Annotated in this window: 37 protein-coding genes and 1 pseudogene; 14 read left to right on the forward strand and 24 right to left on the reverse strand. The window is 62.3% G+C overall.

Translation table 11 applies throughout. From position 1 onward, the window contains the following. From nifJ to QZY01_RS14850, 6 genes are all read right to left on the reverse strand, one after another. Positions 1-1,954, reverse strand: a 1,954-nt coding sequence (gene nifJ, locus QZY01_RS14825; protein ID WP_294538310.1) for a pyruvate:ferredoxin (flavodoxin) oxidoreductase, incomplete at its 3' end; no start/stop codon positions are given. After that, positions 1,951-3,609 carry an NAD(P)-binding protein gene (locus QZY01_RS14830; protein WP_294538313.1) on the reverse strand — a complete coding sequence of 553 codons (1,659 nt, stop codon included), beginning with the start codon at positions 3,607-3,609 and terminating at the stop codon, positions 1,951-1,953. The genes QZY01_RS14830 and nifJ, both read right to left, overlap by 4 nt. Positions 3,610-3,631: 22 nt before the next feature. After that, the gene (locus tag QZY01_RS14835; RefSeq protein ID WP_294538316.1) at positions 3,632-4,951 is read right to left on the reverse strand and encodes an MFS transporter; all 1,320 of its coding nucleotides are present in this window, start codon (positions 4,949-4,951) and stop codon (positions 3,632-3,634) included. 242 nt (positions 4,952-5,193) lie between these two features. Next, positions 5,194-6,432, reverse strand: a complete 1,239-nt coding sequence (locus QZY01_RS14840) for an alpha/beta hydrolase (protein WP_294538319.1) — start codon at positions 6,430-6,432, stop codon at positions 5,194-5,196. Positions 6,433-6,524: 92 nt separating this feature from the next. Beyond that, positions 6,525-8,879, reverse strand: coding sequence for a tetratricopeptide repeat protein (locus QZY01_RS14845; protein WP_294538322.1), 2,355 nt, complete (start codon positions 8,877-8,879; stop codon positions 6,525-6,527). A gap of 174 nt (positions 8,880-9,053) precedes the next feature. Beyond that, positions 9,054-9,257, reverse strand: coding sequence for a hypothetical protein (locus QZY01_RS14850; protein WP_294538325.1), 204 nt, complete (start codon positions 9,255-9,257; stop codon positions 9,054-9,056). 266 nt (positions 9,258-9,523) lie between these two features. Here QZY01_RS14850 and QZY01_RS14855 point away from each other — a divergent pair. Next, positions 9,524-9,775 (forward strand): annotated as a pseudogene (locus QZY01_RS14855) (chromate transporter); the annotation flags it as partial. 298 nt (positions 9,776-10,073) lie between these two features. Then, positions 10,074-10,886, forward strand: coding sequence for a pentapeptide repeat-containing protein (locus tag QZY01_RS14860; protein ID WP_294538327.1), 813 nt, complete (start codon positions 10,074-10,076; stop codon positions 10,884-10,886). Positions 10,887-10,992: 106 nt separating this feature from the next. Here QZY01_RS14860 and QZY01_RS14865 read toward each other — a convergent pair whose 3' ends face one another. The 6 genes from QZY01_RS14865 to QZY01_RS14890 form a co-directional block, all read right to left on the reverse strand. Next, positions 10,993-13,662, reverse strand: a complete 2,670-nt coding sequence (locus QZY01_RS14865; protein ID WP_294538330.1) for a nitrate reductase — start codon at positions 13,660-13,662, stop codon at positions 10,993-10,995. Positions 13,663-13,936: 274 nt separating this feature from the next. Beyond that, positions 13,937-15,037: a CmpA/NrtA family ABC transporter substrate-binding protein gene (locus QZY01_RS14870; protein ID WP_294538333.1), complete on the reverse strand. Its 1,101-nt coding sequence runs from the start codon at positions 15,035-15,037 to the stop codon at positions 13,937-13,939. Further along, on the reverse strand, positions 15,034-15,624 hold the full coding sequence (locus QZY01_RS14875; protein WP_294538336.1) for an ANTAR domain-containing protein: 591 nt from the start codon (positions 15,622-15,624) through the stop codon (positions 15,034-15,036). The genes QZY01_RS14870 and QZY01_RS14875 overlap by 4 nt, the downstream gene beginning before the upstream one ends. Before the next feature lie 77 nt (positions 15,625-15,701). Further along, positions 15,702-17,834, reverse strand: a complete 2,133-nt coding sequence (locus QZY01_RS14880) for an FUSC family membrane protein (protein ID WP_294538339.1) — start codon at positions 17,832-17,834, stop codon at positions 15,702-15,704. Next, positions 17,831-18,277 carry a type II 3-dehydroquinate dehydratase gene (aroQ, locus tag QZY01_RS14885; RefSeq protein ID WP_294538342.1) on the reverse strand — a complete coding sequence of 149 codons (447 nt, stop codon included), beginning with the start codon at positions 18,275-18,277 and terminating at the stop codon, positions 17,831-17,833. Before aroQ ends, QZY01_RS14880 begins: the two co-directional genes overlap by 4 nt. A gap of 476 nt (positions 18,278-18,753) precedes the next feature. Continuing rightward, positions 18,754-19,431, reverse strand: a complete 678-nt coding sequence (locus QZY01_RS14890; RefSeq protein ID WP_294538410.1) for a PhoH family protein — start codon at positions 19,429-19,431, stop codon at positions 18,754-18,756. A gap of 1,376 nt (positions 19,432-20,807) precedes the next feature. On the opposite strand from QZY01_RS14890, the gene QZY01_RS14895 reads away from it, so the two are divergent. Next, positions 20,808-22,301, forward strand: a complete 1,494-nt coding sequence (locus QZY01_RS14895) for a toll/interleukin-1 receptor domain-containing protein (protein ID WP_294538345.1) — start codon at positions 20,808-20,810, stop codon at positions 22,299-22,301. Between the two features lie 10 nt (positions 22,302-22,311). Then, positions 22,312-25,482, forward strand: coding sequence for a hypothetical protein (locus tag QZY01_RS14900; protein ID WP_294538348.1), 3,171 nt, complete (start codon positions 22,312-22,314; stop codon positions 25,480-25,482). Between the two features lie 737 nt (positions 25,483-26,219). Here the strand turns inward: QZY01_RS14900 and frdD are convergent. The 5 genes from frdD to QZY01_RS14925 all read right to left on the reverse strand — a co-directional run bounded on the left by frdD (position 26,220) and on the right by QZY01_RS14925 (position 31,352). Further along, entirely contained in the window at positions 26,220-26,594 is a 375-nt protein-coding gene (frdD, locus tag QZY01_RS14905) for a fumarate reductase subunit FrdD (protein ID WP_294538351.1), read from the reverse strand. Next, positions 26,591-26,989 (reverse strand): fumarate reductase subunit C, encoded by a 399-nt coding sequence (locus QZY01_RS14910; RefSeq protein ID WP_294538354.1) that lies wholly within the window; start codon positions 26,987-26,989, stop codon positions 26,591-26,593. Before QZY01_RS14910 ends, frdD begins: the two co-directional genes overlap by 4 nt. Continuing rightward, entirely contained in the window at positions 26,986-27,747 is a 762-nt protein-coding gene (locus QZY01_RS14915) for a succinate dehydrogenase/fumarate reductase iron-sulfur subunit (protein ID WP_294538357.1), read from the reverse strand. Before QZY01_RS14915 ends, QZY01_RS14910 begins: the two co-directional genes overlap by 4 nt. Next, positions 27,740-29,527, reverse strand: coding sequence for a fumarate reductase (quinol) flavoprotein subunit (gene frdA, locus QZY01_RS14920; RefSeq protein WP_294538360.1), 1,788 nt, complete (start codon positions 29,525-29,527; stop codon positions 27,740-27,742). The genes QZY01_RS14915 and frdA overlap by 8 nt, the downstream gene beginning before the upstream one ends. A gap of 880 nt (positions 29,528-30,407) precedes the next feature. Beyond that, positions 30,408-31,352: an aspartate carbamoyltransferase catalytic subunit gene (locus QZY01_RS14925; RefSeq protein WP_294538362.1), complete on the reverse strand. Its 945-nt coding sequence runs from the start codon at positions 31,350-31,352 to the stop codon at positions 30,408-30,410. 190 nt (positions 31,353-31,542) lie between these two features. Here QZY01_RS14925 and topA point away from each other — a divergent pair, with 190 nt between their 5' ends. The 4 genes from topA (at position 31,543) to QZY01_RS14945 (ending at position 36,780) form a co-directional block, all read left to right on the forward strand. Further along, a complete protein-coding gene (topA, locus tag QZY01_RS14930) occupies positions 31,543-34,431 on the forward strand; it encodes a type I DNA topoisomerase (protein ID WP_294538365.1) in 2,889 nt (962 codons plus the stop codon). A gap of 370 nt (positions 34,432-34,801) precedes the next feature. Further along, a complete protein-coding gene (locus QZY01_RS14935) occupies positions 34,802-35,404 on the forward strand; it encodes a L,D-transpeptidase (protein WP_294538367.1) in 603 nt (200 codons plus the stop codon). Next, positions 35,310-36,089: a hypothetical protein gene (locus QZY01_RS14940; protein WP_294538369.1), complete on the forward strand. Its 780-nt coding sequence runs from the start codon at positions 35,310-35,312 to the stop codon at positions 36,087-36,089. The genes QZY01_RS14935 and QZY01_RS14940 overlap by 95 nt, the downstream gene beginning before the upstream one ends. After that, entirely contained in the window at positions 36,076-36,780 is a 705-nt protein-coding gene (locus QZY01_RS14945; RefSeq protein WP_294538372.1) for a PEP-CTERM sorting domain-containing protein, read from the forward strand. The genes QZY01_RS14940 and QZY01_RS14945 overlap by 14 nt, the downstream gene beginning before the upstream one ends. 140 nt (positions 36,781-36,920) lie before the next feature. Here the strand turns inward: QZY01_RS14945 and glyA are convergent, their stop codons facing one another. The 4 genes from glyA to QZY01_RS14965 form a co-directional block, all read right to left on the reverse strand. Next, on the reverse strand, positions 36,921-38,225 hold the full coding sequence (gene glyA, locus QZY01_RS14950) for a serine hydroxymethyltransferase (protein ID WP_294538375.1): 1,305 nt from the start codon (positions 38,223-38,225) through the stop codon (positions 36,921-36,923). 142 nt (positions 38,226-38,367) lie between these two features. Beyond that, on the reverse strand, positions 38,368-39,612 hold the full coding sequence (locus QZY01_RS14955) for a L,D-transpeptidase family protein (protein ID WP_294538413.1): 1,245 nt from the start codon (positions 39,610-39,612) through the stop codon (positions 38,368-38,370). A gap of 499 nt (positions 39,613-40,111) precedes the next feature. After that, positions 40,112-40,624 carry a winged helix DNA-binding protein gene (locus QZY01_RS14960; protein ID WP_294538378.1) on the reverse strand — a complete coding sequence of 171 codons (513 nt, stop codon included), beginning with the start codon at positions 40,622-40,624 and terminating at the stop codon, positions 40,112-40,114. A 161-nt stretch (positions 40,625-40,785) separates the two neighbouring features. Next, on the reverse strand, positions 40,786-41,319 hold the full coding sequence (locus tag QZY01_RS14965) for a hypothetical protein (RefSeq protein WP_294538381.1): 534 nt from the start codon (positions 41,317-41,319) through the stop codon (positions 40,786-40,788). Between the two features lie 271 nt (positions 41,320-41,590). Between QZY01_RS14965 and hemB the strand changes: the two genes are divergently transcribed. From hemB to QZY01_RS14985, 4 genes are all read left to right on the forward strand, one after another. Then, entirely contained in the window at positions 41,591-42,613 is a 1,023-nt protein-coding gene (gene hemB, locus QZY01_RS14970) for a porphobilinogen synthase (protein WP_294538384.1), read from the forward strand. Positions 42,614-42,713: 100 nt separating this feature from the next. Beyond that, positions 42,714-43,274, forward strand: a complete 561-nt coding sequence (locus tag QZY01_RS14975) for a GNAT family N-acetyltransferase (RefSeq protein WP_294538387.1) — start codon at positions 42,714-42,716, stop codon at positions 43,272-43,274. 85 nt (positions 43,275-43,359) lie between these two features. After that, entirely contained in the window at positions 43,360-43,827 is a 468-nt protein-coding gene (locus QZY01_RS14980; protein ID WP_294538390.1) for an RDD family protein, read from the forward strand. Positions 43,828-43,867: 40 nt separating this feature from the next. Further along, a complete protein-coding gene (locus QZY01_RS14985; protein ID WP_294538392.1) occupies positions 43,868-44,599 on the forward strand; it encodes an arginyltransferase in 732 nt (243 codons plus the stop codon). 121 nt (positions 44,600-44,720) lie between these two features. Here the strand turns inward: QZY01_RS14985 and QZY01_RS14990 are convergent, their stop codons facing one another. Both QZY01_RS14990 and QZY01_RS14995 read right to left on the reverse strand, forming a co-directional pair. Beyond that, a complete protein-coding gene (locus tag QZY01_RS14990) occupies positions 44,721-44,963 on the reverse strand; it encodes a hypothetical protein (protein ID WP_294538395.1) in 243 nt (80 codons plus the stop codon). Positions 44,964-45,483: 520 nt separating this feature from the next. Beyond that, positions 45,484-46,371 carry an RNA methyltransferase gene (locus QZY01_RS14995; RefSeq protein WP_294538398.1) on the reverse strand — a complete coding sequence of 296 codons (888 nt, stop codon included), beginning with the start codon at positions 46,369-46,371 and terminating at the stop codon, positions 45,484-45,486. 183 nt (positions 46,372-46,554) lie between these two features. Between QZY01_RS14995 and QZY01_RS15000 the strand changes: the two genes are divergently transcribed. Both QZY01_RS15000 and QZY01_RS15005 read left to right on the forward strand, forming a co-directional pair. Continuing rightward, positions 46,555-47,766 (forward strand): NADP-dependent isocitrate dehydrogenase, encoded by a 1,212-nt coding sequence (locus tag QZY01_RS15000; protein WP_294538401.1) that lies wholly within the window; start codon positions 46,555-46,557, stop codon positions 47,764-47,766. 58 nt (positions 47,767-47,824) lie between these two features. Further along, entirely contained in the window at positions 47,825-48,592 is a 768-nt protein-coding gene (locus tag QZY01_RS15005) for an SPFH domain-containing protein (RefSeq protein ID WP_294538404.1), read from the forward strand. A 7-nt stretch (positions 48,593-48,599) separates the two neighbouring features. Here QZY01_RS15005 and QZY01_RS15010 read toward each other — a convergent pair whose 3' ends face one another. Next, positions 48,600-49,067 carry a hypothetical protein gene (locus QZY01_RS15010; protein ID WP_294538407.1) on the reverse strand — a complete coding sequence of 156 codons (468 nt, stop codon included), beginning with the start codon at positions 49,065-49,067 and terminating at the stop codon, positions 48,600-48,602. Between the last annotated feature and the right edge of the window lie 255 nt (positions 49,068-49,322).

A 49,322-nucleotide genomic window follows, 5' to 3' on the forward strand; every position in this document is an offset into this window, starting at 1 on the left:
GCACGAAGTCCGGCGCCAGCCGCGAAACGATCGGTGGACGTTCGAGCAGGCTGGTGGCGGTTTTCGGGATAGGAACTTCGTGAAGCTGAGCCAGCGTCTGATCGACGGCGATGAAATTTTGTTCAACCACTCTGGCGCCCTTGGCGCCATAGGACTTCTCGATCATGTGCTTGATACGCTGGATCGCTTCGTCTCGCGGCAGGACTCCGGAAATCGCGAAAAAGCAGGTTTGCAGAACCGTATTGATGCGTGCGCCGAGGCCGGTGTCGCGCGCGACTTTCGACGCGTCGATGACGAAAAACCGCAAGCCCTTGTCGATGATCTGCTGCTGCACGAGGCGTGGCAGGCGGTCCCACGCCACGTCGGCGTCGTGGGGGCAGTTGAGCAGGAAAACCGCGCCGGGCGCCGCCACTTTCAGAACGTCGGTCTTGTCGAGAAAGTCGAACTGGTGACAGGCGACAAAACGCGCCGCCGCGATCAGATAGGGCGAGCGGATCGGGCGCGGTCCAAATCGCAGATGCGACACGGTCTGGGCGCCGGACTTATGCGAATCGTAAACGAAATAGCCCTGCGCGTAGCGATCCGGGTCTTCCGCCAGAATCTTGACGGTGCTCTTGTTGGCGCCGACCGTTCCATCCGCTCCCAGACCGTAGAACACCGCACTGAAGACGTCCCCGTCCTCGATCATGAAATCCGGATCGAAGCTCAGGCTCGTGCCCGACACATCGTCGTTGACGCCGATGGTGAAGCCGTTGCGCGGCGCCGGCCTGGTCAGTTCGTCAAACACCGCCTTGACCATGGCGGGCGTGAAATCCTTCGACGACAGGCCGTAGCGTCCGCCGATGACGCGGGGCATTTTTTTGATCTCGCCGCCGGCGTAAGCCTGGGCCAGCGTCGACAGGATGTCGAGATAGAGCGGTTCGCCGGTCGCGCCCGATTCCTTGCAGCGGTCGAGCACGGCGATCGAGGTGACGCTCGCAGGCAAAGCCGCCAGAAAATGCACAACCGAAAACGGCCGGTACAACCGCACCTGCAGCACGCCGAGCTTGGCGCCCTGCGGATCGGCGCTATTGAGGAAGGCGGCGGTGTCGCGCGCCGTCTCGGCCGCCGAGCCGATCAGCACGATGACGCGGTCGGCGTCGGCCGCGCCGTCATATTCGAACAGCCGATAGGCCCGCCCGGTGAGCTTGGCGAAATCGTCCATCGCCTTTTCGACGATCCCCGGCGTGTGGGCGTAAAACGGATTGGAGGCCTCGCGCGCCTGGAAGAACGTATCCGGATTATGCGCGGTGCCTCGGATGAACGGCCGCTCGGGCGTCAGCGCGCGGTCGCGATGGGCGCGCACGAGATCGTCGCGGATCATCGACCTGATCTCGTCGTCGGACAAAAGCGTGAGCTTGTTCACCTCATGCGAGGTGCGGAATCCGTCGAAGAAATGCACGAACGGAATGCGGCTCTCGAGCGTCGCCATCTGCGCGATCAGGGCGAGATCGTGCGCCTCCTGCACCGAAGCCGAAGAGAGCATGGCGACGCCGCAGGCGCGGATCGCCATGACGTCGGAATGGTCGCCGAAGATCGACAGCGCCTGGGTGGCGATCGAACGCGCGGCGACATGGAACACCGCCGACGTCAACTCTCCGGCGATCTTGAACAGGTTGGGCAGCATGAGCAAAAGGCCCTGCGACGAACTGAACGTCGTCGTCAGCGCGCCCGATTGCAGCGCGCCATGCACTGCGCCGGCGGCGCCGCCCTCGCTCTGCATTTCCTGCACCACCGTCACGCCGCCGAAAATGTTGCGGATGTTTTTCGAAGCCCATTCGTCGGCGAGTTCGGCCATCGTCGAAGAGGGCGTGATCGGATAGATCGCGCAGACTTCGTTGACGCGATAGGCGACATGGGCGGCGGCGGTGTTGCCATCGATCGTGGTGGTCTTGCTGTGAACGGCGCCGGTCATGCGGAAGTCTCCGTTGCGGCTCTCGCGGGTTCCGGAGCCAACTCGATTGCGTGACAGGGGCATTGCTCGAAACAGACGGCGCAGCCGGTGCAAAGCGCGTAGTCGAAAAGATAGCGGCGGCCCGGCCCGAGCTTTACGATCGCCTGTTCCGGGCAGGAGGCGTAGCATTGGTCGCATTCGAAGCAATTGCCGCAGGAAAGGCAGCGCTGCGCATCATAGCGCGCCTCCGCCTCGCTCAGCCCCGCCATGGTTTCGGCAAAACCGTCGGCCAGCCGCTCCTCCAGCGGCAATTCGCTTTGCACCGAGACCGGCGCGTCGAGAAAGATCGGCAGATTGAGCTGGTCGAAGGTCACGACCGGATGTTTGGCCGGACTTTTCACCGGCGCGCCGCGCAAATAGGAGTCGATGGCGCGGGCGGCCTTCTTGCCGTGGCCGACGGCGGTGGTGACGCTGTGCTGGCCCGGCGCAAGGTCGCCGCCGGCGAAAACGCCGGGACGGCCGGTCATCATGTTGGCGTCGACGACGATCAGGTCGTCGGCGTTGAAGGTGATGCCGGCGGCGTTGCGCAGGAACCCGCAATCGCTGTTCTGGCCAAGCGCCAGCACCACCGAGTCCGCCGAAAGCGTTTCGAATTCGCCGGTCGGCTGCGCGCGGCCTTTGTCGTCGAGCCGCATGGTTTCGACCGTGAGCGAGCCTTCGCCAATATCCTTGATGGTCGAGAGCCATTTGATCTTGACGCCCTCCGACAAGGCTTCGTCGGCCTCGAACTCCTGGGCAGGCATGTGCGCGCGGTCGCGGCGGTAGACGATCAGCGTCTCCTCGGCGCCGAGCCGGCGCGCCATGCGGGCGGCGTCCATCGCGGTATTGCCGCCGCCGTAGACGATGACCCGGCGGCCGAGGCGCGGCGCCTCGCCGGTTTCGATATCGCGCAGCAGGCTGATCGCGTCGATGACCTTGGTCGCGTCGCGCGCCGGAATGTCGATTTTTTTGCCGATCTGCGTGCCGATGGCGACGAATACGGCGTCGAAGCCGCCCGCGACCTGCTCGGCGACGATGTCCTCGACCTTGTGGTTGAGCACAATCTTGACGCCCATGGCTTCGATGCGGGCGATTTCCTTCATCAGTTCGGCGCGCGGCAGGCGATAGGCCGGAATGCCGAAATGAAGCATGCCGCCCGGCAGCGGGCCGGCCTCGCGCACTTCCACCGCATGGCCCAGACGGGTCAGGTGATAGGCCGCCGACAGGCCGCTCGGTCCGCCGCCGACGATGAGCACGCGCTTGCCGGTGGAGGCTGCGGGCGGGTCCGGCGTCCATCCCTGTTCGGTCGCCATGTCGCCGAGAAAGCGCTCGACGGCGTGAATGCTGACCGCGCTGTCGAGCATGGAGCGGTTGCAGCCGGTTTCGCAGGGGTGATAGCAGACACGCCCATGAACGGCGGGGAAAGGATTGTCCCGGACGATGGTCCGCCAGGCTTCACGATAATTTCCGGCCTGGGCCAGATCGAGCCAGGCCTGGATGTTTTCTCCCGCCGGGCAGGCGTTGTTGCAGGGCGGCAAATGATCGGCATAAACGGGCCGCTTGTCGCGGACCGGACCGGCGCCCTTTTGCTGCAACAGGTCGACAACGGGCGTGAAATCCGATTGCCTGGCGGTCATAGGCGCACTTGCTCCCCAGCTTTTATTCCCCGGGTAGCGATGCTGCAACCGGTGGATGGCGCCTGGTTCCCGTCTCGCGCAGAAAAAACGTCAGCACGAGGGAGATCGCAACCGCCACTGCCCAGATCATGTCGGCTTTACGGAAATTGGTCAAGCTTATTGGGGCGCCATCAGATAGTCGCATCAGGGTCAGACCGAACAAAGGAGCGAACAGGGCGCTGAAACTGAACACCAGAAAGTTCATGGCCCCGGTGGCGCTGCCCTTGACCTTGTCGGGATTGGCTTCCTTTATCATCGCATAGGGAATCATCGCGGCGCCCGAGCCAATGCCGAACAAGAGGCCGCCTATATACGGAGGTATATACTCATCGAGATAGGCGATGGCGCCGCCGGAAACGAGCATGATGAGCATGCCGGCGATAAGCACGGGCTTGCGCAAGCCGATTCGGTCGGCGAGGTAGCCGAGCAACGGCGCGCCGATCACCCAGCCAAGCGGCGTCATCGAGGATCGCATGATGGCCTCCGCCGCTGTGACGCCAGCTTCAAGTTTGAGATGCGGCACGCCCCAGATCATGTCGCCAATGGTTGTGGGCATGAACAACAGGCCGCCGATAATGCCGCAAAGATAGGACTGGGGATTGGTCAGGACGATTTTGTAAGGGGCGAACATCGATCGCAGCGGGCCCTTGGCCGGCTCATGCTGCCTGGGCGTCATCACCAATAGCAACAGCGCCAGCACCGCGAGCGCGGCGCCGGAATAGATCCAGAATTCCTGCCAGCCGATCACGCCCTGCACCAGTGGGCCGACCGCGAATTGTCCGGCGAAGCCGCCGAGCATTCCGGCCAGTTGGGTGAAGCCGACGGCGGTGGCGAGCCATTTCGCCGGAAATCCATGCACGGCGAGATAGACCGCGCCGGTAAAGGCGAAAGCCGAGCCGGCGCCCTGCAACAGTCGACCGCTTTCCGCCGCGCCGATCGAGCCGAGGCCAAACAGCGCGCTGCCGGCGGCCGTGGCGAGAACGCCGATGACAATCGGATAATTGGCGCCGAATCGGTCGAGCGAAGCGCCTGCGACGATGGCGAACCCGGCATAGGTATAGTAGTAAAGCCCTAACAGGGCACTGATTCCAAGCGTCGTCAGGTTGAAGGCGCCGGTGAGTTCGGGAATCATCACGCCGGGCGCCGAGCGCAGCGCATATTGCAGGAAATAGAACGCCAGACAGAGGCCCCAGGCGGCGAGATAGGCGGCGCGCGGCGGCTCGGAAGCGATCGTTGGGCCGGCGACGGCCGGCTTCGCCGCCAAGCCTGAGGGAAATCGCAAATCTGTCCGCGCCTGTGGCATGAAATCGCTCCTCGACAAGGGTCCGCAGGCGAAACCCTTGCCGCCGTTTCCACCATAACGGGAGCATCGGAAACTACGCACGACGAGGGCGGAGACGCCGGATCATGCGGGACCGGCGCGGGGATGCCGGCTTGACCCGAAGCCTGCCGCGGCAAATCCGTCCCGGTTAAAACGCGAGCCTGTCGAAACCGGAAATGCGCAGGCGACGGTCAACCCGGACAATTGCCCCACCGCCAGAAATTTCAGTAATGCGTCACGTTGCGAACCGTTTCGCCGAGGTTGTCGCCGAGATGTTCGAACTGCGACCCGAGATTCTGACGGGTGTCGCCGTCGATGACCGCGAGCGGCGCCGAAACGGCGAGTCCCGCCGCAGAACCGACGGTCGAGGCTGCGCCCGTCGTCACCTGGAGAACCTTTTCGCCGATGCCGGTCTTGCCGGCGAAAGCCTGGCCGTTCGCCAACCGGCTGCCGATCAGTTTGACGACTTCCGGGCTTTCGGCGAATTTCGAATGGTTGAGACGGTCGTCGGTGGTCACGTCGGTCAGGTCGATGACGGTGATCTGTTGCTCGCGGAACTGCGAACGAAACGGCTCGGCGTTCGGATCGACGGCGCCGATGCGCGGCACATTGCCCCAGACCTTGCGCGAGATCCGCAGCGCCTCGTCGTCGCGCGACACAAACAGGGTGAAGGGCGGGCGCGGTGAGCCCATTTCGGCGATCTGCTTGCGAAACACATAGATGTCCACGTCGGGCGCCGCCAGCATGACGTTCTTGATCTTGGGCGCCAGCCGCTTGTCGCGGATCGCCATCTGCCGCAGCGCTTCGAGCGCCACCCAATTGCCCATCGAATGGGCGAGAATGTCGATTTCCGCCACATCGGGGTCGCGTTGCAGGGTCTGCAACAGCCGCTCCAGCGCGTCGCGCGAGAAATTGGCGCTTTCGCGGTCATAGGTATAGGAGAACAAATCGCCGCGCGACGGCCAGGTGAACAGCAGCGGCGCCGCGATCAGATTGGAATCGTGCGCGATCTGCGCCATGCGGAACACCGCCTCGCCGAACCGCGTATTGAAGCCATGGACGAAAACCAGCACCTCTTTCTTGGGAGCGCGGCGCAGGTTCTGGCGCAACACTTTCAGCGCATCGGCTTCATCGACGCGTTGGGTCCGCAGCGCCACGAAATCCTTCGAGGGATCGCCGACCTCCGAGGACGAGGTCTGGACATCGCCGATCCGGCGATTGGCGTCGGGCGGGATCGAGACCGTGATCTCGGCGAAATTCAGCCTGTCGTCGCGTTCGCCGGTAAAAACCTGTCCCGGCAGTTCCGAAGGGGCGCGCGTCGTCGCCACCAGCACATCGACCGTGCTGGCGCCCGGGACCGTTTCCTTGACCGGGATCAAGCCGCCCGGAGACCGTCCGCTGCAGGCGGCCAGCATCAGGGTCAACGCCATGCCGGCGACCGTCAGGCCCGTTTTCGCGCGCAACAAATGGCCGCCCCTTTCAAAAAATCACGGGTTTTCCTATCATGGCGCGCGTTGCAAGAACAGAGGCCGCATCAAGCGAGCGCCTCCGGCGCTCATTGTCCCGATAATTTGGCGGCGAGCCGCTTGATTTCGGGATCGTCCGGCCGCAGCGCCGACAGCCGCCGCGCCAGCGGCGCCGCCGAGTCGACGTCCCCCGCGCCGAGCGCCTCGCCCAGCATCGCATTGACGAGCGACGCGTCATAGGAATGGCGCGCCAGCGCCTCGCCCAGCACTTTGCGGCTCTCCTCGCGCTTTCCCAGCGATTTCAGGGCGACGCCATAGACATAGGCGAAACGCGCGTCGTCCGGGGCAAGTCGGGCGGCTTCGGCGAATTGCCCGAGCGCTTCGGGATAATTTTTCTGACGGACCAGCGCGAGACCCAGCGCGTGATGCGCCGCGCCATTCTCGGGCGCGAGCGCGATGGATTGCCGCAAGACCTCCGCCGCCAGCGCGTCGCGGCCGGTTCCGCGATAAAGATCGGCGAGATTTACCGCCAGTTCCGAGGCTTTCGGGTCAAGCTTCAATCCCGCCTGAAGCTCGGCCTCGGCCTCGTCGAGGCGCTGCCGGCCCATGTAGAATGTGGCGAGATTGGCGCGGCCTTCGGGGCGGTCCTCTTCGAGCCGCATGGTCTTTTCGCTTTCATCGAAGAGTTTCGCCAAAGCCGCGCCTTGCGCGGGGGGAAGCTGGTCGATCCGCAAGCCCGACAAAGCCCGGCCAACCTCCAGACGCACCGCCAGAACCGGATCGGCGATCAGCCCTTCGAGCCAGTTCAGCCGCAGTTCGGGCGGTTGCGCAGCGAGATGGCGCACGGCGGCGACCCGAACGGCCGGATCGGGGTCCTTGAGGCTTTCGCGCGCCGCCTCGGTCGCCGTCGCCGAGGGAAAGGCGGAGAGTTCGAGCACCGCCGTGGCGCGGGCGACGCCGGGCGCCTCCAGATCCCTGGCGAAGGCGATCAACCGGTCGCGCGCCTCGGGGTCGCCGTCGCGCGCCAGTTTGAACGCCTCGCCATAGGTTTGCAGGCCTTTGCGCTGCGGCCCATGCCATTTTTCGATGGCCCCGGCCGCCCATTGCGCGGTTTTGTCGGCGTGGCAATCGTTGCAGGCGTTGGGGGCGCCGGTTTTTTCCGACAGATCCGGCCGGGGGATGCGGAAGGAATGATCGTGGCGGCGGTCGACGACCATATAGGTGCGCGCCGGCATGTGGCAGGACACGCAATCCGGCCCGCCGGGCCCCGCCTTGTGCCCGGTATGTTTCAAATCGGCGAATTTCTGCGGCAAATGGCATTGCGAGCAGACTTCACTGCCGGCGCTTTTGAGTTTGCCCGAATGCGGATCGTGGCAATCGACGCAGGTCACGCCTTTCGCATACATGCGGCTCTGCTTGAAGGCCTGATCGTTGAACACTTCGTCGCGCATCTGGCCGTCGGCCTCGAACAGGCCGCGCAGCAGAAGCGCCGACATATGGGTCTGAGCGAGGTCGCGGCCCGGCTTCCAGTCTTCCGAGAGCGTCCCGCGCCGCGCATGGCAGCGGGCGCAGGTTTCGACCACGTCGCCCGCCGGACGCGATGCGCCTTTGGCCGGGCTGCCGGTTTTCGGGTCCGGCGTCCAGTCGGCGGGCGAAGGTGAAGGAATGGCGTCGGCGAAGCCCTTGAGTCCTTCCGCCTTTCGCGCCGGGTCTTTCGCCTGTTCCTGCGCCCAGGCGAGATGGCCGGCGCCGGCGCCGTGGCAGCTCTCGCAGCCGACGCTGATTTCGGAAAAGGCCGTGTGATAGCTGTTGGAGCGCGCGTCGTAATTCTTGTGCAGCGCCGTCGAATGGCATTCGGCGCACATATAGTTCCAGTTCTGCTGACGTCCGGTCCAGTGCAGGAGGTCGCCGGGCGGAATCTTCTGGTCGCCATAGACATGGAACCAGCGTTGGCCGCCATCCTGCCTGGCGCGCGTATCCCAGGCCCAGGGCAGGACCTGCAGGCGCCCGTCGGGGAAGGTCACGAGATATTGCTGGAGCGGCTCCAGCCCGAACGTGTGGCTGACCCTGAAAGGCGCGATTCTGCCGTCGGCGCCTTCGGTCTCGACGAAAAACCCGCCGTCACGCCTGAAAAAACGCCCGTGCGAACCGGCGCTCTCGATGCTCAGCCCGGAAAAATCCCCCCGCACCGTGGCGGGCGTCGCGACCGACATGGCTTTCGAATGTTGCGACGCCGACCAGGCCTTGCTCTGGGCGGGATGGCAGGAGACGCAGGCCGCCGATCCGGCATAGCCCGCCGGGGCGCCGGCGGAAAGCGCGCCGATTTCGCTGTTCAGGCCCGGAGGCGCGGCGGTCTGGGCCAGGGCGCCGCAGGCCGCAGATACGGCAAGGATCATCGCCCCGGCGCAAAAAAGCTTTCGCAGATGCTGTTTCAAGCTGCGCAAGGTGGGGCGCCTTTTCCTGCTCTGTCAAATGGGGCAAGCGTCGGGGTCGCGCGGTTGCGATCACCCGCTCCCCCGATGGGCGACCTAATACCGCGCCGAGGCAAAAATTTCGGCTTCCGGCGCGGGTTGCGCCGGAAGCCGGGCAGAGCGGATCGCAAGCGCGCCGTTGACCGCTCACCAGACCCGGCGGCGCACCGCCACCGGACGGCGAACGACGGCAATCGGGGCGCGACGAACGCCAACGGCGCCATGCGGTCCCACGCAGCCGGCGCGATAGACGCCGCGCGCGCAGACCACGGCATTGGCCTCTTCCACCGTCACAGCCAAAGACCCTGTGATCAGGCCCAGCGCCAGGCTCCATTGCAGCAAAGATTTCATCGCGACCTTCCCAATTTAAGGCGAATCCGCCGGTTGACCGGGCGCAGACTAGCCGTCGCGCCTGCTTGCCGCAAGACGAGCGTAGTCCGATCCCCGTTTCGAAAAATTCCAAAAAATCCAGCGAAGGCCCCTTGCGCCCAAAGCGCGCCGACTTCACATCCGCGCTCTTGCGCCTATCCTGCCCGGGCAAGGGGTCGTTAAAATGAGCGACGAACGCAGCGCCGCCGCGGTGGAGGGGACAGCCCTGGGCGAAGTTTTCCGGGCCTTTGCTGAAACTCGGACTGACCAGTTTCGGCAGGCAGGTCGCGAATCTCGCCTATTTCCGCGAAGAATTCGTCGGGCGCCGGCAATGGCTCAAGGAGCAGGCCTATGCCGATATCGTCGCCCTGCGCCAGTTCCTGCCGGGACCGTCGAGCAGACAGACCGGCATCGCGCTCGGTTTCCTGCGCGGCGGCTTTTTGGGCGGTCTGGCGGCCTGGGCGGGCTTCACCCTGCCCTCGGCGCTCGCCCTGGTCGCGCTGCTGCTGCTGATTTTTGGCAAGCGCCGCCCTGGCCGGAGGTGGTGCTGGGCGCTCGCCGCCTCCGCCCTGGCGTCACGCCGAAGGACGCAGGCCGGATGGCGGAACTGAAAGTCCGGCTTTTTGGCTCGCGCCCGCGCGCCTTGACCCTGTCGCCGGCGGCGCCCTGCCGGGACTTGTCCGCCTTGCCGCTTTAAGTCTCGGAGCGCCCTTATAATGTTCTCAGGATGATCGGCTCCGGCCGGCGCGACTGGCGCCGTCCGATCGAGTGGAATAATCTTTCCCGCCGGAGATGCAAATGACGGGCGCATATTTGCTTTTGCTTGCGAAAAAAATGATTTCGCCGGTCGTCCTCGCGCTGGCGATCGCTTTCGCGCCTACCCTGCGCGCACAATCTCTCTTGAACGGCGTCAACCTGGCCTCGCCGGCCTTCACTTCCGCCGAAATGACGCGGGCCGAGGTCGAGGCCATGATCACCCGGCGCCCGCCCGGACAGGCGCTCGACCTGTCCGACAAAAGTTTGAACGGGCTCGACCTGTCGAGGCTCGATCTCTCCGGCGCCAATCTGCGCGGCGCCCGTCTCAATCGCGCCAATCTGGCGGAGACCAACCTGCGCGGCGCGCGGCTCGATCAGGCCTGGGCGCTGGAGGCCGATTTCACCGAGGCGAATCTTTCGGGCGCGCAGTTGTTCGGCGCCCAGATGCTGCGCGCGAAAATGGATCGCAGCAATCTTTCCGGCGCGCGCATCGCCGGCGACCTGACCGGCGCGAGCCTCGTCGGCGCCAACCTCTCCGGGGCGGATGGTTCGGCGGATATGAAGAACCAGTCCATGGGCCTCATGCATGCAATCATGCGCTCGACCGACCTGCGCGGCGCCAATTTCTCCGATTCCGATTTTTCGCGCGTCGATATCGAATTCGCGCGACTGAACGACGCCAATTTTTCCGGCGCCGATTTTTCGCACGCCGACGCTTCGGGGGCCGATTTCAGCGGCGCCCATCTGGCCGGCGCGCGGCTGGAAGGCGTCGATCTGGCGTCCGCGCGGATCGATGCCGCTGCGGCAAAACTCTTCGTCAAGCCGCTCAATCTGGATCGCGCCATTTTGCGGTGATCGACGGGGCCTCTGAGCTTGCGCCGGCGGCAGAAAACCCCTGCCGGACCCTCAGCCAGCCGGATTGTCTGTGATCGCGAAGTTCGATGCGCCCTTCTCTTGAAGGTCAGCACTGGTTTGAGACGGGTGCGGGGTTTTTCAGCAGGCTTTCGATCTCCGGCTTGCAGGAGCCGCAGCCGGTTCCCGCGCCGGTGGCGGCGCCCACGGAATCGACGCTCGTCAGCTTTTTCAAGGCGATGGCGTCGAGAATCGTATAGGCGCCAACATTGAGGCAAACGCAGATTTTGCGGCCTGGATCGCGGGTGGCGAGCGGCGGGCGCCCGGCCAGCAAAGCCTTCGGGTCGGCTTCGCTTCGCGCGAATTGCTCGCACAGCCAGGCGCGGGCGGCGTCCACCGGCCCGGGCGCGATAAAGATCGCTCCCAGCATTTCGTCCTTCCGGGTAACCACGCAGCGGAAGGTCCCGGCCTTGTCGTCGCGCATCGCAACCAGATCGCACTCCGGCGCCGCGTCGAGCCCGAAAATTTTGCGCGCGAAAACATCCGCGTCGGGGAGCGCTTTCAGCCCGGCAAGATCAATCCGCCAGCCGCCCTCGATACGCGCCAGCGCCCAATAATCGCAATCGAGATTTTCCGGTTTTTTTCGCGCCAGAACGAAAGCGTAAAAGGCAGGATGGACCGCCTCGACGCAAACCGGCGTCGCCTTGCTTTCCGGCTGGCCGGAAACCGGATCGACATGGGGCGCGATCAGCGCGCCGACCCGCGCCTTCGAGGCGAATTGCTCGCTCCAGTGGATCGGCGCGAACACCCCGCCGCGCCGCTGCCTTTCCGTGATTTGCGCGCGCAAAATCACCGCGCCGCGTTCGTTCCACACCCGCGCCAGTCCGGCCGGCTCGATCCCTAACCGCGCCGCGTCGAGCGGATTGAGTTCGGCATAGGGTTCGGCGATATGCTGCGACAGGTTTTGCGCCCCGCCGGCGCCCATCGTCGTGCGCCATTGGTCGCGCACGCGACCCGTATTGAGCAGGAAAGGATTTTGGGCGTCGGTCCGCCCGGCGGTTCCGCGAAAATCCGTCGCAACGAATTGGCCGCGGCCGCTGTCGGTGAAAAATTTGCCGTCCGCGAAAAAGCGTTTCGGCTTTTCGTCGATTGCGACGCCGGCGGGACACGGCCATTGGAACGACGCCAGCGCCAGATATTCCGCGTCGCTGATTTTGGCGAAAGCGGAAATGTCGAAATCGCGCGCGCCATAATTTTCGAGGCCCGACAGCGCGGCGTGTTCGCGAAAAATCGCCGCCGGTCCGTCGAAGGCAAAGCCTTCCGAAAAGCCCAGACGTTTCGCCACGTCGCAGATCGCCCGCCAGTCGGCGCGCGCCTCGCCGGGACTTTCGCGAAAGCCGCGCTGGCGCGAAATGCGGCGCTCCGAATTGGTTACCGTTCCGTCCTTTTCGCCCCAGGCCTGCGCCGGCAACAACACCTGGGCCAGCGCCCCGGTGTCGCTATGCGCCGCCACGTCGGAGACGACGACAAAGGGACATTTTTTCAAGGCGCCGCGGACGAAATCGGCGTCCGGCATGCTATCGACGGGATTGGTGGCGACGATCCAAACCGCCTTGACGCGCCCGTCATCGATCGCCTGAAAAAGTTCGACGGCTTTGAACCCCGGTTTTTCCGCCATGTGCGGCGCGTTCCAGAATTTCCGCACCAAAGCGCGATGCGCCGGGTTCCCAAGCTCCAAATGGGCGGCGAGCATGTTGGCGAGGCCGCCGACTTCGCGTCCGCCCATGGCGTTGTTCTGTCCGGTGACGGAAAACGGACCGCATCCGGGCTTGCCGATCCGCGCGGTCAGCAGATGGCAATTGACGATGGCGTTGACCTTGTCGGTCCCCGCACTGGATTGGTTGACGCCCTGAGAATAGACGGTGACGGTCTTGTCATATTGAATGAACAGATCGTAAAACTGGTGCAATTCGGCCAGCGGCAGTCCGGTCTGGGCGGCGACTTTTTCTGGCGTCCATTTCCTGGCGACGCCGAGCGCCTCAGTCGCGCCTTGCGTATGCGCGGCGACAAATTTCTTGTCGCGCTTTCCGGCCTTCTGCAATTCGCGCAACAGGCCATTGAACAAAGCGACATCCGAGCCAGGCGCCAGCGACAGCTGCAAGTCGGCGATCTCGCTTGTCGCCGTGCGGCGCGGATCGATATTGACAATTCTCGGCCAGCCGCCGCGCTTTTCGCGCGCCGCCACGAGACGCTGATAGAGGATCGGATGGCACCAGGCGAGATTGGAGCCGACCAGCACGACGAGTTGGGCCTCTTCCAAATCCTCATAGACGCCGGGCACGGTGTCGGCGCCGAAGGCGCGCTTGTGGCCGGCCACCGACGAGGACATGCAAAGCCTTGAATTGGTGTCGATATTGGCGGATCCGACAAAGCCTTTCATCAGCTTGTTGGCGACGTAATAATCCTCGGTCAGCAATTGGCCGGAGACATAGAGGGCGACCGACCCGGGGCCATGATCGACGATGGTTTTCCTGAAATTTTCGGCGACGCGATCGAGCGCCTCGTCCCAGCCGGCGCGCGCGCCATCGACCTGCGGATGGAGCAGGCGCTCCTCGTGCGTCAACACCTGCGCCAGCGCCGCGCCCTTGACGCAGAGGCGGCCGAAATTGGCAGGGTGGTTCGCATCGCCGGAAACGCGAGCCGCGCCGCCCGGATCCTCGACGCTGACGCCGCAGCCGACGCCGCAATAGGGACAGGTGGTGCGGATTGTTTCACGCATCTGGTCTGCCTGCACGATCTTTTACCCTCTAAAGTCGATTGCGATTCGGTCGAATCGCAATCGACTCCAGATTCCTTTGTTTTCGCAATGTTTTTGCGAAAAACCGGCGTCCACTTTTTCGCACATTGCTCTAATGCTCAGCGCAAGCCGGTCCGGCTGAGCGGAAACCTTGGCTTTCGCGGACGGTTCGGCAACCGACGGATTTCCTGCCCGGCAACGACGGATTTTGGCTGAAATGTTCAGGACGGGTTCCCGAATTTGTCGCCGCCGCGATTCAATCGGAAGGCCTTGCGTTCAGGGCGGCCAGCGTCTCGCGCCAATGCCCCGGATCGAAAGGCGCGGCGGCAAGAATCGGCAGCGAGGGCGTCGGAGCCATGCCGCCGGGCGACCAGAAAGCCTCCCGCGCCAGCGCCGCCTGCTCGCGCGAGGCCCCGGTCTGGCCGGCCGCCGCCATCAGTGCGTAAACAAACAGCGCCTGCGACCCGTCGAGCGCCGTGGCTTCGGCGTCGAGCCGAAGCCACGAGGCGCCCTGCCCGCTCCAGCCGAGCGCGCGCGAGACCATGGCCGCGCCGACGCCGAACTTCAGGTTCTCGGCGACGATCGCGCAGAATTCGCCGCGATTTTCGGCGCTTTCGCCCCAGAGCGCGGCGCGGCGCACGGCGCGTGCTGCGGCGCGCGGCAGTTCCGGCTCGGCCAGCGCGGCGTCGCGCGGAAAGGCCAGCACCTTTTCCGGACAATTTTGCGCCAGAACGCGGCAGGGATGGAGGATTTCCGCAACGCCAGCCTGTTGCGCGAGAATGCTCCATGGTTCGCCGACGCAGAACCCGTCGATATAGTTTCCGGCCATACTCGCCTCCATCAAGGGCGGCGGCGTGACCATCAGCCTCACGGCTCCGGGATCGATCTTTCCCGCCTTCAGCCAGAGCCGCAGCTGATAATGATGGGAGGAGAAGGGAAACACATGGGCGAGACGCAGCGGCGGCAGGTTCAGCGCCGCCCGCTCGGCGACGATTTCGCCGAACGCCCGCGCCGTCGCCGCCGGGTCGGCGGCGTCGCCGTCAATTCTGGCGTGCAAATCGGCGGAGAGCCCCGGCGATAGCGAAAGCGCGTTGCCGTCGAGGCCCAGCGCCACGGCTCCGATCATCGGCGCGTGAAACCCCTCCAGTCCCAACGCGGAAGCGACCACGGCGGGCGCCAGCATATGGGCGGCGTCGCAAATGCCGAGCGCCAGCTTGTCGCGCAGATTGGCCCAGGACGCCTCTGGCCGCAGCTCGAAAATCAGCCCCTCCTCGCGGTCGAATCCCTTTGCACTCGCGACGAACAGCAGGCCCGCGTCGGCGAGCGGCAAGTAGGAAATGCGCATCAGCCGGTTCATCGCAGAAACTCCGCCGCCGTGAGGATGGAGCGGGCGATTTCGGCGATTCTCTTGCCCTCGTTGATCGCGACCTTGCGCATCATCGCATAGGCCTGTTCCTCGGAAATCGTTTTTGATTTCATCACCAGACCCTTGGCCTGATCGATGGCTTTCCGGTCGGCGAGCTGGCACTGCGCGGCGGCCAGTTCCTCGCGCAGCCTCGCGAAAGCGTTGAAACGCGACACCGTCAGATCGACGATGTTCTTCACCCGCTCCTTCTTCAAACCGTCCACCACATAGGCCGAGACGCCGGCGTCGATGGCCGCGTTGATCATGGCGGCGTCGGAAGCATCGGCGAACATGGCGACCGGACGCGTCTCGGCGCCGCTGGCGCTGATCATCTGCTCCAGCACGTCGCGGTTGGGGTTTTCAAGATCGATCAACACGATATCGGCGTCGAGCGCGCGCAGACGCTGTTCGAGATCTAGAAAAGTATCGACGACGATCACCTGCACGGGCCCGCCCTCGCGCAACCCGTCGCGCAAAATCGCGGTGCGCAGCGGATTCTGGTCGACGATGACGATGCGGAGCGTTTTATCGTCGGGCAAGGCGATCCTTTTTTGGTTGGCGGATGGATTATAGCGGGCGCTTGCGCCCGCGCCAGAGCGGAGCACAAAAGTCCCGGTCACGCCAGCGCCAGATTCTCCAATGCGATCCGCCGCAACTGCCCGGTCTCGCGCAAAACCTCGGCGCAGCGCTGGCGCAGCGCGGCGAAAGCGTTGGAGCCGCCTATCGACTTGGCCGGCGTTTCCCCGGCGCGCGCAAAATCCTGGATCGGCGGCGCGGCGAGATCGAGTTCGGCGAGAACCGCGCGCCGCGTTTCGTCGAGCAGCTTTTCGCAGGCCGGGGCGTCGAGTTCGTCGCGCCGGCTGCGGATCAGCAGGCGCACGTTGACGATCTGCGCCGCCGTCGCATAGGCGCTGGCGATCAGTTTGCCGTAATCGGGCAGGAGCGCGCGCGCGGCGGTCGGTTCGCCGCGCATCCGCGCCGCCGATTCGCTGAGCGCCGCCATGGCCTCGATCAGGTCTTTCCGCGCCAGCCGGTAATCCTGTTCGGGAACCTCGAAACGCAGGGCGTGGTCGGCGTAAAGCGCGAGATTGGCGACGAATCCGCGCGCGAAGGCCGGGGCGGCGTGCCGCTCCCATTGCGGCAAGATCAGGTTGAACACAAAGGCGATGGCGACACCGATCGCGGTGTCGATCAACCGTGCGAAAACCGGCGCGGCGGTGACCGGATCGATGAGATGCAGCCCGAGCAGCGCCATCACCGTCGCCGCCGTCGAGGCGACGCGATAATCGACGCGCACGAAGGCGTGGGCGATGCCGATTGCGGCGAGCTGGACCGCGAAGAGCAGGACGTTCGAGCCGCTCCACAGCAGGGCTCCGGCGATCGCGCAGCCGAGAATCGAGCCCAGCAGTCTTTCGTTGCGGCGCTGGCGGGTGACGCTGTAGCTGGCGCGCATGATCACCGCCGTGGTCAGCAGGATCCAGTTGCCATGGCGCAGGCCGGGAACGAACAGAATCAGCAGATAGCCGCAGCCGAGCGCGAGGCCAAGCCGGAGGGCGTGGCGAAAAATCGGCGATGACCAGCGCACTTCCCGCAACAGCGGAGCGAGCGAAACGCGCAGCGGCGTCACGAATTTGTTCAGATCGACGCCGACGAGCGCCTTGCGCGCCTTGTCGCGCCTCGTCAGCACCGCCGGCAGCCGGGTGAGATGCGACACCACCCAGCCGAAGCGCGCGCGGGTCAGCCGGGCCGCGCGCAACAGATGCGGATCGACGGCGGGATCGGCGGATATCCGGGCGATTTCCCGCGCGAACAGATCGAGCGTCGCCTGATGGTCGGGAAAATAGAGATTTTTTTTGCCGATCGTCAGGTCGAGCGCCAGATGTTCGAGTTCGGCGGCGAGTTGCATCGCCAGCGCCGCGACCAGCCCGGCGAGACGGCTGTTCTTCGCCCCCGCCAAACGTAGCGGCGCCTGGTCGGCATGGGCCGAAACCACGCCGTCGAAGGCTTCGAGCAGCACCGCGATCCCGGCGGTCAGCCGCAAAGCCGAGGGCCGGTCGCCGGCGCCGGCGATCAGGGCTCGCGCCGCCTGCAAATGATCGGAAAGCGAGGCCTGCTGCTCCAGCAGTTTCAGATACAGCGCGGTCTGGTCGGGATTTTCTTGATAGAAGCCGGCGACGCAGCGCAGATAGGCGGCGAATTCGCGCAGCACCTCGGCCAGGGTAAGACGCCGGCCGGAAGCGTCGAGCAAGACCGTCAAGGCCAGCGCGACAGGAATGTAAATCGCGCCGCCGAGCGCGAACAGCACTTCGTAGCTCAGCCGTCCGTCGAGATCGGCCGGCGGCGCGCCAAGCGTGAAGACCATCGCCAGCATCACCAGCACGCTGAGCGGAATCGCCCAGCGCCCCCAGGCGAGCAGCAGGCCGGCGCCGACGCCAACCGTCACGATCACCGCGCTTTCGATGAGCGGATCGTCGATCGCCAGCGTCGTCGCCAGCGAGGCGAGCACCGCGCAGACCAGCGCCAGCGGCAGGATGCGCAGCTTGGCGGCGAGCGGCGACGGCGTATCGCCAATGCTGACGACAAGCGCGCCCGACGCCGCCGCCATGCGGGCTTCGAAGCCGGCGAACCAGCCCACCGCGACGGCGGTGGCAAACACCCCGACGGCGACCGCGCAGCCGTTGACGATATGAAGGCCGAACAGATATTTGAACAGTTTCGGTTGCGGCGCGGCCGCCCGCAGGAGCTTCATCCCTTGTCGTCGATCAGCCTGGCGAGGCGGCGCAACGCCAGTTCATAGCCCTGCGCGCCGCAGCCGGCGATGACCCCGTCGGCGCGTTTCGACACAAAAGATTTCTGACGGAATTCCTCGCGTTTGTGGATGTTGGAAATATGGACTTCGATCACCGGCCCCTCGAAGGCGTTGAGCGCATCGAGCAGCGCGATGGACGTATGGGTCAAGGCGGCGGGATTGATCGCCAATCCGCCGGCCTTGCCGCGCGCCTCGTGAATCCAGTCGATCAGCTCATATTCGCGGTTGCTCTGATGGAAGCGCAGATCGAGCTTCAATTCGCCGGCCAGCGCCGCGCAGGCGCGCTGGATGTCGGCCAACGTCTGCGCGCCATAAAGGTGCGGCTCGCGCTGACCGAGCAGGTTCAGATTGGGGCCATTCAGCACATAGACGAGCCGGCTCATCGAGACCTTGTCCTTTCATCGCAGCCGCAGGGGAAAGACCCGGACTTTCGCACGAATATAGGCCGCGTTGCGCGCGCGGGATATGGCCGTGGCCGTGCAGGAAGACAAGGGCGCCGGCCGGTCGGGGAAGGTGTTGGAATTTTGGGAGCCCAGGTCCAGCATGACGAGGGGACCTATAATTCAGCCATTTGGCGATTTCGCATTTGACTGGCGGCAGCGACCGTTATCAACAGCCCCCAAAGGGCGTCGAAAGACGCCCGTCTTCCAAAGGCTATGGCGAAGCCATTGGGCGTCGAAAGACGCCCGTCTTCAACCGGGCTTGGCGAAGCGATCCTGACCCGGTTGGGGGCCTCTGGAAAGGCGGCGCCGGCGCCAATTGACTTTCAACAGCAGGCCGTGGCCAAGAGCCAGGAACAACGTGGCGCGGCCCTGTCAGGGGGGCGACAGGGCCGCGCCGGGCGCGCGCCGGTTTTCGATCAGCAGCGCGCGCTTTCGCCTTCGAAAGCACGAACCCACATTGCGCAGATGCCGGAGCGCACGATGTCCTCGATCGCGAATTCGATCACCGGAACCGGCAGGCCGTGCGAGCGGATCAGTTCGATCATCCGGCCAAGCCCCGAAGCCTGCTGGATATCGGATTGATGGATGTCGCCATTGACGACGCTGATGCAATTCTCGCCGACGCGGGTCAGAAAGGTCTTGATCTCGGCGACTGTGGTGTTCTGCGCCTCGTCGAGCAGGATAAAGGCGTTTTTCCACGAGCGCCCTCGCATCACCTCGAAGGGCGCCATTTCGATATCGCCGCGTTTGAGCGCGATCTCGTAAGCAGCGTCGCCGATGCGCTCCTTGATCGCGTCGGCGATGGGAACCGCCCAGGGGGCGAATTTGTCCTGCAGCGAACCCGGGAAAAAGCCGAGCGAACGGCCGCAGGGGACATTGGGGCGGGTAAGGATGATCTTGTCGATGCGGCCGGTGCGATAGAGATCGGCGGCGTGGGTGGCGGCGATCCATGTTTTTCCGGTGCCGGCGGGGCCGAGGACGACAATTTGCGGGCTGGAGCGCAGGGCGGCGAGATAATGCGACTGGGTGGGATTGAGCGCTTTGATGGGCGGGAGGACACGATCGTTCTGGAATTTCGATCCTTTGAACTCGATGATTTCAGCATCTCCGTGTTGACGGACTCCGTATTGACGGGAATTGCGGCTCTTCTTTCGGTCCAGTTGCTTGCCCACGCGCGGACTCCTCAAGGGTGAATCGATGGGCGCGCTCTCCGGGTCAAGGCGGAAAGCACGGGGGAGGTTTAAGCGATACGACTGGGTAAAAGGCGGGGGAGGCTATTGCGCTTCGTAAGGAAGGTGACGCCATTGGCCTGCTCCTCGCTGAACCGAGGATATACGATTCGCCGCTAATATAAAGCAGGTATTTTAGCTTTTTCACGGTCGGGAAGGCCGCGGGCAAGCTTGCGCGGACGAACCCGTTGGGCGAACCTGCCCACGTAGCGGCGGTGCCGCCGGGATGGACGCCCGCGCGACCACCCGCGCCAATCGGACCGGACCAGATATGCCCCACTGGAGCCGCATTCGGACAAACGGCTCTGTTTTGGGCGACCCCCTGCCCACCGACCCGAAGCGCCATGGCTTGCGCGAAGGGGCTGCAATTCGGCGGAAACGCACACCGGGCGAGGCCGAGGCGTCGCGCCCGGGCCTGTCGACGCCGCAGGCCAATGATTTCGCCCTGCGACTTTCCGAAAGCCCGGCCGGTTCGACCAATCCGGCGATCCGCTCGGCGATCCTTGAAGGGATCGCCTTTCCGCTTGACGCAGACGACCAACAAAAAGGGAGTTTGAGTGGACCCAAAACGAGATCCTGATCGACCGCCTTCGGCTCGAAGGCGACCTCCAACTTCGGCTGGGCGATGGTCTCACGTCGCCCTAAACCTGTCTTTCAGGCCTTTCTCGCAATGGCCGGAGCAATGCATTCAGCGGACCTCCCCGGCTTCCGTCAAACGCGTAGTCGTGACCGAGGCCGCGTGAAAACGCTAAATGCTTCGGAGAGAATAGAAAGTCATTCCAAATTGTTTCTCAAATCGCGATGAATTCGAAATTTGGCTCTTTCTATCGCGGCAAATCGAGAATGATACCAGTCCAAACTCGTGCCGTCCCGATGGCGAAAAGGATCGCGGCGACGAGCGAGAAAACGCCGGGCATGGGTTGCCGGTCGCCAAAAAAACCGCCGCTGCGCCCGCCAACGCCGCCAGGCAGATCAAGGTGAGCGCGCCCTTGTTCCAGAACGAGGCCGATGATTGCAGATCGCGGGCGCGTTGGGCGCAACCCCGATTTTCGATCCAAGCCTGACCGTCCATGAATGGCCCTTTTCTCGCCTTCGACCGTTCAGCATCCTTTTTAAACATTTTTAACCTATTGCGCCTTGTCGCGAAAAGCGCCTAATATAAAAGATCATTGGCGGATTTCCCGAGGTTTTTTTTGGCGATGTTTTTTGAGTCGCCGCGTTCTGTGTTTGAGGAGACATCGATGGGAAAGGAAACGTTTTGTTCGCCTCCGGTCGCTCAGAGAGTTTTTCTAAGCTATAGGCGCATAGACGATAGGGCTCCCCCTGAAAACCCGAAGGCATGCTACGTAAAACACTTTCGTGAGCAGTTGCTTTGGGAGCTGCAGATGAAGGGGGTGCCTGAAACTGTTGTCTGGATGGACCGCTATAATATTGAACCAGGAGACGAGTGGAATGAAATAATTGAATCAGCGCTTCAGGAGGCTGATTTATTTATAGCCCTTTTATCAAACAACTACATAACTAGCCCATGGTGCGATAAAGAGCTTTCGGCCATGGCGGCCCGTATCAGAAGCCTGGACGGCGATTTGAGGAAAAAGCGGATTTTTCGGGCCGACAAGCACCCCGTAGCCGACGACAAAGTTCATGAAGTCCTGAAATCGGTACAAGCGGTCCGCTTCTACGATGTCGACAAGGATCGGCGCGACGAAGTGGAATATTATTATCGCGGGCGCGTCAGGCCTGAATTCTATGACCGCATTAATGAATTGGCGGTGGCGATTCAGGAACGGCTCAATCAGCTCGGCGTGCAGATGAAGACTCCCGTCGAAGAGCCCGCGTTCCTCGCGCCCGTTAATGGCCGCAAGGTTTTCGTCGCAAAACCGGCCAATGACATGCGCGACGAATACATTAATTTGATCACCGCGCTGAAGCAGGCCGGGTACAGCGTAGCCGATCTCTCGGAACTGGCCGAACAGCCTCAGAGCACTGTCAGCGCGGCTCTAGCGGATGCGGAGTTATCCATCCATCTCCTTGGCGATAAAGCCGGTTTCCGGCCCGAGGGGATCGACAAGGAAAGCGTCGCCTTCCAGCTCGCTCAGGCCGCGCTCGAAGCCGCCAAGCGCCCGTCTTTCTACCGGCTGATCTACGCGCCGAAAGTGGTTCACTCCCAGGCTATCGAAAATCCGCACGTCGCGGAGCGCGATCCCTTTGCCGTGCTGGCGCGCTTTGGAAGCTTTTTGCCGTCGGATCAGGTCGTAGGCGACACGCCAACAAGCTTCGGCCAATTCGTCCTGCAGCGTTTGTCAACTCTATATTCTAAATCTGGATCTAAGATTGTCAAACCCAAGCCGGTTTACATCCATTATGTCGGCGACGACCGAAATTTCGCCACCGAAGTATTCAAACGCCTGAAAGCCGAGGGCTATTCGCCGACGCTCGCGCCGGATCCAGCGGACGGTGTGCCCGAGGATGTTCTCGACGAGATGCTCGCTAAGACCGAGCAGACTATCCTGTGCTGGGCGAATGCGGCTTACAAGGACATCGTCACGCAATTGAACGACTCGATCATCTCGCGCTGGAGAGCAAGCGACCCGGATCGGCGTGCGGTTTGGCTCTATATTGGCGGCGCTGCGAGTTCGCGCAAGGAAGAGACGCTGGAGCTGAATCCATTTGGCAACGACGTCGAAAAGATGGTCGACATGAGGCGGCAGAACGAAGGGTCCACTGTCCAGTAAGGCGGGCGAAATGTCGGAACAAAACGCCAGCGTGAAGCGCCCCTATATCGGCTTTCTTCCTTTCGATTACGCGGATCGCGATTATTTCTTCGGCCGCGACAGGGCGGTAGCGGCGGTCGAGTCACTGGTCCTGAACAACGGGTTCGTCGCGATCGTCGGCAGTTCCGGCGCAGGAAAATCTTCGCTGGTCCGAGCCGGACTTATCCCGAAGCTTGAAGCGAGGCCGAACGAAAACTGGCGTTTCGGAACGATGGCGCCCGGAGACGCGCCGATCCGACGGCTCGCCGAGACGATTTCCAGTCTGCGCTCAAAGCCCGACGACTTGCGCGAAGCCTGGGACGAACGCATCGAACTGCTGCTCCGGCGATCGAAATTCGGCATTCCCGAAGCCCTTTCGATGTTTTCGCCACTAGACCGCAAAGCCCGTTTCCTGCTGATCGTCGATCAGTTCGAGGAGATTTTCCGTTTCGCCAGCTTGCGGACAGGCACCTCCGAAAGCCGAGCGATTGCCGAATTGAACCGCGATGAGGCCACGAGTTTCGTCCGGCTCATTCTCGAGGCGAATGCTCAAGACGCGGTCCCCGTGAACGTCGTCATCACGATGCGCTCGGATTTCATCGGCGACTGCGCCCGTTTCCATGATCTTCCCGAGGCGGTATCGCAACACCAATACTTAGTTCCCGGCCTAACGCGAGATGAACTGGCCGATGGGATCGTTCGTCCGGCTGTAAAAGCCGGCGGGAGGATCGATCCCGAATTGGTTCAGCGGCTTTTGAATGACACCAATGAAGATCCCGACCAATTGCCGATTCTTCAGCATGTGCTGATGAGATGCTGGCAATCGGCCGTTCGACGTAGGGCACCGGACGCGCCAGTTAAGATCGAGTTGGCGGATTACAGCGCGGCGGTCGGGGAGGAAACGGCGTTATCAAACCATGGCAATGAAATTCTCGCGGCGCTAAAATACTTAGACGAGGCGGACCCGTCGCCTCTGTCGCGTAACCTGATCGCCAAGCGCATCTTTCAGGCGCTGACGGAAGTGGACCGCACCGGGCGCGTCATACGCCGGCCGATAAAATTTGGTGATTTGAGCGATTGCGTTCGGTCGTCCGACTGGTCAGAGAGCGACACAAAGTTGGCTGTCAGGTCCGTCGTAGAGCGATTTGCCGACGCCGATTGCGGTTTCCTCCGGATCATCGGCGAGGGCGACCTTTGCGACTCGTCGATTATCGACATTGGCCACGAGGCGCTGATACGGCGATGGAGCAAGCTCAAGGGAGAAGGCGGCGCCGACTGGATTCGCGAAGAACAAGACGACGGCGAGCGCTATTGGGAACTGGCAAAGCGAGCACGCGCCGCCAGCGTCATCAGCGGCAGCGAACTCGACGATTATGTGAAGTGGTGGGGCAAGGTCAAGCCGACCGCTGCCTGGGCACGGCGCTATACGAAGGATGGCAAGGACCATCTGAATTCGATAATTGATTTGCTGGAGCGCAGCCGGAAGGCTCGAGATGAGGAGAAGGAAACGAAACGCCTCGCCGCCGAGGCACAGAACGCGCAACTTGAAGCCAAGGCGGCGAAAGCTCTAGCATATGCCGCCAAGGCCAACGTTGAAACCGAAAAGGCTCGCGCGGCTGTTGCGGTGCAGGAGGCAAAGGCGGCTAAGCTGGAGGGTCAAAAAGCGCGGCTGCATCGTTTGCTGGCCCTTGCAGGTTGTTTGATTCTGGCGGCGGCGCTCGGCTTTTACTACCTAGTTCAACAACGTGATAAGCAGGCTGAAGCTCGGGATCGTCTAGACAAAGAAATCCGCGATGCTCGCGAGCATCGGCAGAATTTGTTGTTGGTCGCCGCGAAGGGCGTGATTGAGGGGCCCAAACTCGTTGGCGCCGGCGACGCGCTGGCACTGCTGCAAGCCTATCCCGACCCCGATTGGGGCAACGACATATTTCGCAACGCCATATACAAGACAATGGAATTAGTCAGGGAAGTGCGCCGGCTTGCGCCGGAACAGAAACCCGCATACTCGCCCGTTATGACGAGTGTGCCGGCATCGCCCGTCGGTCTCGTTGCCAAACCCGTCGTCAGCGTAAGTATGAATCCCAAGGTTCCTGTAGTCGCGGCTCTAAAATCGGGGAGACTGTATTTCCTGCGTTACGAGGACGGCGGTCAAAAGGTCGAGCAGCTTGCCGACCTCCCTGCTGGCGCGCCAGATTTTGGTAGCGTCCGCTGGAGTCCAGACGGCACCCGAATTTACATCGCTTCAGTTAACGAAAACGGCTGGATTATTCGGCCCTGCGGCAATGATCAACTTAGGAACGCGCTGCCGGGTTGCGTCGGTAAGACGGGAGATGAAAAGATGGTCGTTGGTGAAGGCGATTCGTTTTCCGGCGTCGGCGTATGGAGCGGTAACGGCGAGAAGATCGTGACAGGCGGCTTTTTCGGTAAACCGCACGTCTGGGATGCGGGCACCGGCAAGTTAGTCGAGAAGATTGAAAGTCTTATCCCGAGGCCGGAGCGCGGCGTGTCGATCACGACCCTGGCCGTCAGCGTGTCGGGCGAATATCTCGCCGAAGGCGATTCCGACGGAAATATCACCATCGACGAGATCTCGCGGGGGGAGAAACGAGGGGCACCGCAGAAAGGGCCAAATGGTATCAGGCAACTGATTTTCAATCCAGCGAACGAAGACCAGATCTTGGCCGTAACTCAGTCCGAAACAAATGTCTGGAGCATCAAACACGCCGGCCAGCCGCAAAAGCTTGATGAGCATGGGGCGTCGGTCATGCAGGCCGCCTTCGATCCAAATGGGCGCTTCATCGTCACCGCGTCGAATGACGGCAGTGTTCGTGTGTTCGACATTGCCAGCGACCAGTTGAATAAAGGGGTCGAACTGCGCGGCCACAGGGGGCCGGCCTTTGCGGTCGATGTCGATAAGGATGGAACCATAGTCTCGGGCGGAACCGACGGCACAATCCGGTTCTGGCGGCGATGGGCGGCGCGCGAAGCCAACGAGACCCAGAGTAAAGGTCCTTTGGCAATCGCCGAACTGCGGAAAACGATGGAAAGCATTCTGCCTTACGATGGCTACGGGCAGGGAAGGATTTCAGTTCCTCCCGAGATTCTATGCTCGCTGCAAAATAATTGCCCAAAGGATAAGCATACGCCGCAAGAAAGCCAGTAAAGCTGACTTGAGCGGCGCTCGTCCATCAATCAGTTTTTTCAGTCTTAACGCGTTCAGCAGTTTTAAGTTTATGTCGAGATGACGACTAATCAGTCCGACGTTCCGTTTTTGGCTCTATTCTGAAAGGTCATGGTTTTGACCGGCAATGTTGCGAACTTGGCGCGGTCCTCCCATACAGCCATCGTCCGGTCTGCGCTAGGGACCGGACCTTCGCTCAATGCCTGGAATCGGACCGATTCTTGCCCTTGCGGACGAAGATGACGATCATCCCCTTCCCGCCGATTCCTGACGCTGCAACGAGCGCACGGCCACTTCTACTCGTAGCGGGCGTCCGCGTTAACAGGACAGGGGCGGAACGGATTGCGCTCAGGCAGGATTTTCGAAAAGAGGCCGCCGGTTTCCGGCCAATCATATTGCGTAAACAACAAGCGCCGCCGGAACAAACAAGGTCTTTTGCAGGACCAACGAGGTGAAGACCTCTGGAGCCTTTGACAATCCGACAGCATCGGATCGGGGCTCGGGTTTCTTTTTTTACGCGTTTTCTTCACGCGAACCAGGTCCACTTCTCGCGTCAAAACGCTCAAAATCCCGGCCCGGCGCACCGGCGCCCAAGACCGCGTGCATGAAAGGGCGTCCTTCGACGCCCTTTCGATGTGTGCGCAAGTCTAATCTGCATCACTGGCGCCGGCGCCAGCGCCCCGGCGAAAAATCCCCGCGCCCCTCCCGTCGCCGTCCGTTCAAAACCCGATCGCCAGCAGCAGAAGGAAAGTGACCAGCGTCACGGCGGCGGCGACGCCGTAGGTCGCCAGTTTCAAAACGGGCAGCGGTCCCGCTTTCATGTCCTTGAGCGTCAGGTAAATCCGTTCCGCGCCGTGCCAGAAGAACAGCGAAATTACGGCGAGCAAAACCAGCTTGCCGAGCGGATTTCGCGCGAAAGCGAGCGCATGGTCGTAGCTTTCGAAATCGGCCGGCAAGCCGGTTCCCGTAGGCCCGAGCACGTCGGTGATCAGGATCAGCGCGGGCCCGAAGAGCGCGGACAGCATGCCGCCAGCGCCGAAAAGCAGCCAGAAAATCGGAGATATGCTGCGCTTGACTGGAACGGCTTCACTCATCGGGCCACCCACATCGTTAACAGAATCAGGAGCAGCGAACTGCCGCCGGCGGCCAGCGTGGCGATTTGGGTGATCTTCGCCGCCGGGACCTGTTTGCCGTCGACGATCATCTTCGGCATGGTCTTCGGCAGGGTCTGGAACCAGGTCACAACGTGATAGACCACGACCGCCAGCAGAAGCAGGTTCAACAGCAGCGAAAGGGGGCTTTGCAGGAACCGCAAAAAGGCGTTGTAGCTTTCCGGCCCGCGCCAAAGGCTGAACAGCCCGGTAAACAGCACGCCGCCATAGATCGTGACGGCGATGCCGCTGAGTTCGCGCGCGGTATAGGAGAGATAGGGCGGTTTTTTCCACCAGTCCTCGTCGATCGGTCGCGTGTAGGGGCGTCTCTCGCTCATTGGGCGGCGTCCTTTCTCAAATAGTGCAGGAAGAAGTCGAACGCGCTGTTGGTCTTGTTCTGGTTGATGGCGTTGGCGGGATCGACATGCTTGGGGCAGACCTCGGAGCAAATGCCGACCGCCGTGCAGGACCATACGCCGTCCTCGCCGGCAATGGCGTCGAGGCGCTTCTGCTGGCCGCCGTCGCGCGAGTCGCCATTGTAGCGCTGAAGCAGCGCCATGGCGCCGGGACCGATAAAATCGGGGTTCTCGCCAAATTGCGGGCAGGCCGCGTAGCACAGCATGCAGTTGATGCAATCGCTGAAGGATTCGTAAGCGGCGAGCTGCGCCGGCGTCTGGAGATAGGTCCCTTGCGCGACGGTCTTCGGCTCCTTCGGGATAATGTAGGGATAGATGCTCTCGATCTTCTTGACGAAGTCGCCGACGCTGACCACGAGGTCGCGTTCGATCGGAAAGTTCTTCAAGGCCTCGACGGTGACGGGACCCGGCGGGAGATTGCGCAAAAACGTGTTGCAGGCGAGCCGGGGCTCGCCGTTGATCATCATCCCGCAGCTTCCGCACACCGCCATGCGGCAGGACCAGCGGAACGACAAGGTCGCGTCCAGCGTATCCTTGATGGTCTGCAACGCCTGCAGCACCGACATGTCGTCGCTATAGGGCACCTGGAACGAGCGAAACGACGGGCTCTCGTCGGAAGCGGGCAGATAGCGCAGGATTCGTAGTTCAACGGTTTTGGTGAGCGTGGCGGCTTCAGACATGCGTCGCCTCCTTTTTCGATTCCAGCGCTTCGCCGAGTGCGCCATAAGCGCGCTCCCCGGGCTTCGATTTGGTGATCTTGACTGGCCCATAGGTGATCTCGGGCGACGCGCCCTCGCGATAATGGGCGAGGCTGTGGGCGAGGAAATGCTCGTCGTCGCGGGCCTCGAAACCGTCGATCCGCTGATGCGCGCCACGCGACTCGCGCCGCTCCAGCGCGCTATGCGCCATCGCCTCGGCGACATCGAGCTGATAGCCAAGCTCAAGGGCGGCGACCCAGTCGGTGTTCCAGGCGGCGGAGCGGTCCTCGATGGTGACGTTGGCAAACCGCCGCTTCAGTTCCGCGAGCTTGTCGCAGGTCTCCTGCATCTCCGAGCCGATCCGATAGATGCCGCAGCCTTTTTCCATCGTCAGCGCCATCTCCTTCCTCAGATCGGCGTGGCGCTCGCCAGCGCCCTTCTGGTCGCGCAACGCCAGCGCCTTCGCGGCGCTCGCCTTCGCCTGTTCCAGGTTCCGTCCGGCGTTCACGGCGGGCGCGCCCTTGGCGAATTTCACCGCTTCGTCGCCGGCGACATGGCCGAACACAAACAACTCGGTCAGCGAATTCGAGCCCAGCCGGTTGGCGCCGTGGATGCCGACGCTCGAACATTCCCCCGCCGCGTAAAGGCCGGGAATCGGCGTGGCCGTGCGAATGTCGGTGGGGATCCCGCCCATCGTGTAATGCACCGCCGGCCGAACCGGGATCGGCGCATCGGCCGGATCGATGCCCATGAATTCTTCGGCGAGTTCGCAGATGAGCGGCAACCGCTCCTTCAGCTTGGCTTTCCCCAGATGACGCAAGTCGAGATAGACAACCGACCCGGCGGGCGTCTCCACCGTTCGCCCCTTGCGCTCCTCATGCCAGAAAGCCTGACTCAGACGGTCGCGCGGCCCGAGTTCCATCGCCTTGTTGCGCGGCTCGGGCGAAACCGGACCAAGGCCGTAATCCTGCAAATAGCGGTAGCCGTCCTTGTTGACGAGATAGCCGCCTTCGCCGCGGCAGGCCTCGGTGAACAGAAGACCGGTTCCCGGCATGCAGGTCGGATGGTATTGCACGAATTCCATGTCGCGCAGCGGCACGCCATGTCGGAAAGCCAACGCCATGCCGTCGCCGGTGACGATGCCGCCATTGGTGTTCTGACGGAACACCCGGCCCGCGCCGCCGGTGGCCAGCACCACCGAGCGGGCGGAAATGGCCGTGAACTCGCCGGTCGACAGCGAGAGCAGGGTCGCGCCCTGCGCCCGTCCGTCCTCGACGATCAGGTCGACGCAGAAATATTCGTCGAAGCGCTTGATCGAGGGATATTTTGTCGAGGTCTGAAACAGGGTGTGAAGGATATGAAAGCCGCTGCGGTCGGCGGCGAACCAGGTCCGCTCGATTTTCATGCCGCCGAAAGCGCGCACGTTGATGTTGCCGTCGGGCTTACGGCTCCAGGGACAGCCCCAATGTTCCAGTTGGACCATTTCCTGCGTGCAGCGGCTGACGAAGAATTCGACCACGTCCTGCTCGCAGAGCCAGTCGCCGCCATGCACCGTGTCATTGAAATGATTGTCGAGCGTGTCGTGCGCCTGGGTCACGCCCGCCGCGCCGCCCTCCGCCGCAACCGTATGGCTGCGCATCGGCAGCACTTTGGAAACGAGCGCGACGGTAAGCGAGGGGTCCGCCTCGGCCGCGGCGATCGCCGCTCGCAGGCCCGCTCCGCCCGCGCCAATTATCAGGACATCGGCTTCGAAATGCTCCACGGCGTGGCTCCGTTCACAGAAAGGATAGGCAGGCTAACAAGTCGGTATGCAAACACCCCGGCAGGCTGCCAAGGCCAAGAATCGCTCCCGGGCGCACAAATTCCTGCCCCGGCGGGAACCCGGCGACAGCTTACACGGGGCTAGGCCCCGCGCCATGGGGCGCCAGGTTGTCAATTCGTCGAAGCTTAAGTAGTCCCGAGAGCAGGATCAGCGGGTGTTGCGCCCTGCCAGCAGGCGTGGCCGGCGTCCCCATCGCGACCGCCGGACAATCCGCAACGGGACGCCGCGAATTGGGGCGCCCGGCTCTCTCCGCGCCGGGCGGATGCGCATGCCAGAACACCAGCGTTAGAAAATCCATGACGGCTCCCGTGTTGCCTTTACGAGGCGAAACCTTCGATCGGATCAACGCACCGCCGATAGCGATCCGAAAAGGCGCAAGCGCCGCGCAATTGTCCATTTTTTTAACCCGGCCGGCAAAAAACGCGCGGGGTGCGCAATCCGGGCGACGGATGCGCTTTTTCCGACGCAAGGCCGCGATCGTGGACGGTCGCGTGGCGACCGGTTCTGGCGCGCGCGGAAATGCGCGCACGGGGTGCAATCAACGGAGCGCGCAGGGTGGTTGAAAAAACGTGAAAAAACCTGCATTTTTAGGGCTAATCGGAACGAAACTGCATCCATTTCCGCTTAATTTTGGTTATTGACGTCGCGTTTTGACCCTTTCAGCCGCCCCGTTGTATTTTGCGGCGGCGCGACGCGGCGCTTTCAGGCTCTCGCGGGCGGCGCGGTCGCGTTTCGTCTGGGACATATCAAGAACGCTTTCCGTCCTCCCGATTACGCTTTCACCGCCCCATTTTCACATTTTCACCCGGCGGCTTTCGTCCTACCCGTTCGGCAGGTTCCGCGCCAAAGCCTCCAGCACCGCCATGCGCACGGCGACGCCCATTTCCACCTGTTCGCGGATCAGGCTCTGCGGGCCGTCGGCGACGCCGGAATCGATCTCGACGCCGCGATTCATCGGGCCGGGATGCATGACCATCGCATCGGGCCGGGCGAACCTGAGCTTTTCCTCGTCGAGGCCGAAAAAGCGGAAATATTCGCGCGTCGATGGAATGAAGGCGCCCTGCATCCGCTCGTGCTGCAACCGCAGCATCATCACGATGTCGGCGTCGCGCAGGCCCTCCTGCATGGAGTTGAACACCTCGACGCCCATCTGGCCGATCCCCGTCGGCATCAAGGTGGAGGGGCCCACCACCCGCACCCGCGCCCCGAGGCAGGACAGCAGGATCAAATTGGAGCGTGCGACGCGCGAATGCAGCACATCGCCGCAAATCGCCACCGTCAGCCCCTCGATGCGGCCCTTGGCGCGGCGGATGGTCAGGGCGTCGAGCAAGGCCTGGGTCGGATGTTCATGGGCGCCGTCGCCGGCGTTGACCACCGCGCAATCGACTTTTCGCGCCAGCAGATGTGCGGCGCCGGCCTGGGCGTGCCGCACGACAATGATGTCCGGGCGCATGGCGTTGAGGGTGATCGCAGTGTCGATCAGCGTCTCGCCCTTTTTCAGCGAGGAATTGGCCACCGACATGTTCATCACATCGGCGCCGAGCCGCTTGCCCGCCAGTTCGAACGAGCTTTGCGTACGCGTCGAAGCCTCGAAGAACAGGTTGATCTGGGTCCGCCCGGACAGCCGCGTCTTTTTCTTTTCGACCTGCCGCGACACTTCGATCGCCTGTTCCGACAGTTCGAGCAGATGGAGAATGTCGAAACGCGACAGGCCCTCGATCCCCAGAAGGTGCTTGTACGGAAAAGTGGGGGCGCGACTGGACATTTTTCAGGCTCTAACCCAGGCGCGGGTTGGCCGCAAGCGTCTGCCGCCTGCGACCAAAATTATGGCGCTCTTCAAGGACCATTTGACAGGAAGGCGGCGCTCGCCCATTTTCCGGCCCATTCCGGGCTGCCGCAAGGTCCCGCCCGCACATAGGTTTGAGGCCGGTCATCCGGTTTTTCGGGGTCATCGCATGGATGTCGTCATCGTCGAATCGCCTGCCAAGGCCAAGACGATCAACAAATATCTTGGCAAGAATTTCGAGGTCATCGCCTCCTTCGGCCATGTGCGCGACCTGCCCGCCAAGGACGGCTCGGTCGATCCCGCCGACGATTTCAAAATGCTGTGGGAAGTCGATGGCAAGGCCGGCAAGCGCTTGTCCGACATCGCCGCTTTGGTCAAGAACGCCGACCGGATCGTTCTCGCCACCGATCCGGACCGCGAGGGAGAGGCCATTTCCTGGCACGTGCTCGAAGTGTTGCGCGCGAAAAAGGTGCTCAAGGACAAGCCGGTCGAGCGCGTCGTGTTCAATGCCATCACCAAGGACGCCATTCTGGAGGCGATGAAACATCCGCGCCAGATCGATGTCAGTCTGGTCGAAGCCTATCTCGCCCGCCGGGCGCTCGATTATCTCGTCGGCTTCAATCTCTCGCCGGTGCTGTGGCGCAAATTGCCCGGCGCCCGTTCGGCGGGGCGCGTTCAATCAGTCGCGCTGCGGCTGGTATGCGACCGCGAACTGGAAATCGAGAAATTCAAGCCGCGCGAATATTGGTCGCTGGTCGCCCATCTGCGCAACCAGGCCGACGCGCCCTTCATCGCCCGGCTGGTGGGCGCCGACGGCAAAAAAATCACGCGGCTCGACATTGGCGCCGGCGCCGAGGCCGAAGACTTCAGACAGGCCCTCGACAAGGCGGCCTTCACCGTCAAGTCGGTCGAAGCCAAGCCGGCCAAACGGCATCCTTACGCGCCCTTCACCACCTCCACCTTGCAGCAGGAGGCGTCGCGCAAATTGGGCATCGCGCCGGAAAACACCATGCGCCTCGCCCAGCGCCTTTATGAAGGGGTCGATATCGGCGGCGAGACGGCGGGTCTCATCACCTATATGCGAACCGACGGCGTCGATGTCGCGCCGGAGGCGGTATCGGCGGCGCGGGCCGTGATCGGCAAGGAATTCGGCGCCAAATATGTGCCCGGCGTCCCGCGCAAATATCTCGTCAAGGCGAAGAATGCGCAGGAAGCCCATGAGGCGATCCGCCCGACCGACATGTCGCGCCTGCCGAAAGATGTCGCCCGTTTCCTGCAGCCCGATCAGGCCAGGCTTTATGACTTGATCTGGACGCGGATGATCGCCAGCCAGATGGAATCGGCGCTGCTTGAGCGCACGACGGTCGAGATCGAAGCCAAAGCCGGAGCGCGGAATCTTGAACTGCGCGCCACCGGACAGGTCGTGCGTTTCGATGGATTCTTGAAACTCTATCAGGAAGGCAAGGACGATGAGGAGGACGAGGAATCCGGCCGCCTGCCCGCCCTGAGCGAGGGCGAGACGCTCAAGAAAGACAAGATCGACTCCACCCAGCATTTCACCGAACCTCCGCCGCGCTATACCGAGGCGACGCTCGTCAAGCGCATGGAAGAGTTGGGGATCGGCCGGCCTTCCACCTATGCCTCGACTTTGGGCGTGTTGCGCGAGCGCGATTATGTGAAGATCGAGAAGAAGCGCCTCGTTCCCGAGGACAAGGGCCGACTGGTCACCGCCTTCCTCGAAAGTTTTTTCGGCCGCTACGTCCAATATGACTTCACCGCCGGGCTCGAAGAACAGCTCGACCGCGTTTCCAACGCGGAACTGGACTGGAAACAGGTACTGCGCGATTTCTGGACCGAATTCTCGGCGGCGATCGACGGCACAAAGGAATTGCGCGTCACCGAGGTGCTCAACAGCCTCAACGACCTGCTCGGGCCGCATATTTTCCCGGCCAAGGAAGACGGCGCCGATCCTCGTGTCTGCCCGGTCTGCGGCGCGGGCCAATTGTCGCTCAAACTCGGCAAATTCGGCGCCTTCATCGGCTGTTCCAATTATCCGGAGTGCAAATATACCCGCACCCTGTCCGACCGGGGCGAGAGCGCCGCCAAGGGCGTCGAGGGCGAGCGCCCGGGCGTCAAGATATTGGGCGAAGACCCGGCCACGGGTCAGGAAATCACTCTGCGCGACGGCCGCTTCGGCGCCTACATTCAGGAGGGCGAAGGCGAAAAGCCGAAGCGTTCTTCGTTGCCGGCCAATATGCAGCCTGAGAACGTGACGCTGGAAATCGCGCTGGCGCTGTTGTCGCTGCCGCGCGAAGTGGCGAAACATCCGGAAAGCGGCGAGCCGATCCTCGCCGGCATCGGCCGTTACGGCGCCTATGTCCAACACAAGAAAACCTACGCCAATCTGGCCAAGGATGAGAATGTGCTCGAAATCGGCGGCAATCGCGCCATTGATCTGATCGTGACCAAGGAGGCGGGCGGCGGCCGTTTTGGCGGCGGCGGCGAAATTCGCGCCTTGGGCGACCACCCACAGGGCGGCGCCATCGCGCTCAAGGCCGGGCGTTTTGGCCCCTATCTCGCCTGGGGCAAGGTCAACGCCACTTTGCCCAAGGGAACCGACATCACGTCCCTGACGCTGGAACAGGCGACGGGAATCGTCGACGCCAGGGCGGCAGGCGCGCCGAGCGACGGGCGGTTGCTCGGCGACCATCCCGACGGCGGGCCGATTGCGGCGCGCGCCGGACGGTATGGCCCCTATGTGTCATGGAACAAGGTCTTCGCCACCCTGCCGAAATCGATGACGCTGGAAAGCGTGACCATCGAGGAGGCGATCAGGCTGATTGAGGACAAGATCGCCTCGGGCGGCGGCAAGCCGGGCAAGAAACCGGCGACGAAGAAGACGACCGCGAAAAAAGCCCCGGCCAGGAAGGCGACGGATAAGACAATCCCCAAGAGGACTGCGGCCAACAAGAAGATCGAAGAAAACGACGAGACGCCTTTCAAGGGCGGCGTCCCGGCAAAAAAAACGGCGCTCAAAAAGCCCGCTGCAAAGAAATAGTCTCCTGTCGGAATTAAACCAGGTCTTCCTGATCGCGTCGGCGGCGCCCGATCATGCCGGCGGCATGAAGTGCGAGAACGGTTCCGCGGCGTCCGGGGACGCTCCGCTCGCGGCGCAACTTCGATTGCCTTGCTTGATTTTTTTACGTTTCCGAACTGTCAGGCTTCCAAAATAGTTTTTTCTGGCGTTAGAATGTTTGGCGTTGAAAGTTCTTTCTATTCGCCCCGGGAAACGAAATCGGAACTGTACGGTTAAGGTTGACGAAAGCGGCGTCGGGCTGGCGACCATTCCCTCCCTGGCGAAGCGGCCTTGCAAGCGCGGCGATCAAGCCCAATTGCGTTTTGACTGGAAAATTTTGGGAGGGTGCGTCATGCGTTCGATTTTGAGCCTCTGTCGCGCCGCGAGCGTTTTTTTCGCGCTCACCGCTGTGGCGCAAGGCAAAGTATATATTCACGTCGACATTTCATCGCAGCGCATGCACGTCAGGTCGGACAGCGGACAGAGCTACAATTGGGCGATCTCGTCGGCGCGTTCGGGATTTTACACCCCGCGCGGCGCCTATCGTCCGACCAGCCTGCAAGTCATGCACCGCTCGCGCAAATATCATAATTCGCCGATGCCACATTCGATCTTCTTTGCGGGCGGCTATGCCATTCACGGCACTTACGAGACCCGATCGCTTGGGCGGCCCGCCTCGCATGGCTGCATTCGCCTGTCGCCGGGCGCAGCCGCGAAACTGTTTTCGATGGTGAAGGCCCAAGGCGCCTCGATCAGCATCACCGGTTCCTCGAGCGGCGTCCATTACGCCCGGGCGCATCATCGCCATGCTTCGCGCTATGCGATCGCCCGCCCCCACAATCATGCCTCGGCCCTCGCCTATGGCCTGGAACGCCGCTCATCTTCGAGCGTTCGTCATTGGCAGCTCAATCCGGGTCAAATCAATTCGGGACGGGTCAATCCGGCGGAATACTGAAGCGCTGGGGCGCCTTTTTGCTTCCGATGCAAAAAAGTCCGAATCGTTGGCAATCCCGGCGTTTTCTTTGGCTGACCGCCGTAGCGGAATGACAGGCGATTTCTGCCCGATCGCGGTCACCAGCGAATGGGGCTGCGATGTTGGCGCAAGTCATCGGCGAAAGCGGCGCAAGGCGTCAAAGCCAAGTCGGGACATTAAACCAGCCGGCGATCCGTTTCTGCAAGAGGCCATTTTCTCCTCATTTCTTTCACGCGTTTCATCCCTGCGGAACAACAGGAGGGTGGGATCGCCGCGCGTCGCTTCCGGGACGCGAGGCGAATGCCCGAATGTCGCCGCGGACGTTTCGGGATCTAAAGTCGCGCAATTCTTTTTGCAGTTCTTGCCGCAGGCAATCTCGGCCCGGCCGAGCGCATTTTCCGCGTCCTTGCCCTTGCGTGCCTTCGGCCGCACTCCGAAGAAGGCAAGTTATTGTACTAATGAAATAAACTTTCATGCACAGAAGATCGAAACGACATCGGCAGCGTCTTCAGGCAGTGTCGCATCTCTAACCGTGACGACACCACAGGTGATTGTTTTTAAAAAGCAAAACACCTTGGCGCCCAATCCTCTGCGATTAGGAGCCTGCGTAGCATTCTTGCGGCGCATTTCCGCCTGGTTGACTTTGGATCTGGTTGACTTATCTTAAAAGAGAAAACCCTGAGGCGCTCGCATGGTTTTATTGTTCTGAATCTTCACAAAGCCAAAAATCTGCGGAGGAAAACATGATCAGGAACTCAGTGAAGCGCAAAGCCGCTCTCGCGACAAGCATTGCATTGGCGACGATGATTCTCGGCGTCGGCGCTTCCTCGGCCTCGGTCATCACCTATAATGTCAATCAATTCTTCGGCGGCGGCAGCGTGGTTGGAACGCTGACGACCAACGGGAATCTGGGGACCATCAACTATTTCGACATTACATCGTTCAGCCTTCAATTGAACGGGATTGGCTCCTCCTTTCATATTGCAAGCACCGATCCCACCGGAGTGATCTGGGGAGGTGGCGCCGACATCACGGCTTCCTTGCAAAACCTAAAGTTCAATTTCAGCGCTTCAGATAATGGCTTTCTGGTATTTCAGGACGGCTTTTCGTCGGGCAACCATTATTATTGCCTGGCCGCGTCAAGCGGCGCCTGCCTGCAGGGCCAAAGCAACGTTCCCGATCATTATATCGACGCCAGTGCGGTAATTGTCCCCACGAGCGGGCAACAGATTTTCGCGACAGCCGCGGTTCCTGAACCCGCAACCTGGGGTTTGATGCTGCTCGGCTTCTCCGCCCTCGGCTTTGCCGGATATCGTCGTCGAGCGATGACCGGGTCGTCGGCCCCCCGGTCCGCGTGACCCTCAGCGGGAAGAGGATCGTCGGCGGTTGCAGCGGATCCTCTTCATTTGCCGCCTGTCCGGGCGCTTTTCTGCCAGATATCGAAAATGCGCCGCGATCTATTCGATCGCAGCGTAAAACTTTTTCAATTTCAATAGATTCAGTAAATCGGGAAGCGCCCGGTCAACTCCTCGACCTTTCCGCGCACAGCGGACTCGACAGAGCTATTGCCCGCTTCGCCCTGTTTCGCCAGACCATCCAGCGTCTCGACGAGCAGCTGACCGACCTGTTTGAATTCCGCGACTCCGAAGCCCCGCGAGGTGGCGGCGGGCGTGCCCAGACGAATGCCCGAAGTCACCCAAGGTTTTTCCGGATCGAAAGGCACGCCATTCTTGTTGCAGGTGATTTCGGCCCGGCCGAGCGCGGCTTCCGCCGCCTTGCCAGTGAGCTTCTTCGGCCGTAGATCGACCAGCATCAGATGGTTGTCGGTGCCGCCAGTAACCAGATCGAGGCCGCCGGCCAGTAACGTCTCCGCGAGGGCGCGGGCGTTATCCACCACCTGTCTGGCGTAAAACTTGAACTCGGGCCGCAGAGCCTCGCCGAAGGCCACCGCTTTGGCGGCGATGACATGCATCAGCGGGCCGCCCTGAAGGCCTGGGAAAATAGCCGAATTGATCTTTTTGGCGATGTCCTCGTCATCGGTCAGAACCAGTCCGCCGCGCGGCCCGCGAAGGGTCTTGTGGGTCGTGGAGGTGACGACATGGGCATGAGGGAAGGGCGAGGGATGGACGCCCCCGGCCACCAGGCCGGAAAAATGCGCCATGTCCACCAGAAGAACGGCGCCGACAGCGTCGGCGATGGCGCGAAAGCGCGCAAAATCCCATAAACGCGCATAGGCCGAACCGCCCGCGATGATCAGCTTCGGCTGGTGACGATGAGCCAGCGCCTCAACCTGGTCCAAGTCGATGCGGCCGGTTTCCGGGCGGACGCCATAGGACACCGGCTTGAACCATTTGCCCGACATATTGACCGGAGCGCCATGGGTCAGATGGCCGCCCGCCGCCAGATCGAGGCCCATAAAAACATCGCCGGGCTGCAGCAATGCGAGGAAAACCGCCTGGTTGGCCTGACTGCCGGAATTGGGCTGTACATTGGCGAAGCGGCAGCCGAACAATTTGGTCACCCGCTCAATCGCGAGATTTTCGGCGATATCGACGAACTGGCAGCCGCCGTAATAGCGTTTTCCCGGATAGCCTTCGGCATATTTGTTGGTCAGCACAGAGCCCTGGGCTTCGAGAACCGCGCGCGAAACGATGTTTTCCGAAGCGATCAGCTCGATTTCACGTTGCTGGCGACCAAGCTCCAGTTCGGTCGCACGAAAAATTTCCGGATCGGCCTCGGCCAGCGAGGCGCCGAAAAAGCTGTTGGATATCGGCCTTGCCGCGGCGACGCTGGATTGGCTCATGCTCGGACTCCATTCGCTTCAGGGCGGTCGAACCGCCAGATTTGCTGGCCCAATATCACGCAAGCCGCGCGGAAGAAAGGCCGGAAAAGGCCGCGCCCCGGCAGAGGGGTCCGCCGGGGCGCTTTTCAACTGAAAACGAGAATTACTTTTCGTCGGGCTCCGGATCGACGCTCAGGCCGCCGCGCTGGGCGACCGGTTGCACTGAGCCCGCGCCGCCGCCGGAAGCCGTCGAAAATCCGTCGCGCTGATAGATGTCCTCGCGAAACTGCACGATGTTTTCCGGCGTGCCCCAGGCGGTGATATAGACCCAGTAGACATTGACCGGCGGTTCGAGCCGGACGTCGAGCCTCTCGCCCGAGGCAATGGCCTGATCGATACGGTTGCGATCCCAGCCCGGATTGTTCTTGAGCAGCCAGGCGACATAATCGCGCACATTCTGCAGGCGCATGCAGCCCGACGAGACGAAGCGGAAATCGTCGCCGAACACGCCCTTGGCAGGCGTGTCGTGCATATAGACGCCATAGGGATTGTTGATGTTGATGCGCACCACGCCGAGCGAATTCTCGGTGCTCGGATCCTCGCGGAACCGGTAGTTGGTCGCCTCCAGCGAATGCCAGTTGATCTGGCTCGACTGAACCTCATTGTTGTTCTTGTCGAAAATCCGGATGTGGTTGTCCTTGAGATAATTCGAATCGGCCTGCATCTTCGGGATCAGATCCTTGCGGATGATCGAGGCCGGCACCGTCCAGTAAGGATTGAAGTCGATGTCCAGCGCGCGGGTCTGCATCACCGGCGACTGGCGGTCGATCTTGCCGACGCCCGCCGCGTGACGGGTGGCGATGGTGTCGTTTTCCACCGTATCGACCATCGCTGCGGGAATGTTGGCTTCGACGAAACGCTCGCCGAGATTGGACGAAAACGTCCGCAGCCGCACAATATTGGTTTCGAGCTGGCGCAGCCGGTAATCGGCCGGCACGTTCATCGCGTCGATGGTCGCGGGATTGGCGACGCCGCTTTCGATCAGGCCGTGGCGCGCCTGGAACCGCCGGACGCCCGCCTCGACATAGGAATCGTATATGCCGGAACCGGAAGCGGCCGGGTCGAGATCGCCGGTGACGATGAGGCGGCGGCGAAGCGCTGCCACCGACGGGCCGGAAGAGCCGAGTTTCAGCGTCGCGCCGGTCGGAACCTTGCCCCAGCCGCCATTGGCGACGATGCGGCGGTAGGTCTCGATCGCCTGTTCGGTGGCGGCGAGGGTGCGCGGCGACAACAGAGGGGTCGTGGTGCGGGCGACCGAAAGCCGCGCATCGGAATCATAACGCTGCGCCCATTCGGCCTGGGTGACCCTCTCGGCAGCCACCGCCGCTCCGCAGTAGCCAAGGGTCAGGCAGGCGGCGACGACATGGCGCGCCGAACGCTTGCTGCTCGCGGATGGGGCGTCAAGTCTTGCAAGTCCTGCAAGTCCTGCAAGTCGAAACCGGGCGCCGAATCGCGTCAAAACGGGTCTGCTCAAATCCAAAACTCCATTTCCTATATGCCGTTAGGTCGGGAGGCGGCGCCCCGCCGACAGGCTGTTAGGGTAAATATTCCATGAGGGACGTTAAAAAGGCGCGAATAGCGCGGCGATTTTAAGGCAAAGGCGCCCTGGCGAAGATAATCTGCTGCGGCGCGGCAGAAGCGCCACTCGCCCTGTCGCCGTGAAAATAAAAAAGCCGGGCCTTTGGACCCGGCGGATCGACTGGTTGGAACGGAAGGGGGTAGAGCCTGTTCCCAAAAAGTCGCAGAATTTTCTGGAACAGGCTCTGAACTTTCTGGAACAGGTTCCTAAACAAAGCGTTGGCGCATTTTCATTTTTCCACGAAGCATGGAAATGCGCCGCAGTTGCGTCACAGGCGATATTTGATCTGGTCGGTCCAGAAGCGCTCCAGACGGTTCAGGGCGTTGTTGACGACCTTGAATTCGTCGATCGACACGCCGCCGATCTGCTCGACGGTGAAGACATGCTTTTCATAGAGCGCGGCGATGATGTCGCGAACGGCCTTGCCTTCCGGTGTCAGGCTGATACGCACCGAACGGCGGTCGATGCGCGAGCGGGAATGGTGCATGTAGCCCATTTCGACCAGCTTTTTCACATTATAGGAGACGTTGGAGCCCAGATAATAGCCACGGGTGCGCAATTCGCCCGCGGTCAGTTCGCAGTCGCCGATATTGTAGAGCAGCAACGCCTGAACGGCGTTGATGTCAGCTCGGCCGCGCCGGTCGAATTCATCCTTGATCACGTCGAGCAGGCGGCGATGCAGCCGCTCCACCAGGGTCAGTGCTTCAAGGTAGACCGGACGCACTTCGGCGCCGCGTTCGGACCGGGCGGAGGCGATTTCCAGTTTGACGGCTTTCGACATTGTTCAACCCCTGCGATTTCAATGCGCCGATTGATCCCGGCGGCTTCCATGGACAGACTTTAGCGGGCTCGGGTGAAAACCGGTTTAAGCAACATTCTGAATCCCGCGTTACCGCGCTTACGTAGCATCGAGGTGAATCGTCGATGAATTAAATCAAGTCTTTACATTGATCGTTCGTTACCCTTGGGGGAGCGGAGCAGCCCGAGCGCCTTGTCGAACAGCCGATCGAGCGTGCCGAATTCGCCCGAGGCGACATTGGCGCGCCAGGAAAGAAAAAGATAAACCGCCAGCAACAGCCCGTCCAACCATCGGATGCCGCCGCCGCCGAAAAAAAATGTCGGCTTGATCGTGGCGACAAAAAACTGCGCCATCAGGGTCAAAAGCCAGACCACGCCGCCCCAGGGCGCGATCAGCCACAGGCCGACGGCGGCGACAAGATCGAGCACGGCGAAAAACGTCGTCGCCGCGATGCTGCCGGCGGAATATTCGACAAAGGAGCCCCCGGCGGGCGCGAGGATGCGCCGCCATTGCGCCAGCCCCTCGACGATCCACCAAAGGGCGACGACGCGGAAAAACACCGTCAGGTAGAAGGTCCAGCGGGCTTCTTCGGCATCCGAACCGGCCTTGACCCCGACCTGGATGGCGGCGGAGGATTCACGCGCATCCTCCTCCCGGGGGCCTTTGAAATAATCCATCTCCGGTCCTGTTCCTTTCAGTGTTTCGGCTTCAGGCGGGTTGTCGCTGGCGCGCTGGCTACAGCCCGCCTGGATTTTCCTGTTTTAGCAGAATTTTCTCGAAAAACCCGGCATCCGCCGTTCGGATATCCGGCGTGGCGCGGCGCCGGGACTGCGATCGTCCATTTGTTCCGCCGCCGCAAAAAATTTTGCGCGCGCCAGGATCATGCTAAGGGAAGCTGCTCCGCGCGGCAATTTTCCGCTCCGTCGAAATTTTTTCTGGAACCCCGCCATGTCCGCCAATTCCCGCCATCCGCTCGATCTGTCGCTCGGCCTGACCCATCGTCCGCGCCGCAACCGCAAGGCGGATTGGGCGCGCCGGCTGGTGCGCGAAAACGTGCTGACCGTCAACGACCTGATCTGGCCGATTTTCGTCGTCGAAGGCGAGAATGTCGCAACCGCCGTCGCCTCGATGCCGGGCGTGGAAAGGCTTTCTCTTGACCGCGCCGTCGCCGCCGCGCAAAAAGCCGCCGAACTGGGCATTCCGGCCATCGCCCTGTTCCCCTATACCGAGCCGGAACTGCGCGACGCGCATGGCTCGGAGGCGCTCAACGACGCCAATCTCGTCTGCCGCGTCTGCCGCGCGATCAAGAGCGCCGTTCCCCAGATCGGCCTGATCACCGATGTCGCGCTCGATCCCTACACCAGCCACGGCCATGACGGGTTGCTCGAAGGCGAGACCATCCTCAATGACGAGACCGTCGCGATATTGGTCGAACAGGCGCTCAACCAGGCCCGCGCCGGAGCCGACGTCATCGCCCCCTCGGACATGATGGACGGGCGGGTCGCGGCGATCCGCGCCGGCCTCGACAGCGAGGGTTTCCAGCTTGTGCAGATCATGGCCTATGCCGCCAAATACGCCTCGGCCTTTTACGGACCGTTCCGCGACGCCATCGGCACCAAGGCCGTGCTGACCGGCGACAAGCGCACCTATCAGATGGACCCGGCCAATTCCGACGAGGCGATGCGCGAGGTCGCGACCGATCTGGAAGAAGGCGCCGACATGATCATGGTCAAGCCCGGACTGCCCTATCTGGACATCGTTTATCGCGTCAAGGACGCCTATGGCGCGCCAACCTTCGCCTATCAAGTTTCCGGAGAATATGCCATGATCATGGCTGCGGCGCGGAATGGGTGGATCGACGGCGACAAAGCCATGCTGGAAAGCTTGCTCGCCTTCAAAAGAGCGGGCGCGGACGGCATACTCACCTATTTCGCGCCCAGGGCGGCGGAAATGCTGAAAAGAGGCGCATAAGCCGATTGCGGAAAGCGGCGCGGCGGGATTTTGTCCCGATCGCCGCGCATCGCCAGACATTTTCGCCCCTGAGTAGTGTGCTCAGAAGGGAGGAATTGTCATGGGCGCGTCGAAAATTGCCAATTGCAGTACATTGTTGTTCCCCGCAGGGTTGGCCCGCACCAGGCGCCTGACCCTCACTCCCCTGCAGGCGGCCGACGCCTTTCAACTGGTCGTCCTGACCAACGATCCCCTGGTTGCGGCGGGCGTTTCGCTGCTTCGCCAGCCCTTCACTCTCGCCGACGCGCATGAACTGATCGCCTTGCCGAGCGCGCAAAAAGGCTGTTTCGCCTCGATTCGGGTGGCCGGAAGCCGGCATGGCGACAGCGGCCCGTTCATCGGCTGCGTCGGCGCGGTGGTGCGCGACCGGACCGACGTCGAGCTGGGCTTCTGGCTGGGCGTTCCCCATCATGGGCGGCATTACGGCGAAGAGGCCGCGCAGGCCATGCTGGAACTGTTGCGGCAGACCTTTCCCGAGCGCCGCATCGTCGCCGAATGCCCGCGCGAAAATTCCGCCTCCTGGCGGCTGCTGCAAAGGCTCGGTTTCTGTCCGAGCGGCGCCAGCGGCTCGCGAAAGGGAGCGCAATTGCTGGCCTTCAAAGCGCCCGAGGCGGTGTCCTGACCGGGCGCCCCTTGCGCGGGAAGGATCGAAAAACCAGATATCAACCTCGCCGCAATGGTCTCGACTAAATTTGGAGCGCGTGGAAATGAGCAATGTCAATGGCTGGAGCGCCGGAGCGCAACCCGCCGTTTATCCCCTGGCCCCCCTGCCCGCCAGCGCCCTGCAAAGCGTGCGCCGTCGGCGCATCGCCGCGCTTTTTCTGGACCTCATTCTGGTCACTATTCTCTCGGTGGGAATTTTTCTCGTCCTCGGCGTGCTCACGCTGGGAATAGCTTGGCTGATCCTGCCGCCGCTGTTTCCGTTCGTCGCGTTTTTCTACAACGGCCTGACCATATCGGGCGGCGGCATGGCGACGCCGGGCATGAAGGCGATGGATCTCGAAATGCGTCTCGTCGACGGTTCGCCGACGCCGTTTTTGCACGCCGCCGTCCATGCCGTGCTGTTTTACCTGAGCTGGATGTTTCCGCCGATCTTTCTGCTTTCCCTGCTCGCCGCCGACAAGCGCTGTCTGCATGACATGCTCGCCGGCGTGATCGTGTTGCGCCGCGTGTGAGAGAGCCCGACAACGAAGCCCTTGCCGGAGGTGGAAGGAATTGACCAGCGAACCGCGCGATCCGCCGCAGTTTTACCTCACCTCGCCGGCGCCCTGCCCCTATCTGCCCGGCAAGGAGGAACGCAAGGTTTTCACCCATCTGGTCGGACGCCGCGCCAGCCGGCTCAACGACGCCCTCACCCATTCCGGATTTCGCCGCTCGCAGACCATCGCCTATCGCCCGGCCTGCGAAAATTGCAAGGGCTGCGTCTCGGTGCGCATTCTGTGCGAGGAGTTTTCGCCCGGACGCACGCAGAAAAAAGTGCTCGCGCGCAACGCCGAAATCGTCAGCTCGTTCGGCCCTTCGCGCGCCGACAGCGAACAGTTCGAGCTGTTTCGGGCCTATCTCGACTCCCGCCACAGCGACGGCGGCATGGCCGACATGGCCATGCTCGATTATGCGATGATGGTCGAGGACAGCCATGTCGAAAGCCGGCTGGCGCGCTATCGCCTGCGCGTTCCCGGGGCAGAGCCCGGCCCGCTGGTCGCCTGCTGCCTGACCGACGTGCTCGATGACGGCCTGTCGATGGTCTATTCCTTCTACGATCCGGAACTGGCCCCGCGCTCGCTCGGCGCCTTCATGATCCTCGACCATATTTTCCGCGCGCAGGCGATGGGCCTGCCGCATCTCTACCTCGGCTATTGGGTCGCCGGCTCGAAGAAGATGGACTACAAGTCGCATTATCTGCCGCAGGAGCGGCTCGGCCCGGAAGGCTGGACGCGGGTGGGATGATTCCGGCTGGTGGAAAAGTGAAAATGACGAAGTGAAAAGGCTTTTTGCGCGATATCAGGTGTTCACGTTTTGTTTCACGTGAAACGAGACTGGGCGGGCTTGGCGCCCTTGCGGCTTTTTCCTAGAAATGCATGGATTTTCCGGCGCCTGCTTTGGGTGCGCGAGAGCGGAAAAAAGCTTCGCGCGGCGCTGGCGCGAGATGCAACCTGCCGGTTGTGGCGTCAAAAGCGGGTCGAATTTGAACCAAAACGAGCAAAAAAAACACGGTTTTGCGCAAATTAGGCATGATTTTGAGGTTTTTTTCACTTTTTCCACCCCCGCTGCGTTCGTCCTTTTTTTGACAACCTGAGCGCGAATCGTCCACGCCGCGCAGGGTTGTCCCTCTCCCCGCTCGCCGAACAAGGGCCGTCCGAGGCGCAACGCTTTCGGGTCATTGGGCTGCCGATCCAGGCCGAGCCAAAACACATTTTTGGGCGGATCGAGGGCAGGACGGCGCTATTGGGGGAGTTGGCAAGGCGTGAACGGAACCCGGCCAAATGCGCCGCGCGAGGATTCGGGGACTGGATTCGAATTGCGCAAGCATGGCGGGCGACGGCAAGGCGCGCGCGATGGGGCGCAATTCGTTTCCTGTCCCCGAACTCCGGGTTGGCGACCGGCAATGTTGCAATTTGGGGATTTGGTAAGCTGTCACCGGAACCTTCCCATTATGTTACGGAAGTTGTGAAGTTACGGTGACACCGTTAATAGGAGTTAGCAGAGTTACGGTGACACTTGAGTTACGGTGACACTTTACTAAATAAACGTTTCTTCGGCCCTCTTTTGGCGCGGCGTGGCTCGTCGCCCTATCGCCCGGCGCTGTCTGTTCGAATCCATCGGCATCTTGGCTAATCACCCGGCCCCTCGCCCCGCTCGCGGGGACATGGAGTCAGCAGGCTATCCTCCAGCGCTTGCGCCGCCTTGGGCTGCCTGATCCTTTTCCGCGTTTGCGGTTTTTCCCTCGGGCCCTCGACCAGCCGCACGATCGCGCCCCAGAGGGTGCGCACGTCCTGTTGCGACAGGTTCATCCGGTGCAGCATGTTGCGCATGTTGCGCTGCATCACCGGGCGTTTGGTCGCCGGCCGGAAAAACCCGGCGGCGTCGAGTTTTTCTTCCAGAAATTCGAAAAACGACAGGGTCATGGCGCGCTGCGCCGGCGGCGAACGCTCGGAGAGGTCGAAGGGCGCGCCGCCGCCCTGCCGGCTCTTGAAGAATTCATAGCCGCACAGCAGCACCGCCTGCGCCAGATTGAGCGAGCCATAGGCCGGATTGACCGGAAAGGTCAGAATGGCGCTGGCCAGCGCGATGTCGTCATTATCCAGTCCGGTGCGCTCCGGCCCGAACAAGATGCCTTGCTTTTCGCCCGCCATGATGGCGGCGGCGGATTCGGCCATCGCGATTTCCGGGATTTCGATGCGCTTGTGCTGGCCGCGCTCGCGCGCGGTGGTCGCCCAGACGAAATTCAGATCGGCGACGGCCTCGGCGACGCTGTCGAACACTTTGGCGTTTTCGAGCAGATGGACGGCGCCGGCGGCGGCGGCGTAGGCGCCCTTGCGCCGCGCGCCGGTTCTCGGCCAGCCCTCGCGCGGCGAGACCAGCCGCAGGTCGCTGAGCCCGAAATTGGCCATGGCGCGCGCACACATGCCGATATTGACCGCCAGTTGCGGCCGCACCAGCACGATCGCCGGACCGCCCTCGAAAAGCGGTTTCGTTCTGTCCGTACCGGCTCCGACCAAGACGCTTTCCTCCATTCGCGCGGCAAGTTAGGCGTCTCGACGCCATTGGGCAATGACGCGGAAAATCGTCGCCGGCGACCCGCCAAAAGTTACTGGTCCGGCGCGCTGGCCGATGCTATAGGGCGGCGCGAAGGGCGCCGGAAGGCCGCTCGCAATGTCGTTTTCTGGGGAAGAGGTCGAGGCATGAGCAAGATCAAGGTCGCCAATCCGGTCGTCGAGATGGACGGCGACGAAATGACCCGGATCATCTGGCATTTCATCAAGGAAAAGCTGATCCACCCCTATCTCGACATCGACCTCAAATATTACGATCTGTCGGTCGAAAACCGCGACGCCACCAACGACCAGGTGACCGTCGATTCCGCCGAGGCGACGAAAAAATACGGCGTCGCCGTCAAATGCGCCACCATCACCCCCGACGAAGCGCGCGTCGAAGAATTCAAGCTCAAGGAAATGTGGAAGTCGCCCAATGGCACGATCCGCAATATCCTGGGCGGCACCATCTTCCGCGAGCCGATCATCTGCAAGAACGTGCCGCGCCTCGTTCCCGGATGGACCCAGCCGATCGTCATCGGCCGCCACGCTTACGGCGACCAGTACCGGGCCACCGATTTCAAGGTTCCCGGCAAGGGCCGGCTGACGATCAAGTTCGAGGGCGACGACGGGACGGTGATCGAGAAGGAAGTGTTCCGCTTCCCGAGCCCCGGCGTGGCCCAGGCCATGTACAACCTCGACGATTCGATCCGCGATTTCGCCCGCGCCTCGCTCAACTACGGGCTGTTGCGCAAATGGCCGGTCTATCTCTCGACCAAGAACACCATTTTGAAGGCCTATGACGGACGCTTCAAGGATCTGTTCCAGGAAGTGTTCGACGCCGAGTTCAAGGACAAGTTCGCGGAAGCCAACATCACCTACGAGCATCGCCTGATCGACGATATGGTCGCTTCGGCGTTAAAGTGGTCGGGCGGCTATGTCTGGGCCTGCAAGAACTACGACGGCGACGTGCAGTCCGACACCGTGGCGCAGGGCTTTGGCTCGCTCGGCCTGATGACCTCGGTGCTGATGACGCCCGACGGCAAGATCGTCGAAGCCGAAGCGGCGCACGGCACCGTCACCCGCCATTACCGCGAACATCAGAAGGGCAAGGAAACCTCGACCAATTCCATCGCCTCGATCTTCGCCTGGACGCGCGGCCTCGCGCATCGCGCCAAACTCGACAATAATCCGGAATTGCTCAAATTCTCGCTGACGCTCGAAAAGGTCTGCGTCGATACGGTCGAATCCGGCTTTATGACCAAGGATCTGGCGCTGCTCGTCGGCGCCCGCCAGAAATGGCTCTCGACCACGGGATTTCTCGACAAGATCGACGAGAATTTGAAGAAGGCGACGGCTTAAAGCGTATAGACTCGCGACGCCGGGGACCCGAGGCGTCCCTTTCGCCGGAGTTGCAGCCATGCCCTTCAGCGCCTTCGTTGTTTTAGCGGCCCTCGCCCTGCTCTTCGCCGGCCTGCGCATCGCGCGGCAATATGAGCGCGGCGTGGTGCTGCGGTTCGGACGTTATGTCGCGACGCGGGGACCGGGCCTCTATTGGATCGTCCCGCTGATCGAGACCGCCGTCACCGTCGATCTGCGCATCGTCACTACCGCCGTTTCCGGCCAGGAGGCGATCAGCCGCGACAATGTGCCGATCAAGATCGACGCGGTGATCTGGCGGCGCATCGTCATGGCCGAGCGTTCGGTGTTCGAGGTGCGCAATATCGAGGAGGCGGTGACCCAGGTCGCCATCACTGCGTTGCGCGACATCATCGGGCGGCACACGCTCGACGATATTTTGAAGGAACAGGCGGAGATCTCGGCGGCGATGCAGACCGCCATCGATGCGGTGACCGAACCCTGGGGCGTCAAGGTCGAGCGCGTGGCGATGAAAAGCGTCGAGATTCCGCCGACCATGCAGCGCGCCATGGCGCAGGAGGCCGAAGCCCTGCGCGAAAAACGCGCCCGCATCATCAAGGCCGAGGCCGAAGGCGAGGCGGCGGAAAAACTGCGTCAGGCCGCGCAAGTGATGATGGGTTCGCCTGCGGCGCTGGAATTGCGGCGGATGCAGATGCTGACCGAAGTCGGCGCCGAACAGAACACCATGACCATCGTGATGATGCCGAGCGAATTCGTGGAAGCCGCCCGCGCCCTGGGGAGCCTGGCGACAAAGCCGGAGAAGAATTAGCTCCCGCTCAGCCCGCCTGCCGCCGCGCCCGCTCCATCGTCGAGAGCGCGTAAAAGCCGCGCGCGGTCGAAATCAGCCGGCCGGCCTTGATCATCCGGTGTAATTTTACAGAAAGATTACCCTTCGTAATTTCAAACCCCATTTCGCACAAAAGCTCGAAAACGGCGTCGACATGCATGCCGCCGGTCTCGCCTTCCAGCAATTCGACGATCATCGGCTCGATCTCGCCGGCGCGATCGTTTTGTCCGCGGCCGACCACCGACAGATGGCTCTCGCCGCGCCGGACCTGGGCGTCGCCGGCGGCGACGAGAAATTCGACCGCCGTGCGCCGCAATTCGAGGCCGGCGGCGGGATCCTTCGACGTGAGTCCGGCGATGTCGATTTCGAGTCGCGCCAGCAGTCGCCGCGCCTCCTCGCGCGACTCGCGCGCCGCCAGGGCGATAAAATCCGCGTTCTGCTCGAAAGTCGCGCTCATCGCTTCCCCTTCCCGGCCGCCGCGCCGGACCATACCGAATAGCGTGCTGTCCGACCCGTCGGAACAACAGCCGCCCGCCTGCGCCGCTCCAGTGCGAGCGGACGCCATCCGTCCCGTTCAAGGACCGTCGCCAAAGCAGAACATACAGTAAACATGCGCCTTTGTGGAAAAATCTTAGCGCAATCACGGGAAATTTACGAATGAAATCTTTACATTTCAAAAGCAGTGCATAACACTGTGAATTGTAAATTAACC

The organism is uncultured Rhodoblastus sp. (assembly GCF_903903185.1).
GTDB lineage: Bacteria > Pseudomonadota > Alphaproteobacteria > Rhizobiales > Beijerinckiaceae > Rhodoblastus.

Excerpts from the sequence above, each read along its gene's own strand:
- QZY01_RS14830 (WP_294538313.1), bottom strand. The coding sequence starts at position 3,609 with ATGACCGCCAGGCAATCGGATTTCACGCCCGTTGTCGACCTGTTGCAG.
- QZY01_RS14835 (WP_294538316.1), bottom strand. The coding sequence starts at position 4,951 with ATGCCACAGGCGCGGACAGATTTGCGATTTCCCTCAGGCTTGGCGGCG.
- QZY01_RS14850 (WP_294538325.1), bottom strand. The coding sequence starts at position 9,257 with ATGAAATCTTTGCTGCAATGGAGCCTGGCGCTGGGCCTGATCACAGGG.
- QZY01_RS14860 (WP_294538327.1), top strand. The coding sequence starts at position 10,074 with ATGACGGGCGCATATTTGCTTTTGCTTGCGAAAAAAATGATTTCGCCG.
- QZY01_RS14865 (WP_294538330.1), bottom strand. The coding sequence starts at position 13,662 with ATGCGTGAAACAATCCGCACCACCTGTCCCTATTGCGGCGTCGGCTGC.
- QZY01_RS14870 (WP_294538333.1), bottom strand. The coding sequence starts at position 15,037 with ATGAACCGGCTGATGCGCATTTCCTACTTGCCGCTCGCCGACGCGGGC.
- QZY01_RS14880 (WP_294538339.1), bottom strand. The coding sequence starts at position 17,834 with ATGAAGCTCCTGCGGGCGGCCGCGCCGCAACCGAAACTGTTCAAATAT.
- aroQ (WP_294538342.1), bottom strand. The coding sequence starts at position 18,277 with ATGAGCCGGCTCGTCTATGTGCTGAATGGCCCCAATCTGAACCTGCTC.
- QZY01_RS14895 (WP_294538345.1), top strand. The coding sequence starts at position 20,808 with ATGGGAAAGGAAACGTTTTGTTCGCCTCCGGTCGCTCAGAGAGTTTTT.
- QZY01_RS14900 (WP_294538348.1), top strand. The coding sequence starts at position 22,312 with ATGTCGGAACAAAACGCCAGCGTGAAGCGCCCCTATATCGGCTTTCTT.
- frdD (WP_294538351.1), bottom strand. The coding sequence starts at position 26,594 with ATGAGTGAAGCCGTTCCAGTCAAGCGCAGCATATCTCCGATTTTCTGG.
- QZY01_RS14910 (WP_294538354.1), bottom strand. The coding sequence starts at position 26,989 with ATGAGCGAGAGACGCCCCTACACGCGACCGATCGACGAGGACTGGTGG.
- QZY01_RS14915 (WP_294538357.1), bottom strand. The coding sequence starts at position 27,747 with ATGTCTGAAGCCGCCACGCTCACCAAAACCGTTGAACTACGAATCCTG.
- QZY01_RS14925 (WP_294538362.1), bottom strand. The coding sequence starts at position 31,352 with ATGTCCAGTCGCGCCCCCACTTTTCCGTACAAGCACCTTCTGGGGATC.
- topA (WP_294538365.1), top strand. The coding sequence starts at position 31,543 with ATGGATGTCGTCATCGTCGAATCGCCTGCCAAGGCCAAGACGATCAAC.
- QZY01_RS14935 (WP_294538367.1), top strand. The coding sequence starts at position 34,802 with ATGCGTTCGATTTTGAGCCTCTGTCGCGCCGCGAGCGTTTTTTTCGCG.
- QZY01_RS14940 (WP_294538369.1), top strand. The coding sequence starts at position 35,310 with ATGGCCTGGAACGCCGCTCATCTTCGAGCGTTCGTCATTGGCAGCTCA.
- glyA (WP_294538375.1), bottom strand. The coding sequence starts at position 38,225 with ATGAGCCAATCCAGCGTCGCCGCGGCAAGGCCGATATCCAACAGCTTT.
- QZY01_RS14960 (WP_294538378.1), bottom strand. The coding sequence starts at position 40,624 with ATGTCGAAAGCCGTCAAACTGGAAATCGCCTCCGCCCGGTCCGAACGC.
- QZY01_RS14965 (WP_294538381.1), bottom strand. The coding sequence starts at position 41,319 with ATGGATTATTTCAAAGGCCCCCGGGAGGAGGATGCGCGTGAATCCTCC.
- hemB (WP_294538384.1), top strand. The coding sequence starts at position 41,591 with ATGTCCGCCAATTCCCGCCATCCGCTCGATCTGTCGCTCGGCCTGACC.
- QZY01_RS14975 (WP_294538387.1), top strand. The coding sequence starts at position 42,714 with ATGGGCGCGTCGAAAATTGCCAATTGCAGTACATTGTTGTTCCCCGCA.
- QZY01_RS14980 (WP_294538390.1), top strand. The coding sequence starts at position 43,360 with ATGAGCAATGTCAATGGCTGGAGCGCCGGAGCGCAACCCGCCGTTTAT.
- QZY01_RS15000 (WP_294538401.1), top strand. The coding sequence starts at position 46,555 with ATGAGCAAGATCAAGGTCGCCAATCCGGTCGTCGAGATGGACGGCGAC.
- QZY01_RS15005 (WP_294538404.1), top strand. The coding sequence starts at position 47,825 with ATGCCCTTCAGCGCCTTCGTTGTTTTAGCGGCCCTCGCCCTGCTCTTC.
- QZY01_RS15010 (WP_294538407.1), bottom strand. The coding sequence starts at position 49,067 with ATGAGCGCGACTTTCGAGCAGAACGCGGATTTTATCGCCCTGGCGGCG.